Annotated in this window: 54 protein-coding genes, 4 tRNA genes and 1 other RNA gene (2 of these 59 cut by a window edge); 44 read left to right on the plus strand and 15 right to left on the minus strand. The window is 71.5% G+C overall.

The genetic code is table 11. The features are described from left to right. From clpP to D0Y53_RS09335, 7 genes are all read left to right on the plus strand, one after another. On the plus strand, positions 1-249 hold the 3' end of the coding sequence (clpP, locus tag D0Y53_RS09305; protein WP_117203006.1) for an ATP-dependent Clp endopeptidase proteolytic subunit ClpP. 378 nt of this gene lie to the left of the window's left edge; the window shows 249 of its 627 coding nt (coding positions 379-627); its start codon lies beyond the left edge, outside the window; its stop codon occupies positions 247-249. A 139-nt stretch (positions 250-388) separates the two neighbouring features. After that, positions 389-1,675 carry an ATP-dependent Clp protease ATP-binding subunit ClpX gene (gene clpX / locus D0Y53_RS09310; protein ID WP_117202951.1) on the plus strand — a complete coding sequence of 429 codons (1,287 nt, stop codon included), beginning with the start codon at positions 389-391 and terminating at the stop codon, positions 1,673-1,675. Positions 1,676-1,898: 223 nt separating this feature from the next. Further along, entirely contained in the window at positions 1,899-4,313 is a 2,415-nt protein-coding gene (lon, locus tag D0Y53_RS09315; protein WP_117202952.1) for an endopeptidase La, read from the plus strand. Positions 4,314-4,544: 231 nt separating this feature from the next. After that, positions 4,545-4,817 (plus strand): HU family DNA-binding protein, encoded by a 273-nt coding sequence (locus tag D0Y53_RS09320; RefSeq protein WP_117202953.1) that lies wholly within the window; start codon positions 4,545-4,547, stop codon positions 4,815-4,817. A gap of 266 nt (positions 4,818-5,083) precedes the next feature. Next, positions 5,084-5,158: transfer RNA gene (locus D0Y53_RS09325), tRNA-Val, on the plus strand. Positions 5,159-5,298: 140 nt separating this feature from the next. Next, positions 5,299-5,375 (plus strand) — tRNA-Asp (locus D0Y53_RS09330). A gap of 736 nt (positions 5,376-6,111) precedes the next feature. Beyond that, the gene (locus D0Y53_RS09335; RefSeq protein ID WP_117202954.1) at positions 6,112-8,091 is read left to right on the plus strand and encodes a peptidyl-prolyl cis-trans isomerase; all 1,980 of its coding nucleotides are present in this window, start codon (positions 6,112-6,114) and stop codon (positions 8,089-8,091) included. A 103-nt stretch (positions 8,092-8,194) separates the two neighbouring features. Here D0Y53_RS09335 and D0Y53_RS09340 read toward each other — a convergent pair whose 3' ends face one another. From D0Y53_RS09340 to gloB, 3 genes are read right to left on the minus strand one after another with little or no spacing between them, the layout of a single operon-like run. Then, positions 8,195-8,983, minus strand: coding sequence for an enoyl-ACP reductase FabI (locus tag D0Y53_RS09340; RefSeq protein ID WP_117203007.1), 789 nt, complete (start codon positions 8,981-8,983; stop codon positions 8,195-8,197). Positions 8,984-9,011: 28 nt separating this feature from the next. Beyond that, complete coding sequence (locus tag D0Y53_RS09345) at positions 9,012-10,226, minus strand: lytic transglycosylase domain-containing protein (RefSeq protein ID WP_233511731.1); 1,215 nt, start codon at positions 10,224-10,226, stop codon at positions 9,012-9,014. Continuing rightward, positions 10,223-10,987 carry a hydroxyacylglutathione hydrolase gene (gene gloB / locus D0Y53_RS09350; protein ID WP_117202955.1) on the minus strand — a complete coding sequence of 255 codons (765 nt, stop codon included), beginning with the start codon at positions 10,985-10,987 and terminating at the stop codon, positions 10,223-10,225. Before gloB ends, D0Y53_RS09345 begins: the two co-directional genes overlap by 4 nt. A 32-nt stretch (positions 10,988-11,019) precedes the next feature. Between gloB and D0Y53_RS09355 the strand changes: the two genes are divergently transcribed. The 3 genes from D0Y53_RS09355 to dnaQ are packed head-to-tail and all read left to right on the plus strand — an operon-like array spanning position 11,020 to position 12,930. Next, a complete protein-coding gene (locus D0Y53_RS09355) occupies positions 11,020-11,682 on the plus strand; it encodes a methyltransferase domain-containing protein (protein WP_117203009.1) in 663 nt (220 codons plus the stop codon). Next, the gene (rnhA, locus tag D0Y53_RS09360; RefSeq protein WP_117202956.1) at positions 11,679-12,191 is read left to right on the plus strand and encodes a ribonuclease HI; all 513 of its coding nucleotides are present in this window, start codon (positions 11,679-11,681) and stop codon (positions 12,189-12,191) included. The genes D0Y53_RS09355 and rnhA overlap by 4 nt, the downstream gene beginning before the upstream one ends. Before the next feature lie 10 nt (positions 12,192-12,201). Next, entirely contained in the window at positions 12,202-12,930 is a 729-nt protein-coding gene (dnaQ, locus tag D0Y53_RS09365) for a DNA polymerase III subunit epsilon (RefSeq protein WP_117202957.1), read from the plus strand. A 35-nt stretch (positions 12,931-12,965) separates the two neighbouring features. On the opposite strand, the gene D0Y53_RS09370 is transcribed toward dnaQ, so the two are convergent. Next, entirely contained in the window at positions 12,966-13,670 is a 705-nt protein-coding gene (locus tag D0Y53_RS09370) for a PP2C family protein-serine/threonine phosphatase (RefSeq protein WP_117202958.1), read from the minus strand. Positions 13,671-13,839: 169 nt separating this feature from the next. Between D0Y53_RS09370 and D0Y53_RS09375 the strand changes: the two genes are divergently transcribed. Continuing rightward, positions 13,840-13,929, plus strand: a tRNA-Ser gene (locus D0Y53_RS09375). A 238-nt stretch (positions 13,930-14,167) separates the two neighbouring features. Continuing rightward, complete coding sequence (locus D0Y53_RS09380) at positions 14,168-14,575, plus strand: DUF6165 family protein (RefSeq protein WP_117202959.1); 408 nt, start codon at positions 14,168-14,170, stop codon at positions 14,573-14,575. Between the two features lie 84 nt (positions 14,576-14,659). Here the strand turns inward: D0Y53_RS09380 and D0Y53_RS09385 are convergent, their stop codons facing one another. Further along, positions 14,660-15,730, minus strand: a complete 1,071-nt coding sequence (locus tag D0Y53_RS09385; RefSeq protein ID WP_233511732.1) for a glycosyltransferase family 9 protein — start codon at positions 15,728-15,730, stop codon at positions 14,660-14,662. 19 nt (positions 15,731-15,749) lie between these two features. On the opposite strand from D0Y53_RS09385, the gene D0Y53_RS09390 reads away from it, so the two are divergent. The 6 genes from D0Y53_RS09390 to D0Y53_RS09415 are packed head-to-tail and all read left to right on the plus strand — an operon-like array spanning position 15,750 to position 19,517. Next, entirely contained in the window at positions 15,750-16,511 is a 762-nt protein-coding gene (locus D0Y53_RS09390) for a 3-deoxy-D-manno-octulosonic acid kinase (protein ID WP_117202960.1), read from the plus strand. Beyond that, positions 16,511-17,281 (plus strand): MBL fold metallo-hydrolase, encoded by a 771-nt coding sequence (locus D0Y53_RS09395; RefSeq protein ID WP_117202961.1) that lies wholly within the window; start codon positions 16,511-16,513, stop codon positions 17,279-17,281. Before D0Y53_RS09390 ends, D0Y53_RS09395 begins: the two co-directional genes overlap by 1 nt. Continuing rightward, positions 17,278-18,315 (plus strand): GTP 3',8-cyclase MoaA, encoded by a 1,038-nt coding sequence (gene moaA, locus D0Y53_RS09400; RefSeq protein ID WP_117202962.1) that lies wholly within the window; start codon positions 17,278-17,280, stop codon positions 18,313-18,315. The genes D0Y53_RS09395 and moaA overlap by 4 nt, the downstream gene beginning before the upstream one ends. After that, the gene (gene moaC / locus D0Y53_RS09405) at positions 18,315-18,836 is read left to right on the plus strand and encodes a cyclic pyranopterin monophosphate synthase MoaC (protein WP_117202963.1); all 522 of its coding nucleotides are present in this window, start codon (positions 18,315-18,317) and stop codon (positions 18,834-18,836) included. The genes moaA and moaC overlap by 1 nt, the downstream gene beginning before the upstream one ends. After that, positions 18,836-19,075: a molybdopterin converting factor subunit 1 gene (gene moaD, locus D0Y53_RS09410; RefSeq protein ID WP_117202964.1), complete on the plus strand. Its 240-nt coding sequence runs from the start codon at positions 18,836-18,838 to the stop codon at positions 19,073-19,075. The genes moaC and moaD overlap by 1 nt, the downstream gene beginning before the upstream one ends. A 1-nt stretch (position 19,076) precedes the next feature. Continuing rightward, positions 19,077-19,517, plus strand: coding sequence for a molybdenum cofactor biosynthesis protein MoaE (locus D0Y53_RS09415; RefSeq protein ID WP_117202965.1), 441 nt, complete (start codon positions 19,077-19,079; stop codon positions 19,515-19,517). Positions 19,518-19,758: 241 nt separating this feature from the next. On the opposite strand, the gene ffs is transcribed toward D0Y53_RS09415, so the two are convergent. Together ffs and D0Y53_RS09425 are read right to left on the minus strand one after the other, a co-directional pair. Beyond that, positions 19,759-19,855, minus strand: an RNA gene (gene ffs / locus D0Y53_RS09420) — signal recognition particle sRNA small type. A gap of 95 nt (positions 19,856-19,950) precedes the next feature. After that, positions 19,951-20,043, minus strand: a tRNA-Ser gene (locus D0Y53_RS09425). Positions 20,044-20,168: 125 nt separating this feature from the next. Between D0Y53_RS09425 and dnaX the strand changes: the two genes are divergently transcribed. From dnaX to D0Y53_RS09445, 4 genes are all read left to right on the plus strand, one after another. Continuing rightward, a complete protein-coding gene (gene dnaX, locus D0Y53_RS09430; protein ID WP_117202966.1) occupies positions 20,169-21,977 on the plus strand; it encodes a DNA polymerase III subunit gamma/tau in 1,809 nt (602 codons plus the stop codon). Between the two features lie 6 nt (positions 21,978-21,983). Further along, positions 21,984-22,310, plus strand: a complete 327-nt coding sequence (locus D0Y53_RS09435) for a YbaB/EbfC family nucleoid-associated protein (RefSeq protein WP_117202967.1) — start codon at positions 21,984-21,986, stop codon at positions 22,308-22,310. Positions 22,311-22,461: 151 nt separating this feature from the next. Next, a complete protein-coding gene (recR, locus tag D0Y53_RS09440) occupies positions 22,462-23,082 on the plus strand; it encodes a recombination mediator RecR (RefSeq protein WP_117203011.1) in 621 nt (206 codons plus the stop codon). 74 nt (positions 23,083-23,156) lie between these two features. Next, positions 23,157-23,504: a histidine triad nucleotide-binding protein gene (locus D0Y53_RS09445; protein ID WP_117202968.1), complete on the plus strand. Its 348-nt coding sequence runs from the start codon at positions 23,157-23,159 to the stop codon at positions 23,502-23,504. 444 nt (positions 23,505-23,948) lie between these two features. On the opposite strand, the gene D0Y53_RS09450 is transcribed toward D0Y53_RS09445, so the two are convergent. Genes D0Y53_RS09450 through D0Y53_RS09465 form a run of 4 tightly spaced genes read right to left on the minus strand, consistent with a single transcriptional unit; the run spans position 23,949 to position 28,389 of the window. Next, positions 23,949-24,446, minus strand: a complete 498-nt coding sequence (locus D0Y53_RS09450; RefSeq protein WP_117202969.1) for a Slp family lipoprotein — start codon at positions 24,444-24,446, stop codon at positions 23,949-23,951. Continuing rightward, on the minus strand, positions 24,443-26,446 hold the full coding sequence (locus D0Y53_RS09455) for a transglutaminase TgpA family protein (protein ID WP_117202970.1): 2,004 nt from the start codon (positions 26,444-26,446) through the stop codon (positions 24,443-24,445). The genes D0Y53_RS09450 and D0Y53_RS09455 overlap by 4 nt, the downstream gene beginning before the upstream one ends. A 2-nt stretch (positions 26,447-26,448) precedes the next feature. Continuing rightward, the gene (locus tag D0Y53_RS09460; RefSeq protein ID WP_117202971.1) at positions 26,449-27,435 is read right to left on the minus strand and encodes a DUF58 domain-containing protein; all 987 of its coding nucleotides are present in this window, start codon (positions 27,433-27,435) and stop codon (positions 26,449-26,451) included. Beyond that, a complete protein-coding gene (locus D0Y53_RS09465; RefSeq protein WP_233511733.1) occupies positions 27,436-28,389 on the minus strand; it encodes an AAA family ATPase in 954 nt (317 codons plus the stop codon). Between the two features lie 162 nt (positions 28,390-28,551). Between D0Y53_RS09465 and D0Y53_RS09470 the strand changes: the two genes are divergently transcribed. Then, a complete protein-coding gene (locus D0Y53_RS09470) occupies positions 28,552-30,402 on the plus strand; it encodes a glycosyltransferase family 39 protein (protein ID WP_117202973.1) in 1,851 nt (616 codons plus the stop codon). A 23-nt stretch (positions 30,403-30,425) separates the two neighbouring features. On the opposite strand, the gene D0Y53_RS09475 is transcribed toward D0Y53_RS09470, so the two are convergent. From D0Y53_RS09475 to D0Y53_RS09485, 3 genes are read right to left on the minus strand one after another with little or no spacing between them, the layout of a single operon-like run. Then, positions 30,426-31,145 carry a class I SAM-dependent methyltransferase gene (locus D0Y53_RS09475; RefSeq protein WP_117202974.1) on the minus strand — a complete coding sequence of 240 codons (720 nt, stop codon included), beginning with the start codon at positions 31,143-31,145 and terminating at the stop codon, positions 30,426-30,428. After that, positions 31,142-31,714 (minus strand): Maf family protein, encoded by a 573-nt coding sequence (locus D0Y53_RS09480; protein WP_117202975.1) that lies wholly within the window; start codon positions 31,712-31,714, stop codon positions 31,142-31,144. Before D0Y53_RS09480 ends, D0Y53_RS09475 begins: the two co-directional genes overlap by 4 nt. A gap of 4 nt (positions 31,715-31,718) precedes the next feature. Beyond that, positions 31,719-32,084 carry a hypothetical protein gene (locus tag D0Y53_RS09485; protein WP_117202976.1) on the minus strand — a complete coding sequence of 122 codons (366 nt, stop codon included), beginning with the start codon at positions 32,082-32,084 and terminating at the stop codon, positions 31,719-31,721. A gap of 122 nt (positions 32,085-32,206) precedes the next feature. Between D0Y53_RS09485 and D0Y53_RS09490 the strand changes: the two genes are divergently transcribed. The 13 genes from D0Y53_RS09490 (at position 32,207) to D0Y53_RS09550 (ending at position 43,407) form a co-directional block, all read left to right on the plus strand. After that, positions 32,207-32,749 carry a YceD family protein gene (locus D0Y53_RS09490; RefSeq protein ID WP_117202977.1) on the plus strand — a complete coding sequence of 181 codons (543 nt, stop codon included), beginning with the start codon at positions 32,207-32,209 and terminating at the stop codon, positions 32,747-32,749. A 121-nt stretch (positions 32,750-32,870) separates the two neighbouring features. After that, the gene (gene rpmF, locus D0Y53_RS09495) at positions 32,871-33,065 is read left to right on the plus strand and encodes a 50S ribosomal protein L32 (RefSeq protein WP_117202978.1); all 195 of its coding nucleotides are present in this window, start codon (positions 32,871-32,873) and stop codon (positions 33,063-33,065) included. 111 nt (positions 33,066-33,176) lie between these two features. Continuing rightward, positions 33,177-34,157, plus strand: coding sequence for a beta-ketoacyl-ACP synthase III (locus D0Y53_RS09500; RefSeq protein ID WP_117202979.1), 981 nt, complete (start codon positions 33,177-33,179; stop codon positions 34,155-34,157). Positions 34,158-34,328: 171 nt separating this feature from the next. Then, the gene (gene fabD / locus D0Y53_RS09505) at positions 34,329-35,279 is read left to right on the plus strand and encodes an ACP S-malonyltransferase (protein WP_117203012.1); all 951 of its coding nucleotides are present in this window, start codon (positions 34,329-34,331) and stop codon (positions 35,277-35,279) included. Continuing rightward, complete coding sequence (fabG, locus tag D0Y53_RS09510) at positions 35,276-36,025, plus strand: 3-oxoacyl-ACP reductase FabG (protein ID WP_117202980.1); 750 nt, start codon at positions 35,276-35,278, stop codon at positions 36,023-36,025. Before fabD ends, fabG begins: the two co-directional genes overlap by 4 nt. Before the next feature lie 126 nt (positions 36,026-36,151). Continuing rightward, the gene (gene acpP / locus D0Y53_RS09515; RefSeq protein ID WP_093297108.1) at positions 36,152-36,391 is read left to right on the plus strand and encodes an acyl carrier protein; all 240 of its coding nucleotides are present in this window, start codon (positions 36,152-36,154) and stop codon (positions 36,389-36,391) included. A 164-nt stretch (positions 36,392-36,555) separates the two neighbouring features. After that, positions 36,556-37,809, plus strand: coding sequence for a beta-ketoacyl-ACP synthase II (gene fabF / locus D0Y53_RS09520; RefSeq protein ID WP_117202981.1), 1,254 nt, complete (start codon positions 36,556-36,558; stop codon positions 37,807-37,809). 155 nt (positions 37,810-37,964) lie between these two features. After that, positions 37,965-39,323 carry an aminodeoxychorismate synthase component I gene (locus D0Y53_RS09525; RefSeq protein ID WP_117202982.1) on the plus strand — a complete coding sequence of 453 codons (1,359 nt, stop codon included), beginning with the start codon at positions 37,965-37,967 and terminating at the stop codon, positions 39,321-39,323. A 113-nt stretch (positions 39,324-39,436) separates the two neighbouring features. Then, complete coding sequence (gene pabC / locus D0Y53_RS09530) at positions 39,437-40,276, plus strand: aminodeoxychorismate lyase (protein ID WP_117202983.1); 840 nt, start codon at positions 39,437-39,439, stop codon at positions 40,274-40,276. After that, positions 40,273-41,340, plus strand: coding sequence for an endolytic transglycosylase MltG (gene mltG / locus D0Y53_RS09535; RefSeq protein WP_233511734.1), 1,068 nt, complete (start codon positions 40,273-40,275; stop codon positions 41,338-41,340). Before pabC ends, mltG begins: the two co-directional genes overlap by 4 nt. After that, positions 41,337-41,996, plus strand: coding sequence for a dTMP kinase (tmk, locus tag D0Y53_RS09540; protein ID WP_117202984.1), 660 nt, complete (start codon positions 41,337-41,339; stop codon positions 41,994-41,996). The genes mltG and tmk overlap by 4 nt, the downstream gene beginning before the upstream one ends. Beyond that, positions 41,993-43,048, plus strand: coding sequence for a DNA polymerase III subunit delta' (locus tag D0Y53_RS09545; protein WP_117202985.1), 1,056 nt, complete (start codon positions 41,993-41,995; stop codon positions 43,046-43,048). The genes tmk and D0Y53_RS09545 overlap by 4 nt, the downstream gene beginning before the upstream one ends. Next, complete coding sequence (locus tag D0Y53_RS09550; protein ID WP_117202986.1) at positions 43,048-43,407, plus strand: PilZ domain-containing protein; 360 nt, start codon at positions 43,048-43,050, stop codon at positions 43,405-43,407. The genes D0Y53_RS09545 and D0Y53_RS09550 overlap by 1 nt, the downstream gene beginning before the upstream one ends. Positions 43,408-43,551: 144 nt before the next feature. Here D0Y53_RS09550 and D0Y53_RS09555 read toward each other — a convergent pair whose 3' ends face one another. Then, entirely contained in the window at positions 43,552-45,606 is a 2,055-nt protein-coding gene (locus D0Y53_RS09555; protein WP_117202987.1) for a 3-hydroxyacyl-CoA dehydrogenase NAD-binding domain-containing protein, read from the minus strand. Between the two features lie 197 nt (positions 45,607-45,803). On the opposite strand from D0Y53_RS09555, the gene rpoE reads away from it, so the two are divergent. From rpoE to era, 8 genes are all read left to right on the plus strand, one after another. Then, entirely contained in the window at positions 45,804-46,421 is a 618-nt protein-coding gene (rpoE, locus tag D0Y53_RS09560; RefSeq protein WP_117202988.1) for an RNA polymerase sigma factor RpoE, read from the plus strand. Next, on the plus strand, positions 46,418-47,254 hold the full coding sequence (locus D0Y53_RS09565; protein WP_117202989.1) for a sigma-E factor negative regulatory protein: 837 nt from the start codon (positions 46,418-46,420) through the stop codon (positions 47,252-47,254). Before rpoE ends, D0Y53_RS09565 begins: the two co-directional genes overlap by 4 nt. Before the next feature lie 67 nt (positions 47,255-47,321). Then, positions 47,322-48,830: a Do family serine endopeptidase gene (locus D0Y53_RS09570; RefSeq protein ID WP_117202990.1), complete on the plus strand. Its 1,509-nt coding sequence runs from the start codon at positions 47,322-47,324 to the stop codon at positions 48,828-48,830. Positions 48,831-49,087: 257 nt separating this feature from the next. Then, on the plus strand, positions 49,088-50,878 hold the full coding sequence (lepA, locus tag D0Y53_RS09575) for a translation elongation factor 4 (RefSeq protein WP_117202991.1): 1,791 nt from the start codon (positions 49,088-49,090) through the stop codon (positions 50,876-50,878). Between the two features lie 98 nt (positions 50,879-50,976). Next, complete coding sequence (gene lepB, locus D0Y53_RS09580) at positions 50,977-51,768, plus strand: signal peptidase I (protein WP_117202992.1); 792 nt, start codon at positions 50,977-50,979, stop codon at positions 51,766-51,768. A gap of 77 nt (positions 51,769-51,845) precedes the next feature. After that, positions 51,846-52,223 (plus strand): DUF4845 domain-containing protein, encoded by a 378-nt coding sequence (locus D0Y53_RS09585; protein WP_117202993.1) that lies wholly within the window; start codon positions 51,846-51,848, stop codon positions 52,221-52,223. After that, entirely contained in the window at positions 52,220-52,924 is a 705-nt protein-coding gene (rnc, locus tag D0Y53_RS09590) for a ribonuclease III (protein WP_117202994.1), read from the plus strand. The genes D0Y53_RS09585 and rnc overlap by 4 nt, the downstream gene beginning before the upstream one ends. A gap of 385 nt (positions 52,925-53,309) precedes the next feature. Beyond that, positions 53,310-54,147, plus strand: the 5' portion of a protein-coding gene (gene era, locus D0Y53_RS09595; protein ID WP_117202995.1) for a GTPase Era. Its footprint extends 83 nt past the window's final position; only the first 838 of its 921 coding nucleotides appear in the window; it begins with the start codon at positions 53,310-53,312; its stop codon lies beyond the right edge, outside the window.

Here is a 54,147-nt window from a genome sequence, read left to right on the forward strand (position 1 = left end):
GTGATGATCCACCAGCCGCTGGGCGGCTTCCAGGGCCAGGCCACGGACATCGAGATCCACGCCCGCGAAATCCTGTCGATGAAGCAGCGCCTCAACGAGATCCTGTCCAAGCACACCGGGCAGGCGCTGGACACCATCGCCCGCGACACCGAGCGCGACAACTTCAAGAGCGCCGAGGCCTCGCGCGACTACGGCCTGATCGACCAGGTGCTCGAACGCCGTCCGGAAGACTCGATCCAGCCGGCTTGAGTACGGCCGCGCAGACCTTCAGAATCACGCAAGATCCTGATCGTAAACGACTTTCATTGTGTGCAGCGGGCCTGGCGGGGATGCCGGGCCCCTGTGCTATTCTCGGGCCGCAACCGCGGCTGCAGCAGGTGACTGGGGAATGAGCGAAGACCGTCAGGGCCGATCCGGCGACAGCAGCAAGATCCTGTACTGCTCGTTCTGCGGCAAGAGCCAGCACGAGGTCCGCAAGCTGATCGCGGGCCCGAGCGTGTTCATCTGCGACGAATGCGTCGAGCTGTGCAACGACATCATCCGCGAGGAGCTCGAGGAAAAGGCGCAGTCGGCGCGCAGTTCGCTGCCCAAGCCGCGCGAAATCCTCGAGGTGCTGGACCAGTACGTGATCGGCCAGGCCCGCGCCAAGAAGACGCTCGCGGTGGCGGTCTACAACCACTACAAGCGGATCGAGAGCCGGCAGAAGAACGACGACGTCGAGCTGGCCAAGTCCAACATCCTGCTGGTCGGCCCGACCGGTTCGGGCAAGACGCTGCTGGCCGAGACCCTGGCGCGGCTGCTCAACGTGCCGTTCACCATGGCCGACGCCACGACGCTGACCGAAGCCGGCTATGTCGGCGAGGACGTCGAGAACATCATCCAGAAGCTGCTGCAGAAGTGCGACTACGACGTCGAGAAGGCGCAGCAGGGCATCGTCTACATCGACGAGATCGACAAGATCTCGCGCAAGAGCGAGAACCCGTCGATCACCCGCGACGTGTCGGGCGAGGGCGTGCAGCAGGCGCTGCTGAAGCTGATCGAGGGCACCGTGGCCAGCGTGCCGCCGCAGGGCGGGCGCAAGCACCCGCAGCAGGAGTTCCTGCAGGTCGATACCCGCAACATCCTGTTCATCGTCGGCGGCGCCTTCGCCGGGCTGGACAAGATCATCCAGCAGCGCAGCACCGACGCCAGCGGCATCGGCTTCGGCGCCAAGCTCAAGAGTTCCGAGCGCAAGGTCGAGGTCGGCAAGGTGCTGGCCGAGGTCGAGCCCGAAGACCTGATCAAGTTCGGCCTGATCCCCGAGTTCGTCGGCCGCCTGCCGGTGGTCGCCACGCTCGAGGAACTGGACGAGGCCGCCCTGGTCAGGATCCTGACCGAGCCGCGCAACGCGATCAGCAAGCAGTTCAGGAAGCTGTTCGACATGGAAGGCGTGGAACTGGAGTTCCGCCCCGACGCCCTGGCCGCGATCGCACGCAAGGCGCTCAAGCGCAAGACCGGCGCCCGTGGCCTGCGTACCATCGTCGAGTCGGTGCTGCTGGACACGATGTACGACCTGCCGTCGCTGGAGAACGTCAGCAAGGTGGTCGTGGACGAGTCGGTGATCGAGCACAAGTCCGACCCCTACCTGATCTACCAGACCCCGGCGCCGGCGCCCAAGGCCGCCAGCGGCGAATAGCGCCGGATCCCGGCCGGGCTCCGGTTCAGGTGGCAAGCCCCTGATTGCAAAGCGTTCGTCGGCCCGTGCAAGTCGAGGGCGACGACGGGCGCTTGCAACCGTTTCACGCCAGCCCCATAACCATGAACGTCGGCGCGTTGCGCCGCCTTGACCGTCCGGCCGGTATCGTTTTCCGGCTGCCCGATCACGCTGTCCGAGACTGCCCCTGCCCCCCGGAGCCGCCATGACCGACCACCCTGAAACCTCCGTCCCGGTGCTGCCGCTGCGCGACGTGGTGGTGTTCCCGCACATGGTGATCCCGCTGTTCGTCGGCCGCGACAAGTCGATCCGTGCGCTGGAACTGGCGATGGAAGCCGACAAGCGCATCGCGCTGGTGGCGCAGAAGTCCGCCGAGACCGACGACCCCGGCGCCGAGGATCTCTACCGCATCGGCACGCTGGCCACCGTGCTGCAGCTGCTCAAACTGCCCGACGGCACCATCAAGGTGCTGGTCGAGGGCGTGGACCGCGTGCGCATGGAGCGCATCGGCGAGCGCGACGGCACCCTGGTCGGACATGCGGAGGTGGTCGAGTCGGTCGATTCGCGCGAACCGCGCGAGATCGAGGCGGTCGCACGCTCGCTGATGACCCTGTTCGAGCAGTACGTCAAGAGCAATCGCAAGCTGCCGCCGGAACTGCTGCAGACGCTGTCCGGGATCGAGGAGCCCAGCCGCCTGGCCGACACCATCGCCGCGCACCTGGGCGTGCGCCTGGCCGACAAGCAGCGGCTGCTGGAGACCGTCGACACCTTCGGCCGGCTGGAACTGCTGGTCGGCTACGTCGACGGCGAGATCGACGTGCAGCAGATGGAAAAGCGCATCCGCGGCCGGGTCAAGTCGCAGATGGAGAAGTCGCAGCGCGAGTACTACCTCAACGAGCAGATGAAGGCGATCCAGAAGGAGCTCGGGGAGATCGACGAGGCGCCGAACGATCTGGACGAGCTCGCGCGCAAGATCGCCGCAGCCGGCATGCCCAAGCCGGTGGAAACCAAGGCCAAGGCCGAGTTCAACAAGCTCAAGCAGATGTCGCCGATGTCGGCCGAGGCCGCGGTGGTGCGCAACTACCTGGACTGGTTACTGGGCGTGCCGTGGAAGAAGCGCAGCAAGATCCGCAAGGACCTCAAGGCCGCGCAGGACGTGCTCGACGCCGACCACTACGGCCTGGAGAAGGTCAAGGAGCGCATCCTCGAATACCTCGCGGTGCAGACCCGGGTGAAGCAGATGAAGGGCGCGATCCTGTGCCTGGTCGGCCCGCCGGGCGTGGGCAAGACCTCGCTCGGGCAGTCGATCGCCAAGGCCACCAACCGCAAGTTCGTGCGCATGTCGCTGGGCGGCGTGCGCGACGAGGCCGAGATCCGCGGCCATCGCCGCACCTACGTCGGCTCGATGCCGGGCCGGATCGTGCAGAACCTCAACAAGGCCGGCACCAGGAATCCGCTGTTCATGCTCGACGAGATCGACAAGATGTCGATGGACTTCCGCGGCGATCCGTCCTCGGCACTGCTGGAGGTGCTGGATCCGGAGCAGAACCACGCCTTCAACGACCATTACCTGGAGGTCGACCTGGACCTGTCCGAGGTGATGTTCGTCGCCACCTCCAACTCGCTGAACATTCCCGGCCCGCTGCTGGACCGCATGGAGGTCATCCGTCTGCCCGGGTACACCGAGGACGAGAAGATCAACATCGCCATGCGCTACCTGGTGCCCAAGCAGATCAAGGCCAACGGACTGAAGTCCAGCGAGCTGAAGATCGCCGAGAGCGCGATCCAGGACATCGTGCGTTACTACACGCGCGAGTCCGGCGTGCGCAATCTGGAGCGCGAGATCGCCAAGATCTGCCGCAAGGTGGTGAAGGAACTCGCGCTGGCCGGCCCCAGGGCCAGGCCGCGGGCGGTCAACGTCACCTCCAAGAACCTCGACAAGTACCTGGGCGTGCAGCGCTTCGATTTCGGCCGCGCCGAAGCCGAGAACGAGATCGGCCTGGTCACCGGCCTGGCCTGGACCGAGGTCGGCGGCGACCTGCTGCAGATCGAATCCACGCTGGTGCCGGGCAAGGGCCAGCTGATCCTCACCGGGCAACTGGGCGACGTGATGAAGGAATCGGCCTCCGCGGCGCTTTCGGTGGTGCGTGCACGCACCGACCGTCTCGGCATCGACCTGGACTTCCTCGCCAAGCAGGACGTGCACCTGCACGTGCCCGAAGGCGCCACGCCCAAGGACGGCCCCAGCGCCGGCATCGCCATGGCGACCGCGCTGGTGTCCACCCTGACCAAGATCCCGGTTCGGGCCGAGGTGGCGATGACCGGCGAGATCACCCTGCGCGGCCGCGTGCTGCCGATCGGCGGACTGAAGGAGAAACTGCTGGCGGCGATGCGCGGCGGCATCCGCACCGTGATCATCCCGGAAGAGAACCGCAAGGATCTCGTCGACATCCCCAAGTCGGTCAGCCAGCAGATGAAGATCGTGCCGGTGCGCTGGATCGACGAGGTGCTCGACCTTGCGCTGGAACGTCCGTTGACGCCGCGGCAACCTGCGGGCGCGTTGCCGGACGCGACGCACGAGTCCGGCAAACCGGCGGTGCAGGCCGACATCAAGCATTGAAGCGGCGCGATGCGGTGTTCGCGGCGATCCGACCGCGATCGCTGAAACCCGCGCCAGTGCTTGTTTTCCGTGTTGCGCGGCGAAAATCCGACTGGTATAACGCATGCAACCGCGTCGCCGGCGCCAAGCGCCGCGTCGCGGCATGCTCGACCGGGCAGCCTGCGCAACGCCGCAGCGGGGACCCCGGTTACCTTATCCAGCGGTCGAACGATCCGCACAGGGAGTCAATCAATGAACAAAGCCGAATTCATCGAAGCCGTGGCCGATGCCGCCGAACTGTCCAAGGCCGACGCCGGTCGCGCGGTCGATGCGATGATCGCCTCCATCACCAGGGCGCTGAAGAAGGGCGACACCGTCACCCTGGTCGGCTTCGGTACGTTCGACGTGCGCAAGCGCGGTGCCCGCACCGGCCGCAATCCGCGGACCGGCGAGGAAATCAAGATCGCGGCTTCGAAGAATCCCGCCTTCAAGCCCGGCAAGGCGCTGAAGGATGCGGTGAACTGAGCCGCGCGTGACATGTGGTGCAGAAGCCCGGCGACAAGCCGGGCTTTTTGTTGCGGGGTGTCGTGATGCGCAGTGAAGCCCGCATCTCCTTCTCTCCGCTCTGCGGGGGGAAGGTGCCCGAAGGGCGGATGAGGGGCGGCTCTTCGCACGTGCCCTCATCGCATGGTTCCTCGCCCCGTGCCCCTCACCCCGTACCCTCTCCCCGCCGCGCGGGGCGAGGGGGAGTGATTCTCGCGCTGCGCGCGAGTGCGTTATTGTTTAGCAGCGGGTGCTTAGCTCAGCGGTAGAGCGTCTCCTTTACACGGAGAGGGTCGGGGGTTCGAACCCCTCAGCACCCACCAGCGACGGCGGTCGCGCCTTGTGCGGCGCAAGGGCAGCGGCGGTGCCCGGCGGTTGCGGGTCGGGATCCCCGGCAACGGCGCCCGCGCGGCGCGGTCTGTTGCGAAGAGGATGGGGCCTCTGTATCATCCCGCGGCTCAGCGGAGTGGTAGTTCAGTTGGTTAGAATGCTGGCCTGTCACGCCGGAGGTCGCGGGTTCGAGTCCCGTCCACTCCGCCATTTTTCCCAGGCACCGGCAACGGTGCCTTCTTTTTTGGCCATCTCCCCTCTCCGGGATTCGCGATCGGACTCGGGAAGGAGTCGCCGCACGGCGGCCCGAGGGTGGCACGCCCTCCTGACGGCATCCTGCATTCAAGTCGGGGCGCGGGTTATGCCTGGCCTGACGTCGCGTCATGGTCTGTACTCGGGAGATCGGCTTCGGCAGGAGTCGCCGCCCGGCGGGCTGGGGGTGCTGCGCCCTCCTGACGACCTCCTGTCTTTAAGTCGGGCCGTGGACCCTCCATGGTCCACTCTCCGCACCCCCAGCCCGCCGGGCGGCGACTTCGCGAGCCTGGAGGTTCGTCGCTTCGGATGGTTTTTTCTGCAAGCGCCAACTTACTTGCCCGGAAGCCGGTGGCCCGGCCCGTGCGGGACCGTCGGCGGCATGGATGCCGCCGAGGAGCCTACAGGGACGTATTCACGGCGTGTCCCGCACGGGCCGGGCCACCGGCTTCCCCCGCAGAAGTTCCCGCACTTGGACCATGTATTTACGGCTTGCGCTGCATCGGCCAAGCCACAGGCTACGGGAGAGTGTTTACGGCGTGTCCCCGCACAGGCCGGGCCGCCGGCTTTCCCTCGCGGGGGTTTCCGCACTCGGGAGAAGAGACTCTTCTTGCCCCGTCGGGGCCGCGCGGATTGGGGCTGTGCGGGCGTAACGGGGTAGACTTAGCCGCTTACGCCCTGCAAGCGCATCCACATGCTCGAGAAAATCCGCAAGCTGTCCTCCAGCAAACTGGCCATCGCGCTGATGACCTTGTTCATCATCCCGTTCGCGCTGTTCTTCGGGATGGAGTCGTACATGCAGCAGAACGTGGAAACCTACGCTGCGCGCATCTCCCAGCCCCCGGCCTGGTGGCCGTCGGCGCCTTCGTACTGGCCGGTATCGATGCTGTGGCAGCACGAGGAGATCGACGCGGAGGAATTCCGCAACGCCTTCGAGCGCGAGCGCCAGTCGCAAAGGCAGGCGCAGGGCGACGCGTTCGACACGGACGAATTCGGGAAGCCGGAAAACAAGCGCCGCGTGCTCGAGCAGATGATCGACCAGCGCCTGCTGCGGATGCTGGCCGAGGACGCCGGCATCGTGGTCGGCGACGCCCAGGTGCGCGCCACCATCCAGAGCATCCCGGCGTTCCAGGTCGACGGCAAGTTCAATCCGCAGCAGTACCAGCTCACGCTCGCCTCGCAGGTGCCGGCGCGCAGCCCGCGCCAGTTCGAGCAACTGGTGCGCGAGGACCTGCAGCAGTCGCTGATCCCGAGCCAGATCATCGAAACCGCGTTCGCGACCCCGTCCGAGGTCGACCGCCTGCTGCGCCTGCTCGGCGAGCGCCGCGACGTCGCCTTCGCGGTGATGCCGGCGCCGGCGCCCGATACCGGTGCGGTCGGGGCCGCGGAAGTCCAGCGCTGGTACGACAGCCACGCGGCGGTCTATCGCGCCCCGGAAACGGTGACGCTGGAATACGTGGATATCGATGGCAGCCGCCTGCCGCCGCCGCCGGCCGCCGACGAGGCGGCGCTGCGCCAGCGCTACGAGCAGGAACAGGCGCGTTACACCCAGGCCGAGGAACGGCTGGCCTCGCACATCCTGGTCGAGGTGCCCGCCGGCGCCGACGCCGCCGCGCAGCAAGCGGCGCAGGCCCGGGCCGGGAAGATCGCCGCGCAGGCAAAGCAGCCGGGCGCGGATTTCGCCGCGCTGGCGCGGGCCGAATCCGACGACGCCGGCTCCAAGGCCGCCGGCGGCGATCTGGGCTGGGTCGGCAAGGACATGATGGCCAAGCCGTTCGAGGAGGCGTTGTTCGCGATGCGGCCGGGCGAGGTCGTCGGCCCGGTCAAGACTGAGTTCGGCTGGCACGTGATCCAGCTGCGCGAGGTCAAGGCGGGCAGCCGGGTGCCGTTCGAGCAGGTGCGCGAGCAACTGGCCGCCGAGCAACTGGATGCCGACCGCGAACGCCAGTTCAACGCGTTGACCGGCAAGCTCGTCGATCAGGTCTACAAGAATCCGATGACGCTGGCGCCGGCGGCGCGGGCGGCCAACCTGCCGGTGCAGAAACTCGGGCCGCTGGCGCGCGGGCGGGGCGCGGGTATCGCGGCCAATCCTGCGGTGCAGCGCGCAGCCTTTTCCGAGGCGCTGATCCAGGACGGCACTGTCAGCGACCCGATCGAGCTCGGGCCGATGCACAGCGTGCTGATCCGGGTGGTGGCGCACACGACCGAGCGCGCCTTGCCGCTGGCGCAGGTCCGCGAGCAGGTGGTCGCCGCGATCCGCGCCGATCGCGCCGCCCGGGCCGCGGCCCGGCAGGCCGATGCCATGCTGGCGGCGGTGCGCGACGGCAAGCCGCTGGCCGAGGTCGCGGCGGCCCGGCAACTGGCGACCAGCGACGTGCCCGGCCTGCCGCGCGGCACGCCGGTGCCCGATGCCGCCGCGGCCGAGGCCATGTTTGCGGTGCCGGCGCCGGCGCCGGGCAAGGTCAGTCCCGGCAAGGCGGTGCTCGAGGACGGCCGGATCGTGGTGTTTGCCGTGAGCAAGGTGGTCCCGGGCGATCCAGCAGAAGCCACCGCGGCGCAGCGCGCGGCGTTGCAGCAGCAACTGGCGCAGGTGGCCGGCAACGACGATGTCCGCGCGCTGGTGAAGGCGCTGCGCAGCCGGGTGCGGATCCGGGTCGAGGAAAGCCGGCTGTAGCCGCGCGGTCCGGCGGCGATCGCGTGCAGCAAAAAAGCCCGGCTTCGCGCCGGGCTTTTTCGTCTGTCGCCGCCGCCGGGCGGGTGCACGGCGCGCGTGACGTTTATTCGATCCCGGTCATGCCGACGATGCTGAAACCGGCATCCACGTAGGTGACCTCGCCGGTGATGCCGGCGGCCAGGTCCGAGCACAGGAACGCGGCGGTGTTGCCGACGTCCTCGATGGTGATGTTGCGGCGCAGCGGCGCGGCGGCTTCGAACTGCCCGAGCATCTTGCGGAAATTGCCCACGCCGGAGGCGGCCAGGGTCTTGATCGGCCCGGCCGAGATCGCGTTGACGCGGGTGCCCTCGGGCCCCAGGTTGAGCGCGAGGTAGCGCATGGTCGATTCCAGGCTGGCCTTGGCCACGCCCATCACGTTGTAGTTCTGCAGCGCGCGGATCGCGCCGAGATAGGTCAGGGTGAGGATGGCGCCGTTGCGGCCGCGCATCTGCGGCCGCGCCGCCTTGGCCAGCGCCGCCAGCGAGTAGGCGGAGATGTCCTGGGCGATGGCGAAGTTCTCGCGCGTCAGCCCGTCCAGGAAGTCGCCGCCGATCGCCTCGCGCGGGGCGTAGGCGATGCAGTGCACGAGGATGTCGAAGCCCTCGGTCCAGTGCTGGCCCAGTTCGGCGAAGCAGGCGTCGATCTGCGCGTCGGAAGACACGTCCAGCGGCAGCACGATCTTGGCGCCGTACTCGGTGGCGGCGTCCTCGACCCGCGAGCGCAGCTTGTCGTTCTGGTAGGTGAGTGCCAGTTCGGCGCCCTGGCGGTGCATCGCCTCGGCGATGCCGTTGGCGATCGAGCGCTGGCTGGCGATGCCGGTGATCAGCGCGCGCTTGCCCTGCAGGAATCCCATGGTGTCGTCCATTCTGCGAAACAGGCGGCTAGTGTGCCTGCGTCGCGGCTTCCGGGCTAGGCACGGGCGTCGGCGCGTCGAGCAACAGCACCATGCCCGGGCGCAGCACGCTGCGCGCCGACAGGCCGTTGCGCGCGAGCAGGGCCGCGGTGCCCAAGCCATGGCGGTGGGCGATGCTCCAGGCCGATTCGCCGCGGGCGACGGTGTGGGTGCGCGGCGCGGCGGCGGGGTCGGTGCCGACGGGAGAGGTCGCGGCGGCCGCTTCGGGCCGGCTCCCGGCGCGGTCGGCTGCCGGAATCGGGTCGGTAGCAGCGTGGGCGGTCGCGGGACCCGCGTGCGGCGCCGGTGCCAGCACGCGCTGGGCGCGGCTGCCGCGGGCGATGCGGCCGCCGGCGAACGCGGGATTGAGGCGGCGCACGGCCGCACTGTCGCGGCCATGCGTGCGCGCCCAGGCTTCGAGGCTGGTGGCCTGCGGCGGCAATGCCACGGCCTCGAGCACCGGCACCGGGCGATCGAGCGCCTGCAGCCATTGTTCGCGGTCGTCGGCGCGGTCGAGCAGGCACGACAGGGCATGCAGCTTGCGTACGTAGGCGCGGGTGATGCCGGACAGGCCGGTCAGTTTTTCGACATCGGCGTCGCGCGCGACCTGACCGCTGCGGCGCAGGGCGCCGAACACGCGGTACTCGCCGGCGTTGTAGGCCATCACCGCCAGGCGCCAGTCGCCGGCGAACATGCCGTGCAGGGTCTTGAGATAGCGCACCGCGGCCCGGGTCGACTCCACCGGCGACAGGCGGCCGTCGTAGCCGGGGAGGATCGGCACATGGTGGTTGCGCGCGGTGACCGCGATCATCTGCCACATCCCGGCCGGGCCGCCGCGGCTGCGCGCACCGGGCCGGTAGCCGCTTTCCACGAACGGGATCAATGCGTACTCGGTCGGCAGGCTGGCCTCGCGCAGCGCGTCCACCACGTAGCCGAACAGCGCCAGCACGTCGTCGTCGTGCGCGGTCATGCGCTGCGGCGCGGCGGCGAAATGCCGGCGCCAGCGCGGGCTGCTGCTGTCCTTGTCGCAGCTCGGGTCGGCCAGGCCTTCGCGAAAGCGTGCGTAGATGTCCAGGCCGCTGCGGGTGGCCGGGAGCTGCGCGGCCGATTCCGCAACCGGTTGTGCGGCCGGTTCGGTGGCGGTTGCCGGCAAGCTCGCCGCCAGCGCCGCCAGCAATGCGAGCGCCGTCGCCGCGCCCTTCACGCGCGGAATCCGTCTTTCCAGCGCCGCAATTCGGCGAAGACCTCGACCCGGTCGCGCGGCTCGCGCCCGAGCCTGCCCGCCACCGCCGCGCGCAAGGCCGGGGCGTCCACGCGCAGGAACGGGTTGGCCGCGCATTCCCCGGCGAGGGTGCTCGGCAGGGTGGGGTGTCCGTGCTGGCGCATGGCAGTGGCGTCCTCGGTGCGTCGGCGCAGGGCCGGGTTGTCGGGGTCGACCACGCGCGCGAAGGCGGCGTTGGCCAGGGTGTATTCGTGCCCGCAGCACACGCGGGTGTCGGCGGGGAGGGCGGCCAGCCGGTCGAGCGAGGCCAGCATCTGCGCCGGGGTGCCCTCGAACAGCCGGCCGCAGCCGAGACTGAAGAGGGTATCGCCGCAAAACAAGAGGCCGTGGCCGAAAAATGCGATGTGGCTCACGGTATGGCCGGGAACGGCGAGCACCTGGAACTCCCAGTCGCCCACGGCGACCCGGTCGCCGTCGCCGACCCGGGTGCAGGCGGCCAGCGCGATGCGTCCGTCGTCGGGGGCGAAGACGCGCAGCTGCGGCCAGCGCTGCAACAGCGCGGCCATGCCGCCGATGTGGTCGGGATGGTGGTGGGTCAGCAGCACCGCGACCGGCCGCAGCCCGGCGTCGGCCGCGGCCAGCACCGGCGTGGCGTCGCCCGGATCCACCACCAGCGCGCCGCTGTCGTCGGTCAGTGTCCAGATGTAGTTGTCGGCGAAGGCGGGCAGCGGCAGCAGGCGCATCGGCGGGGTCCGGGCCGTCTAGAATGGCGACCATGCCCCTGCCTTCCCCGACCGGTCAACCCGACAGTTCCCGTGACTGGTTCGTCACGGCGCCGGGCCGGGCGCTGCTGGACAGCGAGCTCGCCAGCGTCCACACGGCCCTGCTCGAGCGCCCCGGGCAGTACTGGCTGTGGCTGGCGCCGGATGCCGGAACCCTGGCGACCGCCCTGCCAAGCCACGGGCTGCGGCTGCAGGCCCGCGCCGACGACGGCTGGCACGGAGCCGTCCGCTGCGCCCTGCCGCTGCCGCTGGCCAACGAGTCGGTGGCCACGGTCGTGGTCCAGCACGTCGTCGCCGGCGGCCGCGACGGCGCGACGCTGCTGCGCGAGTGCGCCCGCATCCTGGTCCCCGGCGGCCGGCTGTGGCTGTTCGCCCTGAATCCGCTGTCGCCTTACCGCTGGCGCTGGAGCGGCAACGGCGTGGGCGCCTCCGAACCCATGCCTTGGCGCCGCCGCCTGCGCGCCGCGGGCCTGCAGCCGGAGCCGGTCTCGCGCGGACTCGGGCCGCGCTGGCGGATCCGGGCCGAGGCGGACCTGCAGCCCGGCCCCGGCCTGCGCGCCGCCTGGCTGCTGCGCGCAGAGAAGCGCGAGATTCCGCTGACGCCGCTGCGCACGCGCGCGCCGCTGCGGATCGGCGGCGGAATCCCCGCGGCATGACCGCGGCCGCCACCGGCAGGGCGGCTGCCGCCCCGGCCGCCGCCGATGCCCCGGCGCCTGCGAAACAGGTGGACGTGCACACCGATGGCGCCTGCCTGGGCAACCCCGGTCCCGGCGGCTGGGCCGCATTGCTGCGTTACCGTGGCCGCGAGCGCGAGCTCGCCGGCGGCGAGCCGCTGACCACCAACAACCGCATGGAACTGATGGCCGCGATCGTCGCCCTGGAAACCCTCAGCGAAGCCTGCGACGTCACCCTGCACACCGATTCGCAGTACGTGCGCCAGGGCATCACCGAATGGCTGCCGAACTGGCTGCGGCGCAACTGGAAGACCGCCGGCGGCGCCCCGGTCAAGAACCGCGACCTGTGGGAGCGCCTGCACGCGGCCAGCGCGCGCCACCGGATCCGCTGGCGCTGGGTCAAGGGCCATAGCGGCGATCCCGACAACGAGCGCGTCGACCAGCTGGCGCGCACGCAGGCGATCAAGTTCAAGGAGACGACCCGCGCATGAGGCCGGCCGCGTGAGACAGATCGTGCTCGATACCGAAACCACCGGCCTGTCCTGGGACAAGGGCAACCGCATCGTCGAGATCGGCTGCGTGGAACTGCTGGAGCGGCGCCCGACCGGGCGTACGTTCCAGCAGTACCTCGATCCGGAGCGCGAGTTCGAGCCCGGCGCGCAGGAGGTCACCGGGCTGACCCGGGAATTCCTCGCCGGCAAGCCGAAGTTCGCCGACGTGGTCGACGAGTTCCTCGCCTTCATCGACGGCGCCGTGCTGGTGATCCACAACGCCGCTTTCGACCTCGGCTTCCTGGATGCCGAGCTGGCGCGACTGGGCCCGGATTACGGCAGTATCCGCGCGCGTTGCACGGTGGAGGATTCGCTGGAGCTGGCGCGCCAGCGTTACCCCGGCCAGCGCAATTCGCTGGACGCGCTGTGCCGGCGCCTGGGCGTGGACAATTCGCACCGGCAGCTGCACGGCGCGCTGCTGGACGCGCAGTTGCTGGCCGAGGCCTACCTGGCGCTGACCGCGGGCCAGGGCGAAATCGGCTTCGACAGCCCGGCGCCGGCCGCCGCGGTCGCGGCCGCGCAGCTGATGGTGCCCGGCGGCGCCGGCCCGCGGCCGCGCGTGCAGGTACTGGCGGACGAGCTGCGGGCGCACGAGGCCCGGCTGGCGCAATTGCGACGCAAGGCCGGGCGCACGGTCTGGGACGCGGAGCCGGCTGCGGCCGAACCGGTCCCGGCCTAGCCACGGGCACCGCGCAACCGCGGCGCCCGCCGGCGTCAGTGCCGGCGCACCAGCACCACGGTGACGTTGTCCGAGCCGCCGCCGTCCAGCGCCGCGGCCACCAGCCCGTCGACGCACTCCTGCGCGCTGCATTCGGTATGCGCCAGCACCTGCGAGATGCTGCCGTCGTCCACTTCCTCGGTGAGGCCGTCGCTGCACAGCAGCAGCTGCATCCCCGGGCGCAGGTCGCCGGCCATGGTCTCGACGTTGAGGTTCTGCGGGTCGGTCACGCCCAGCGCCTGGGTGACCACGTTGCGGTGCGGGTGGCTGCGCGCCTGCTCGACGCTGATCGCGCCCTGGCTGATCAGCTCCTGCACGTAGCTGTGGTCCTGCGACAGTTGCGCCAGCTGGCCGTCGCGCCACAGGTAGACGCGGCTGTCGCCGACCCAGGCGACCTCGAACCGGCTGCCGTCGACCCGCGCCGCGACCACGGTGGTGCCCATCGGCAGGGCATCGTTGCGCTGCCTGGAGGCGCGGATGATCTCTTCGTCGGCGACCCGGATCGCCTGCGCCAGCGACGCGCCGCCGCGCACCTCGCGCACGATCGTCTCGCGGGCGAGGGCGCTGGCGACTTCGCCGTACTCGTGTCCGCCCATGCCGTCGGCCACCAGCCACAGGCCGAGGTCGCTGTCGCCGTAATAGGTGTCCTCGTTCAGCTCGCGCCGCAGGCCGACATGGGTCAGGTGTCCGAATTCGATCATGCCGGCCGCATCGTCAGCTAAGGTCTCCTGCGAGTAACGGAATCATCGTGGCAGGGCGGCCGCGCGGCAACCGCCACGTGCGCCGCGGGCACGATATGGCTTGTGCCGCCGCCGGCCGGCCCCGTATCATCTGCGGCCCTCCCGTCCTGCGGGAGGCGCCGCGACCACCGGAGAGGTGGCAGAGTGGTCGAATGTACCTGACTCGAAATCAGGCGTGCGTGCAAGCGCACCGTGGGTTCGAATCCCACCCTCTCCGCCAGACATGAGAAACGGGCCCGCGCGGCCCGTTTTTCATGTCCGACAAGGGCGACCTGCGCCGGGACCTGCGCTTCCAGGGCGGTTCGGCGCACGATCCCGGTCGGCGCCGGCCCCCGGCCCGACGCATGAAACCGGCCCCGCGCGCCGCCGACACCCGTCGGGCGCACCGCAGCCGCCACGGCTGCTGCCCGCCGGCGTCGCCGCTAAACTGCCCGCCTGCCCGTCACCCGGAATCCCCCATGTCCGAACTCCTCGTCCCCGTCTCCTACGGCGAACTGCTCGACAAGATCGCGATCCTGCAGATCAAGTCCGAGCGCATGACCGACCCGGACAAGCTCGCCAACGTCCGCAACGAGCTGTCGGCGCTGGAAAGGACCTGGCTGGCGCACCCGGCCGCCAGCGGCGACATCGCCGACCTGCGCGCGCGGCTGAAGGCGGTCAACGAGCGCCTGTGGGGGATCGAGGACGAGATCCGGATCAAGGAAAAGGCGCAGGCCTTCGATGCCGAATTCATCCGCCTGGCGCGCAGCGTCTACGTCGAAAACGACGAGCGGGCGCGGATCAAGAAAGCCATCAACCTCGCGCTGGGCTCGACCTATGTCGAGGAAAAGTCGTATCAGGACTACCGCACCGGTCCCGCGCCCTAGGGCGGCCGTCCGTGTCCGGGCATCCCGGGGCGCCGCCGGGCCCGGGTCCGGACTTCAGCCGGCCGGCGCGCAGTCCGCCGGCACTCAGGCCAGGTCGGCGACGCGGCGCTCGAAGGCGGCGATGGCGTCGGCGACGGTGACCAGGTCCATCACCCCGTCGAATTCGATCTTCGTGCCCCATTTCAGCGCCTGGGCCGGCTTGTGGAGGTATCTGCGCGCGGCATCGTCGTAGCGGTCCACGCAGTAGCGCCGGTCCGAATACGGCCCGCTGCGCGCCGGGTTGCTGGCCGCGTGCAGGCCCAGCACCTTGGCGCCCATGGCGTTGGCGATGTGCATCGGGCCCGAGTCGGGCGTCAGCACCAGGTCCGCGCGCGCCAGCAGCGCCGGCAGCTGCTCGAGCGTGTCCTTGCCGACCAGGTCCAGTGCCGGTGCGCGCATCGCGGCGAGGATCGCGTCGGCGGTGTCGCGCTCGGGCGCGCTGCGGCCGCCGCACAGCACCACCCGCCAGCCGCGGGCGGCGGCGTGGTCGGCGACCGCGGCGTAGCGCTCGGCGCGCCAGTTGCGGCGGGCATGGCTGGAGCAGGGCGAGAGCAGCAGCGTGCGCACGCCGTCGCGCGGCCATTGCGCCCGCGCCCAGGCGTGCGCCGCGGCCGGCACCGGCAGGTCCCAGACCACCTTTTCCTGGCGCAGGCCCAGCGGTTCGCAGAAGCTGCCGATGGCGTCGAGCACGTGGCTGCCCGGGCGCGCGGGGATGCGCTCGTTGACGAATAGGCCGTGCAGGTCTTTCGAGCGCGCGCGGTCGTAGCCGATCCGCCGCCGCGCCGGGATGCAGGCCGACAGCAGGTTGGCGCGCGCGGCGACCTGCAACTGCAGCAACGCATCGAAACGCCGGCCGGCCCAGTGCCGCCGCAGCGCCAGCATGCCCGCCAGCCCGGAGCGCTTGTCGTACTCGACGAACTCGACCCCGGGCAGGCCCGCGAGCAGGCGGTGTTCGCCGCGGCCGATCACCCAGCTCAGCGCCACCTCGGGCCAGGCCGCGCGCAGCGTGCGCAGCAACGGCACGACATGGGTGACGTCGCCCAGCGCCGACAGCCGCAACAGGCAGATCGAGGCCGGCGGGGCGGGGGCGGTACGCGGGGCGGTTGCGGAAGGCAAGGGTTGCTAGACTCGCTGGATGGTCGCATTCGACGCCAGCGAGAGCCTGACGCCTTTCGAGCTTGGCGAGGAGCGCGCCGGCGGCTATGGCGCGATTCTGTTCGACACCCGGCGCCTGCAGCAAGTCGAGCCGCAGTGGTTCGTGCCCGCCTACTGGGGCGAACGCGCGCGACCGGTGACCAGCGGCGGTCGCGGCGGCGCCTGGTTCGTCGACGGGCCGTTCGGCCCGGCGGTGCTGCGGCACTACCTGCGCGGCGGCTGGGCGGCCAGGGTCAGCCGCGACGGCTACCTGTGGCACGGCGCCGACCGCGTGCGCAGCTTCGTCGAGTTCCGCCTCGGGCGCAGCCTGCACGACCGCGGCTTGCCGGTCCCCCGGCCGATCGCCGCCTGCTACCGCCGCCACGGCGCCAGCTATCGCGCCGCGATCCTGGTCGAGCGCCTGCTCGGCGTGCATTCGCTGGCCGAGCGCGCCGCGGTTGCGGCGCAGGACGCGCCGTGGGAGGAAACCGGGCGCCTCGTCGCCCGCTTCCACCGCGCCGGACTCGACCATGCCGACCTCAACGCGCACAACATCCTGTTCGACCCCACCGGGCAGGGCTGGCTGATCGACTTCGACAAGGGCCGCTTGCGGATTCCCGACACCGCCTGGCGCATGCGCAACCTGGCCCGCCTGCAGCGCTCGCTGCTGAAGCTGCGCGGCGCGCGCGATCCGGCCGCGGTCAGGCGCGATTTCGCCCGTCTGCGTGCGGCCTACGACGCGACCTGGGAGCGCGGCATCTGATGGCCTGGGCACTGCGCTTCCACGGCGTCGGCAATTCCGGCGCGGTCGAGCTGGGTTCGGCGATGGCCACGATCGAGCGCGACGGCCGGCCGTGGCTGACGATCGACTGCGGCGGCGAGGGCCTGACCGCGTACCTGGCGCATTACGGCGCGGTGCCGCGGGCGCTGTTCGTCACCCATACGCATCTGGACCATGTCGCCGGGTTCGAGCGGCTGTTCGGCGCCAACTTCTTCGAGGCCCGCGGCGGCGACGTCACCCGCCTGTACGTGCCGGCGCCATTGGTGCCGTTGCTGCACCGGCGGGTGGCCGATTACCCCAATGTCGTGGCCGAGGGCGGCGTCAACTTCTGGGATGCGTTCCGGCTGGTCCCGGTCGGGGACCACTTCTGGCACGACGGGCTGCGGCTGGACGTGTTCCCGGTGCGCCACCACTGGCCGCAGACCGCTTTCGGCCTGCGCCTGCGCGGCGCCCTGGTGTGGACCGGCGACACCCGGCCGATCCCGGAGATGCTGGCCTGCCACGCCGCCGCCGGCGAACTGGTCGCCCACGATTGCGCGCTGCACGGCAACCCCTCGCACAGCGGTATCGACGACCTGCAGCGCGAATACCCGCCGGAACTGCTGGCGCGCTGCCTGCTCTACCACTACGGCAGCGTCGCCGAAGGCGCGACCCTTGCCGCTGCCGGCCATCGCGTCGCCCAGCCCGGGGAGGTGGTACCGCTGCGACCGCCGTTGCCGGGCGAGTCCGCCGACGCGGAGCGGCCGGCATGAGCCCGCAGCCGCATGCGGCCCCGCCGGTGCCGCAAACGCCGCCGCGCGACCTGCGCGGACGGCCGCTGCGCGACCTGCGGCTGTCGCTGATCGAAGCCTGCAATTTCCGTTGCCCGTACTGCATGCCGGCCGATCGCATCGCCGAGGACCATGGCCTGGACGCGAGCGCGCGGCTGTCCTTCGACGAGATCGAAACCCTGGTGCGCGGCTTCGTGCGCCTGGGCGTGAGCAAGCTGCGCCTGACCGGCGGCGAGCCGCTGCTGCGCAAGCGCCTGCCGGAACTGGTAGCGCGGCTGGCGGCGATTCCCGGCCTGGACGACCTGGCCCTGACCACCAACGGCGCGCTGCTGGCGCCGCAGGCGCAAGCCTTGCGCGCCGCCGGCCTCGGGCGCCTGACGGTGAGCCTGGATGCGCTGGAACCGGAGCTGTTCCGGGCGTTGTCGGGCGGCCGCGGCCGCCTCCAGGACGTGCTGGCCGGCATCGCCGCCGCGCAGGCCGCAGGGTTCGCGCCGCTCAAGCTCAACTGCGTGGTGCAGCGCGGCGTCAACGACGGGCAAGTGCTGCCGCTGGTCGCGTTCGCGCGCGCGCACGGCCATGTCGTGCGCTTCATCGAATACATGGACGTGGGCACCTGCAACGGCTGGGAGCGCGCGCGGGTGGTGCCGTCGGCGGAATTGCGCGACCGCATCCACGCACGCTGGCCGCTGCGGCCGCTGGATCCCCATTACCGCGGCGAGGTCGCCGCACGCTACGCCTGCGTCGACGGCGGCGGCGAGATCGGCTTCGTGAGCTCGGTCAGCGCGCCGTTCTGCGGCGACTGCCACCGCGCCCGGGTCTCGGCCGACGGCAAGCTCTACACCTGCCTGTTCGCGGGCAGCGGCAGCGATTTGCGCCCGGCCCTGCGCCAGGGCGAGGCCGCCCTGGTGCAGCGCGTCGCCGCATTGTGGCGCGGGCGCGAGGACCGCTACAGCGAGATCCGCAACCAGGCCTCGACGCCGCGGCAACATGTCGAAATGTATCTGGTAGGCGGCTGATGAAAACGACGACGAAGGCGACGACGAAGGCGAAGGTCCCGCCCCGGAGCTTGACCCACATCGACCCCGACGGCCGGCCGGCGATGGTCGATGTTTCGGCCAAGGCGGTGACGGCGCGCACGGCCGTGGCCGAGTGTCGCGTGCGCTTTCCGGCGGCGGTCGCCGCGCAGCTGCACGCCAGCGGCCTGAAGAGCGCCAAGGGCGGGATCGTCGAGACCGCGATCGTCGCCGGCACCCTGGCGGTGAAGCGCACCCACGAGCTGATTCCGTTCTGCCACCCGCTGCCGATCGACGGCTGCCGGATCGCGATCGCCTGGCACGGCGAGCGCGAACTGCGGATCGAATGTGCGGTGCGCACCACCCACCGCACCGGCGTGGAGATGGAGGCGCTGACCGGCGCCACGGTGGCGGCGCTGACGGTGTACGACATGTGCAAGGCGCTGTCGCACGCGATCGTGCTCGGCCCGGCGCGGCTGCTGGGCAAGCGCGGCGGCAGGCACGATTTCGGAGCGACGGACTGATGCGGGTCAAACTGCTGTATTTCGCCAGCCTGCGCGACGCCGCGGGCCGGGCCGAGGAAACCCTGGACACGCAGGCGGCGGATCTGCGCGCGCTGTACGCGGCGCTGCAGGCGCGTCACGGATTCGCGTTGCCGGCCGCGCGCTTGCGAGTGGCGGTGGACGGCGCGTTCGCGGACTGGGACGCGGCGCTGCGCGAGGGCAGCGAGATCGCCTTCATCCCGCCGGTGTCGGGCGGCTGACATGGCACGCTTCCGTCTGGCCGACACGCCGTTCGATACCGCCAGCCTGCGCGCGGACCTGCTGGATGCGCGCGTGGGCGGCTACGCCAGCTTCGAGGGCTGGGTGCGCAACGACAACGAGGGCCGCGCCGTGGACGGCCTGCGCTACGAGGCTTACGCGGCGCTGGCGCAGGCCGAGGGCGAGGCAATCCTGGCCGAAGCGCTGGCGAAGTTCGACATCCTCGACGCGCATTGCGTGCACCGCGTCGGCGACCTGGCCATCGGCGAGCTGGCGGTCTGGGTCGGGGTCAGCGCCGCGCATCGCGACGCCGCCTTCGCCGCCTGCCGCTACATCATCGACGAGGTGAAGTCGCGCGTCCCGATCTGGAAGCACGAGCGCTACGCCGACGGCGACGCCGGCTGGCTGCACCCGCCCGGCGACGGGAATCCACCTGCCGGGTAATCGCCGCGCACCGCAAGCCTGTGGTGCATCCGTCCGGAGGTAGGGACGATCCGGCTGGATGATCGCCGCGCCGCCGCACGCCACCAAACCGGATCGCCGCGAACCTTCTGGTGGGAAGCCCCCTTTTAGTAAAAGGGGGCGCGCCGACAGCCGCGGGGAAATTGGAGGTACGAAGCCGGGACCCATGATTTGCGGCTGCAAATCATGGGATTGCCAATGCGCAGCATTGGAAATGGCGATGGCCCCGCCGGCTGACCTCGGCGCCCGCATCGCTCGATACCGTTGCTGCCTTCCGGCCCTGGCGGGGTTTTCGAACTAGCGTCGCGAGGGGCCGACGGGGCCACCATGGAAACGTTGAAACACCACCCGTGCAACCGGCGGCTTTTGCGAAGGGCCGCACCGGGAGGTGCGGGCGCATGCAAGGGACAGTAACTGGCGGAGAGAGGGGGATTCGAACCCCCGAGGCGGTGTTTAGCCGCCTACACACTTTCCAGGCGTGCTCCTTCAACCACTCGGACACCTCTCCGGGACCGCGCATTGTAGCGGCGGCTCCATACCCCCACAACAACCCGCCATCGCCCCGGAAGGCGCGCTGGCGGGCGTCGCGGGAGCGGGCGGGCAAATTTTCCCGCGGCGCGGCAGAATGCCCGCATGTCCTATCTCGTCCTCGCCCGCAAGTGGCGCCCGAAGCGGTTTTCCGAGCTGGTCGGGCAGGAGCATGTGGTGCGGGCGCTGACCAATGCGCTGGATTCGGGCCGCGTCCACCATGCGTTCCTGTTCACCGGCACCCGCGGCGTCGGCAAGACCACCATCGCCCGGATCTTCGCCAAATCGCTGAACTGCGAGCGCGGCACTTCGGCCGAGCCCTGCGGCGAGTGCGAGACCTGCCAGGCGATCGACGCCGGCCGCTACATCGACCTGCTGGAGATCGACGCGGCCTCCAACACCGGCGTGGACGACGTCCGCGACCTGATCGAGAACGCGCAGTACATGCCCTCGCGCGGGCGCTACAAGGTGTACCTGATCGACGAGGTGCACATGCTGTCCAAGCCGGCGTTCAACGCGCTGCTGAAGACGCTCGAGGAGCCGCCGGAGCACGTCAAGTTCCTGTTCGCGACCACCGACCCGGAAAAGCTGCTGGTCACGGTGCTGTCGCGTTGCCTGCAGTTCAACCTCAAGCGCCTGGACGAGGACCAGATCGCCGGGCAGATCGCGAAGATCCTCGCGGCCGAGGGCATCGATGCCGAGCCCGGTGCGATCCGGCAACTCGCCCGGGGTGCCGACGGCAGCCTGCGCGACGGGTTGTCGCTGCTCGACCAGGCGATCGCCTATACCGGTGCCGGCAGCGGCGGCGGCAAACTCGAGGACGCCGCGGTCGCCGCCATGCTGGGCACCGTCGACCGCAGCCGGGTCGGCGCGCTGCTGGCGGCGCTGGCCGACGGCGACGGCGCCGCGCTGCTGGACGAGGTCGCCGCCCTGGCCGAATTCTCGCCGGACTGGAGCGGGGTGCTGGACGCGCTGGCCGACGCCCTGCACCGGCTGCAGGTGCGGCAGCTGGTGCCGCAGGCGGCGGTCGAGGACGGCGGCATCGATCTCGATACGCTGGCATCGCGGCTGCGCCCGGAGTTGGTGCAGCTGTGGTACCAGATGGCGCTGAACGCGCGCCGCGACCTGTCGCTGGCGCCCAGCCCGCGCGCCGGCTTCGAGATGGGCGTGCTGCGGATGCTGGCGTTCCGTCCGGCCGCGGCGGGCGCGCCGTCGGCATCGGTGGCGGGCGGTGACGCCGCGCCGCGGATCAGCGGCGCCGCGGCGGCGAAAGCCGCGCTCGCCGAGGCGGCGCCGGCGCGTCCGGCCCGCGCCGCGCCCGCACGTCCGGCCCCCATGCGCATTGCCGAGCCGGCGCCGGCAGAGCACGCCTCGGCGGAGCACGTCTCGACGGCGCGTGCGTCGTCCGCGCACGCGTCGTCGGCGCCGATGGCATCGGAGCCTGCAGCGCCGGAGCCGTCGCGACAGGTGCCGCCGAAACCTGCTTCGTCGGGGCCGGCGTCGTCGGGGCCGGCGTCGCCGGGAACGCTCGACGCCGACGGCTGGCTGCGGTTGGTGGCCGGCAGCGACCTCAGGGGGCCGGCCCGGGAACTCGCCGCGCACGCCGCGTTCGTCGCCTACGCCGATGGCGTGCTGCGGCTGGCGCTGCTGCCGGGCGACGAACTGCTGCAGTCGCCGGCATCGACGAAGACGCTGGCGCAGGCGCTGGCGCCGGCGCTGGGCGGCGTGCCGCAGATCCGGTTCGAGGTCGCTGCGGCAAGCGTCGAGACGCTGCACCAGCGCAGTGCGCGTGAGCGCGACGCCCGCCAGGAAGCGGCCGAGGCCGCGTTCCTGGCCGACCCCGGCGTGCAGCAGCTGATCCGGCAGCACGGCGCGCAGCTCGTGCCCGATTCCATCCGCCCTTTCGACGAGTAGGCAGCCATGCGCGGAAACATCGCCCAGCTCATGCAGCAGGCGCAGAAGATGCAGGAGAACATGCAGCGCGCGCAGGAGGAACTGGCGCGCCTGGAGGTCACCGGCAACGCCGGCGGCGGCATGGTCGAGGTCGTCCTGAGCGGACGCATGGAGTGCCGCAAGGTGCGCATCGATCCGGCGGTGCTGGCCGATCCGGAAATGGCCGAGGACCTGATCGCCGCGGCGTTCAACGACGCGGTCAACAAGGCCAATGCCGCCTCGCAGGAGAAGCTCGGCGCGGCGACCGCGGGCTTGCCGCTGCCGCCGGGAATGAAGCTGCCGGGGCTGTTCTGATGCCGATGCCGCGACGCCTCCGGCCCGGCTCCGGGGCAGGCGTTGCCGCCAAGCCGCAGGCGGCAGCGAACAGCGCCAGCGGCGCCCGGGGGCGCGGCGCAACGCCGGCATGCCCCGCCAGCGCGCCCGCGCGCGCGGCCCCGGCGCCGCGATGAGCTCCCTGCTCGAGCAGTTGATCGAAGCCTTCCGGGTGCTGCCCGGCGTCGGCCAGAAGACCGCGCAACGCATGGCCTACCACGTGCTCGAACGCGAGCGCGAAGGCGGGCGCCGCCTGGCCGAAACGCTGGCCGCCGCGGTCGAGCGCATCGGCCACTGCGCGCGCTGCCGCGATTTCAGCGAGAGCACGCTGTGCGCGACCTGCGCCAGCAGCGCGCGCGACGCGCAGACACTGTGCGCGGTGGAATCCCCGGCCGACCGGCTGGCGATCGAGCAGGCCACCGGGTATCGCGGCCTGTACTTCGTGCTGCAGGGCCGCCTGAGCCCGCTCGACGGCATCGGCCCGCGCGAACTCGGCCTGGATACGCTGGCCGAGCGGCTCGCCGAGGGCGAGGTGCGCGAGCTGATCATCGCCACCAACCCGACGGTCGAGGGCGAAGCCACCGCGCATTACCTGGCGCAGCTGGCGCGGCGCCACGGCGTGCGCCCGAGCCGGCTCGCCCACGGCGTGCCGCTGGGCGGCGAGCTGGAATACGTCGACCGCGGCACGCTGTCGCACGCCTTCGGCAGCCGCAGCGAGATGCCGCCGGAGCCGGGTGCGGGCAGGCGCGACTAGCGGTTCCGGCTGCGGCGGAATCCAGCGTTACCATCCGTTTCCCGATATCGCTCCCGCAACCGGATTCCGAGGCCATGGACACCATCTTCCACAAGATCATCCGCCGCGAGCTTCCGGCCGACATCGTGTTCGAGGACGAGCATGTGATCGGATTCCGCGACATCGCCCCGCAGGCGCCGGTGCACATACTGTTCGTGCCCAAGACCGTCGACATCGCCACGCTCGACGACCTGCAGCCGTCGCAGGCCGGGATCGTCGGCCGGCTGGCGCTGGCGGCGGCCGCTTACGCCCGGCGCGAGGGCTACGCCGCGGACGGCTACCGGATCGTGATGAACTGCAACGACCATGGCGGGCAGACGGTGTTCCAGATCCACCTGCACCTGCTGGCGGGCGCGCCGCTGGGACGCTTCGGCACGCCGTAGCCGGGATTGGGGGATGGCAGGAGCAACAGCCGCACCGGTTTTTGGATTCTTCTCCCGAGTGCGGGAACCCTGCGAGGGGAAGCCGATGGCCCGGCCTGTGCGGGACACGCCGTGAATACGTCCCTGTAGGCTCCTCGGCGGCATCCATGCCGCCGACGGTCCTGCACAGGCCGGGCCACCGGCTTCTGGCAAGTGAGTTGGCGCTTGTAAAAAAGAGCCACCCGAAGCGACAGACTCCACGCTCGCCAAGTCGCCGGCCGGCGGGCTGGGGGACCATGGATGGTCCACGACCCGGCTTAAAGACAGGAGGTCGTCAGGAGGACGCAGCCCCCCAGCCCGCCGGGGCAATGACTCCCTCCGAAGCCGATCTTCCGAAACCGATCTCGCGAGATCAGGCCATGGGCCCCGGGAATGCGCAGTCGCGAATCACCGTCTCCCGGCTTCTCACCACCAGCCCCACCACGGCCACGGCGCCGGCCGCGTGATCACGTCCACGCGCTCGCGCAGCGGCCACAGGTAGACGACGTCGGCGGCCAGGCGCGGGAAGCGGTACTCGTAGCCGCCGACCTTGCGCGTGTCGTAACCGTCGATGCGGCCGGTGAAGGTCACCTCGCGGTTTTTCTCGAACAGCGCCGGATCGTAGAAGCCGGTACGACAGGCGATGAACCGCCCGCCGATGTCGTCGCTGGCCCAGTACGGGCGGCCGTCGCTGCCCAGGCGGGTGGAGATCATTTCGAAACAGGTGCGATTGGTCTGCGGCTCGACCTGCACGATGCGGCCGCCCCAGCGCACCAGCGCGCCGGTGCTGTCGCGCTCGGCCGCCTCGCGCGGTGTGATCGGGGTGAACTGGCCCTGCAGCGGCAGCGGCTGAGTCGCGCAGGCGGCCAGCAGGACGGCCAGGGCGAGGAGGACGTAACGGGTATTCCGGAGCGGGGCGATCATGTGGATTCTCCGTGTTGCCGGGGTGCCGCGGCGGCGGGCGCGGATGCCGCCCGGGGGCGGTGCCTGCGCAGGGCGCGAACCAGATCCCGTGCGGATGCCGGTCCGACGCCAGCGTACCGCCAATCGTCGAAACCGCGCGTGAGCCGCTGCAGCGCCTCGGCCAGGTCCGGCCGCGCGCGGCCGACGCGCGCGGCCCAGACCCCGGCCGGCTCGTGCGGCGCGCGGCCGAGCCCGAGCCGGGCGTAGCGCGCGCCCAGCCGGTGCCAGGCGCGCAGCACCGGGTCGGACTCGCGCTCGGCGCGCGCGGTCAGCCAGGCCATCCACAGCAGCGCCAGCGCCGCGGTGCCGGCGAACAACGCCAGCAGCCGCCCGCCGTCGATGTCGCGCAGCCCCAGCGGCCGCAGCAGCTGCCGTTGCCGGGTGGCGTCGAAGCCGAGCACGAAATCGTTCCAGCCGCGGCGCAGCCAGTCGCCGGCGTCGAACACCGGCGTCAGCCCGGTGAAATCGCCGATCGCGCCCGGCGCGCGCTCGGCGAGGGTGTCGTAGATGCGCTCCGGGGCGACCGCGGCGGTCGGATCCACCCGCACCCAGCCGCGGCCCTCCAGCCAGACCTCGGCCCAGGCGTGGGCGTCGGAATTGCGCACCAGCCAGTAGCCACCGATCGGATTGCGGTAGCCGCCGACGTAGCCGGTGACCACCCGCGCCGGGATCCCCGCCGCCCGCATCAGCACCACGAAGGCGGAGCTGAAGTGCTCGCAGAACCCGGCCCGGGTGTCGAACAGGAATTCGTCGACCGCATGCCGCCCCGGCAGCGGCGTGGCCAGGGTGTAGGCGAACTCGCTGCGGATCATGCGCATGGCGCGCTGCACGATCGCCGCGTCGTTGGCGGCGTTGCTGGGGCCGGCGTCGCGGCGCCACTGCTGCGCCAGCGCCACGGTGCGCGGGTTGTAGCCCTCCGGCAACGCCAGCGCGAACCGGCGCAGGGTGCGCAGCAACTGCGGCTCGAACGCCAGCGGCGGCGCCGAGCGCAGGCGCCAGCGGCTCGGCGCGACCAGCGGCCGCGCGCTGTACAGGCTGTAGTCCAGCGACAGCCGCGCGCCGGCGGGCTCGGCGGTCGGCAGGTCCAGCGCGACCAGCTGGCGGCGGTCGGTGGGTTCGAGTTCCAGCTCGTAGTCCCAGTGCGTGGCGGCGCTGCGCACCGGGGCGGCGGCGACGCCGCGCAGCCAGGTCGCCTGGGTCCAGCGGCGACCGTCGAAATTCCACAGCACCGGTCCGCGCCAGTACATCTGCGAGGGCTCCGGTGCCGGGCCGAAGAACTGCACCCGCAGCGCGGTCGAGTCGTCGTTCATCAGCTCGACCCACTCGCCGGGCGCCATGTGGTCGGACAGGCCGGGCCGGGCCAGCGCGCGCTGCGGCACGCCCCACAACGGCGTGGCCAGGCGCGGGAACAGCCAGAATGCCGCCAGCGCCAGCGGCAGGCCGATCGCGACCAGTCGCCATACCGCGGTCAGGCGCCGCCACGGCGGCCGCCGCTGGCGGCTGTCGCCGGACTCCAGTTCGGCCAGGCGCAGCAGCGCCGCCAGGGCCAGGGTCGCGCCGAGCAGACCCAGCGCCAGCGCCAGCGGACCCTGGTCTAGCAGGAAGGTGGCGAACGGCGCGAACAGCGCGAATCCGAGCAGGCTGCGGCCATCGCGCAGGGTGATCGTTTCCGCCGGCTTGATCGCCAGCATCGCCGCCAGCAGCGCGCAGCCGGTGTCGCGGCCGAAGGCGAAGCGCGACATCGTCAGCACCGTGCCGACCAGGGTCAGCGCCAGCAGCAGCCGCAGCCAGCCCGGCAGCGGCCGGCGCCAGGAGCCGGCCGCGACCAGCAGCGCGGCGGTGGCGATGCCGAGCGCGAGTGTCGGCGGCAACTGCAGCAGCAGCGGCAGCAGGCAGGCGCCGGCGGCGAGCAGCACCCAGACGCGGCTGTGCGGGTCGAGCGCGAGGGCGGGCGCGGCCATCGTCAGCGCTCCCCGGCCGCCGGCAGCAGCGCCAACGCCCGCAGGCAGGCGTGGCGGTGTTGCGCGCCGGAGGCGGGTCCGAGTGCGGGCTGCCCCGGCAGTTGCAGGCGATAGCGCCGGCCTTCGCGCTCGGCCTCGTCGACCCAGCGCGCCAGCCGCCGGATCCGCGCCTCCCACGCCAGCGCCGACAGCTGCCGCCAGTCCAGCACCACGTCGGCACCCCGCGGTTGCTCGTATTCGCGCACCAGTAGTGCACCGCGGCGCGCGGACGGCTTCCAGGCGATCGCGCGGCGCGGGTCGCCGCGGCGGTAGGCGCGCAGGTGATGGACGTCGTCGCCGGCCGGATGCAGGCGCACCGGCGCCTGGCTGCCGCCACCCGGGGGCAGCGGCGGGCCGTGCGCTTCCGGTGCCGGGTACACCAGCAACAGCGTCTGAGGCCACACATACGCCCAGGCACGGGCGAGCCCGAGCGGGCGGATGCTGGAAATGCACAGGCGTCCGGGATCGAGCCAGCCGCGCTGCGTGGTCGGCAGCAGCAGGCTGGCCTGGCCGCTGCCCTCGCTCAGCGACAGCGTGGTCGTGGCGGCGCCGCAGTCCACGCGCAAGCCGCGGCGCTCGCGGCCGGGCGCGGCGCGGGCGTGCAGCCGCAGTTCCAGCGGGGTGCCGGCCGCAACCGGCTCGGCGCCGATCGCGACGACCTGCAGCCCGCTCAATTGCAGGTGCGCGAGCAGCAGGCTGGCGTTGGCCGCGGCGGCCAGCAGCAGCGCCAGCAGCAGCGCCGGATTGTTGTTGTAGTTGAGCGCGCCCAGGCCCATCACCCCCAGCAGCAGCGCGAAGAACAGGCCGAAGCGCGTCGGCAGCACGTAGATGCGGTGGCGGTCCAGCGCCACCGGCAGCGCTTCCGGCCGGCGCGGCCGCGCCCAGGCCTGGAAGCGCCGGCGCAGCTGTTGCCGCGGGCCCGCCGGCGCGCGCTGCGGCAGCGCGACCATTCAGTCCACCGGCACCGCGTGCAGGATTGCCTTGGCCAGCGCCGACGGGTTGCCGGCGTCGGCGTCCGGCACCAGGCGGTGCGCGGCGACCGCGGCGAACAGCGCCTGCACGTCCTCCGGCAGCACATGCGCGCGGCCCAGCAGCAGGGCGTAGGCGCGCGCCGCACGCAGCAGCGCGATGCCGGCGCGCGGCGACAGGCCCACGCGCACGCCCGGGTGCCGGCGGCTGCGGATCAGCAGCGCCTGCACGTAGTCCAGCAGCGCGTCGCTGGCGTGGATGCCACCGACCGCGCGCCGCAACGCCAGCACCTCCTCGGCGCCGAGCAGCGGCAGGGTCTGCGCGATCAGGTCGCGGCGATCGGCGCCGGCCAGCAGCGCCCGCTCGGCGTCCTCGTCGGGGTAGCCCAGGGTGAGCCGCAGCAGGAATCGGTCCAGCTGCGAATCGGGCAGCGGATAGGTGCCGGCGAGATCGATCGGGTTCTGGGTCGCGATCACGAAGAACGGATCGGGCAGGGCGTGGGTGTGGCCATCCACCGTGACCTGATGCTCGGCCATCGCCTCCAGCAGCGCGCTCTGGGTGCGCGGCGGCGCGCGGTTGATCTCGTCGGCCAGCAGCACGTGCGCGAACACCGGCCCGGGATGGAATTCGAAGCGCCGCGTCTGCGCATCGAACACCGACACGCCGACGATGTCCGAAGGCAGCAGGTCGGAGGTGAACTGCACGCGCTGGAACCCCAATCCAAGGGTCGCCGCCAGCGCATGCGCCAGCGTGGTCTTGCCCAGCCCGGGGAGGTCCTCGATCAGCAGGTGGCCGTCGGAGAGCAGCGCGACGAACGCCAGCCGCACCTCCTGCGGCTTGCCCAGCACCAGGGTGTTGACCTGCGCCAGGGCCCGGGTCAGCGCGGCGCGCAGGCCGTCGGTTAGCATGGTGGCTGCCACGGGTGTTGCGGACATGCGCGCCTCGCGGTGAAGTCGGGACAACGGTGCCGGTCGATCCGGCCGCTGCAGCAGGGGCAACTGCGGCGGGTACCGCATTGCATGGCCGGGATCTCCCGGCCGGTCGGCCTTCGCGCCCTTCGAAGGCCAGTGGTCGCGAGTGTAGCGAGGCACGGACGCATGCGGAGCGAAATCCGGGCGCGGCGATGGTTCCTGCTGCTGTGGGCGCTGCTGCTGGCGTTCAAGCTGGTGCTGGCCGCACGGCTGCCGCTGTTCGTCGACGAGGCCTTCTACTGGCAGGAAGGCCGGCACCTGGCGTGGGCGTATTCGGACCTGCCGGGACTGACGGCGTGGCTGACCCGGATCGGGGTCGCGCTCGGCGGCAACGACGTGCTGGCCTTGCGCGCGCCATTCCTGCTGCTGGCCGCCTGCCTGCCGTGGCTGGTGGTGCGGATCACCGCGCGCGAATTCGACCCGGTGCAGGGCTGGCAGGCGGGGATCTTCGCGTTGCTGCTGCCGCTGGCCGGCACCCTGGGCCTGCTGGCGGTGCCGGACGTGGCGATGGCGCTGGCGACGCTGCTGTGCATGGACGCCGGCACCCGCCTGCTGCGCACGGTCGATGCGACCGCGGCGCTGGAGCTGGCGCTGGGATTGGCGATCGGCGCGCTCAGCCATTACCGCTTCATCGCCGTGATCGCGGTCGGCGGCCTCGCCCTGCTGCTGATCCCGGAAGGCCGGCGTGCGCTGCGCGATCCGCGGGTGTGGGTGGCGCTCGCCTTCGGCATCGCCGCGTGGACGCCGTTGCTGGCCTGGAACCTGGACAACGCCGAGGCCGGGCTGCGTTTCCAGCTGGTCGACCGCCATCCCTGGGCGTTCCATGCCGACGGCATCTGGTTCGTGCTGGTGCAGGCGCTGCTGGTGACGCCGCTGCTGTTCGCGGCGCTGCTGCTGGCGGCGTGGCGACATGCCGGCGACGACAACCGCGTCGCGCGCTATTTCGCCTGGCTCGGCGCGCTGGTGGTGCTCGGCTTCTTCGTGCTCGGCTTTTTCGCCGACACCGAGCGGGTGAGTTTCCACTGGCCGCTGCCGGGTTATGTCGCGTTGCTGCCGCTGTTGCCGGGGGTGCTGCGGCGCTGGCCGGCGTGGCTGCGACGGGCGACCACGGCATTGGCGGCGCTCGGGCTGCTGACCCTGCTGGGGTATTACGCGGCGGTCTCGGTGCCGGCGTTGCGCGCGCACAGCGCCGGCGCCAAGTGGTACCCGGGCAACTTTGCCGGCTGGGAGCCGCTGGCGCGCGCGGTGCGCGAACTGCGCGCGACGCTGCCGGCCGATACCCGGATCGTCGCCGACAACTTCAAGGTCGGCGCCGAACTCGGCTTCGCGCTCGACGATCCCGACATTGCGGTGCTGCCGCATCCGCTCAACCGCAAGCACGGGCGCGCGCCGCAACTGGCGCTGTGGGGGCTGCGCGCCGACGACCGCGCCGCGCTCGGCCCGCAGCCGCTGCTGCTGGTGGTCGGCGCCTCGGAAATTGCGTACAAGCACCTGCTCGCGCACTACCACGACCTGTGCGCCCGGTTGGGGCCGCTGCCGGCGCCGCTGGTGGTGAACGTCGACCACGGCCGCCAGCGTTTCCTGCTGTTCGCGTTTGGAGAAGCGGCGCAAACGGGCGCCTGCACCACGCCGGCGATGGCGTGGTTCGATGCGCCGGCTGCCGGTGCGCGGGTCGGCCGCCGCTTCCTGGTGGCGGGCTGGGCGTTCAAGGACGGGGTCGGCATCGCCCGGGTCGAGATCACCCTCGACGGGCACCCGCTCGCCACCGCGCGTTACGGCCTGCCGCGGCCGTACGTGGCGCCGTTCTGGCGGATTTCCACCGACCCGGCGCATCCGGATGTCGGCTTCGATGCCGAAGTGGTGTTGCCCGAAGGCAGCGCCGGCGTGCACTGGCTGGGGCTGGTGCTGCATGGCAAGGACGGCAGCCGCGAGACCTGGCCGGAACAGCGGATCGTGGTGGACGACACGCGCGATTGAGCCGTATGGCGGCGGACGTGGCCTCAGCCGCGGCGGGCGACCACCACCGCGCGACGGTGGCCGTGGAAATCGCGGCGCGGGGTCCACAGCGCGGCCTGGTCGAAGCCCGCGGCGCGCACGCGCTCGACGATGTCGCGGCCGTAGTCGCGGTACACCAGCACGCTGCCGGGACCGTTCAGGCGGTCGCCGTGGTAGGCCGGCGGCAGCAGGTGTTCGATCCGTGGACCGTGGCGACGCGCCCGCTCGCGGGTGGCGGGCAGATCCGACAGCGGTACCGTGAACAGCAGCCACCCGCCTGGCCGCAGCACCCGGTGCAGTTCACGCAGGCCGGCGCGATCGTCGGGAACGTGCTCGAAGACCTCGGTCGAGGTGCACAGGTCGAAGCTGGCATCGGCGTAGCTCAGCCGCTGCACGTCCTCGCAGCGGATGCCGTTGCGATGGCCGCCGGGGGTTATGCCTTCCAGGTATTCGCTGGTGGCGACGCTGCGGCAGCGCCGGCGCAGGTGGCGCAACAGCGCGCCGGTGGTGGACAGCTCGCAGGCGTCGAGTGCGGCCAGGCGTCCGACGTGGGCGGCGAGCGCCGCAAGCAGCGACAGGTGCACCGGCGTGCCGCGGCAGCGCAAGCAGCGCACCCGCATCTCGTCCCCGCCCAGGCGCAGCAGCAGCGACGGGCCGCAACCCGGGCAACGGAACGGCCGCGCCCGCAGCCCGCGCAGGGGCGTGGCGGTCGCGGCGTGGTTCACGGCAGCGTGAAACCGGCCGCGCGAAGCAGGCGCGCGGTCGCAATCAGCGGCAGGCCGACCAGCGCGGTCGGATCCTGCGATTCGATCGCCGTGAACAGGGCGATGCCCAATCCTTCGGACTTGAAGCTGCCGGCGCAGTCGAAGGGCTGCTCGGCGTCGACGTAGCGGGCGATTTCGGCCGCGTCCAGCGGCCGGAAGCGCACGATGGTGGTGTCCACGGCCTGGTGGCGGCGACCGTCGTGGTGGAGCAGGCAGACCGCGGTGCGGAAGACGACGCTGCGGCCGGACATCGCCGCCAGCTGCGCCAGTGCCGCCTCGCGACCGCCGGGTTTGCCCAGTGCCGCGCCGTCGAGTTCGGCGACCTGGTCGGAGCCAACCACCCAGGCGTCCCGGGCCGAAGCCACGGCGGCGGCCTTGGCGGCCGCCAGGCGCTGCGCTAGCGCCGCCGGGGCTTCGCCGGGCAGGGGCGTCTCGTCGGTGTCGGGGCGCGCGACGTCGAACGGCAACCGCAGCCGCGCCAGCAGTTCGCGCCGGTACGGCGAAGTCGAGGCGAGGATCAGCCGGGGCATCGGTTCAGTGCACGGAAGGGGCACGGGCGCGCTCGATCCGCAGCAATTGCTGGTCGATGCGCCGGCGCCCGGCGTCGATCGAGTCGCGGACCGAGGCCAGCTGCTCCAGCGAAGCCTGCTGGCCGTGCTGCTGCAGCCACAGGCGCTGGCGCAGCATCTCCTGCAGGGCCTCGCGGACCGGATCGCCGTCGTCGTTGCCGGCGATCGCCTCGATCTCGGTGCGCGCCGCGCGCAACCGCGCCTCGAGCGCGTCGGCCGCGTCGAGCACCTGGGTCAGCGCGCGCTGGCGGCGGCCGCCGCGTTGCCGCAGCAACAGGCCCGCGGCCACGGCGAAGGCGGCGACGGTCAACAGCGCGATGACGGTGGTCAAGGTCGGGTCCGGACCGGGGGAAGGGCCAGTCTGCCGCGCGCCGTGGCGGGGGGCAAATTCCCCGTGCCGGCAAGGGCTTGGGTTTGACAGCGACGGCGCAGGCGCCTAACATTTCGCCGCTTATGTCCGCCGAATCGCATGGGTCCGGGCGTTTGCCCGCAGCGCTGGATGCCTGGCGCATGGTGGCCGCGCGGCGCGGATTCGAGGGCAGCCTGCCGTTGTCGTCGATGCCGCGCCTGCGCGACGCCTTGTGCGACGCTGCGGGCGAGGCGCGGTACGCGATCGAGTTCGGCCGCGACGCGTTGCAGGTACCATATGTGGAGTTGCGGATCGACGCGGCGCTGCCGCTGGTCTGCCAGCGCACGCTGCAGCGTTTCCTGCTGCCGGTGAAGGTGGAGCAACGGCTGGGGCTGTTGCCTGCCGACGCCGACGTGGAGGCGGCCGAGGCCGGGTTGCCGCCGGGTTACGAACCGCTGCTGCTGCCCGAGGACGGCATGCTGCGGCCGGCGGACCTGGTGGAGGACGAGTTGATCCTCGCCGTGCCGGTGGTGCCGATCGCGCCTGGCAGCGAGGCGCTGGCGCGGGACTGGCCGGTGCCGGCGGACGACGCGGCGCAAGCCAGCCCGTTTGCGGCGCTGGCGCGGTTGAAGAAGCACGACAGTTGAACCACGGCGTCGGGCCGGCAAGACCGGACCGGTGCGACAGGACAATCGAGGGCGGCGCGAGCCGCCGTTTTTGGCAGCCACCGGGTGTGGCGCGCAACGAATCGAAGGCTGGAGCAATCCCATGGCTGTACAGAAGTCCCGCGTTTCCCCGTCCCGCCGTGGCCAGCGCCGCGCCCACGACGCCCTCGCCGCCAAGCAGTTGTCGACCGACCCGACCACCGGCGAGACCCACCTGCGCCACCACGTCACCGCCGACGGCTACTACCGCGGCAAGCAGGTGATCGCACCGAAGACCAAGGTCGTCGAGGAAGACTGACCCCACGGGCGCCGGCCGCGTGGCGACCGCGCCCACCGTTGTCGTCGCGCCAGGGAGGGTCGCGATCGGTGCCGGGCAAGCCGGTACCGGACCATTTACCGGGGCCTGCGCATGAGTGACCGGATCTATTCCCGCATCGCGGGCACCGGCAGTTATTTGCCGGAAAAAGTGCTGACCAACGACGATCTCGCCAAGCTCGTCGATACCAGCGACGAGTGGATCGCCTCGCGTACGGGCATCCGCCAGCGGCACGTCGCCGCCGAGGGCGAGACCACCGGCGACCTCGCCTGGCACGCCGCCGTGCGCGCGCTGGAAGCGGCCGGCGTGGCCGCGTCCGAGCTCGACCTGATCGTGCTCGGCACCACCACCCCGGACCTGGTCTTTCCGTCCACCGCCTGCCTGCTGCAGCACCGGCTGGGCGCCAACGGCTGCCCCGCGTTCGACGTCAACGCCGCGTGCTCGGGCTTCGTCTACGCGCTGTCGGTGGCCGATAAGTTCATCCGTTCCGGCAGCGCGAAGACCGCGCTGGTGGTCGGCGCCGAGACCCTGACCCGGATGGTCGACTGGAGCGAACGCACTTCCTGCGTGCTGTTCGGCGACGGCGCCGGTGCGGTGGTGCTCAAGGCCGACGCCGAGACCGGCATCCTCAGCACCCACCTGCACGCCGACGGCGGCAAGAAGGAGCTGCTGTGGAACCCGGTCGGAGTCTCCGTCGGCTTCAAGCCCGGCGAGCCCAACGCCGGCGTGCGCATCAACATGACCGGCAACGAGGTGTTCAAGCACGCGGTCAAGGCGCTGGATGCGATCGTCGAGGAGACGCTCCAGGCCAACGGCATCGAGCGCAGCCGGATCGACTGGCTGATCCCGCATCAGGCCAACCTGCGCATCATCGAGGCCACCGCCAAGCGCCTGGAAATGCCGATGGAGCGCGTGATCGTCACCGTCGACATGCACGGCAACACCTCCTCGGGCTCGGTGCCGCTGGCGCTGGACGCCGCGGTGCGCTCGGGCAAGGTGCAGCGCGGGCAGTTGCTGCTGCTGGAGGCGTTCGGCGGCGGCTTTACCTGGGGCTCGGCCCTGCTGCGCTACTGATCCGCGCCGGCCGGCTGCCGCTGCGCAGCCGGGCTTTGCGCCGCCGCCGCGCGTGACCGGTGCTTGTCCGCGCCGGTTTGCGGCGGGACGTACGCAGCGGTACAGACGGCTGCGGCCGTCAGCCCGTATCATTCCCGCCCCGCGCTTTTCCCGATGCTTCCGGGCTCCACGATGACCTCTTCCTCCTCGCTCGCGTTCGTGTTCCCCGGCCAGGGCTCGCAGTCGCTCGGCATGCTGGCCGAACTGGCGGCGCTGGAGCCGTCGGTGCAGGCGACGTTCCGCGAAGCTTCCGAAGGCGCAGGGATCGACCTGTGGGCGCTCTCGCAGGGCGGCCCGGAGGAAATGCTCAACCGCACCGAATACACGCAGCCGGCGCTGTTGGCCGCGGGGGTGGCGGTGTGGCGGCTGTGGCGGCAGCGCGGGGGGCCGCGGCCGGCGTGGCTGGCCGGGCACAGCCTCGGCGAGTACAGCGCGCTGGTGGCGGCCGGTGCGCTGTCGCTGGCCGATGGCGCGCATCTGGTGCGTCTGCGCGGGCAGCTGATGCAGGACGCCGCGCCCGAGGGCGTCGGCGCGATGGCCGCGGTGCTCGGCGCCGACGATGCGGTCGTGGCCGAGGCCTGCCGCGAAGCTTCCGATACCGCGGTCGTGGTCCCGGCCAACTACAACGCGCCCGGCCAGGTGGTGATCGGCGGCGATGTCGCCGCGCTCGAGCGCGCGCTGGCGCTGCTGGCCGAGCGCGGCGTGCGCAAGGCGGTCCGGCTCGCGGTCAGCGTGCCCTCGCACACGCCGCTGATGCGCGAGGCCGCCAACCGCCTGTCCGGGACGATGGCCGGGATGCGCTGGCACGAGCCGGAAATCCCGATCGTGCAGAACGTCGACGGCGAGGTGCACGAGGGCGTGCAGTCGATCCGCGACGCGCTGGTGCGCCAGCTCTACCTGCCGGTGCGCTGGAGCGACTGCGTGCAGGCGCTGGCCGCGCGCGGCGCGACCCGCCTCGGCGAATGCGGCCCGGGCAAGGTGCTCGTGGGCCTGGCCAGGCGCATCGACAAGTCGCTCGACGCGCGCGCGCTCGGCACCCCGGAGGAATTCGAGAACGCACTGACGCAATGGAGCGACGCATGAGCCGCCAGGACCCGCTGCAGGGCGAAATCGCGCTGGTCACCGGCGCCAGCCGCGGCATCGGCGCGGCGATCGCCGAGGAACTGGCCGCGCAGGGCGCGACGGTGATCGGCACCGCCACCACCGCCGCGGGCGCCGCCGCGATCGGCGAGCGTCTGCACGCCGCCGGCGGTCATGGCCGGGTGCTGGACGTCACCGACGGCGCCGCGGTCGAGGCGCTGGTGGAGGACGTCGCTAAGCAGTTCGGCGCGGTCACGATCCTGGTCAACAACGCCGGCATCACCCGCGACAACCTGCTGCTGCGGATGAAGGACGAGGACTGGAACGCGATCCTCGACACCAACCTCACCAGCGTCTACCGCACCAGCAAGGCGGTGATGCGCGGGATGATGAAGGCGCGCCGCGGCCGCATCGTCAACATCGCCTCGGTGATCGGCGTCACCGGCAACGCCGGCCAGGCCAACTACGCCGCGGCCAAGGCCGGCATCATCGCCTTCAGCAAGTCGCTGGCCAAGGAAATCGGCAGCCGCGGGGTGACGGTCAACGTGGTCGCGCCCGGCTTCATCGACACCGACATGACCCGCGCGTTGCCGGAGGCCGCGCGCGAAGGGCTGCTCGGCCAGATCGCGCTCGGTCGTCTCGGCGCGCCCGGCGACGTCGCCCGCGCGGTGGCGTTCCTGGCCGGCCCGGCGGCGGCCTACATCACCGGCGAGACCCTGCACGTGAACGGCGGCATGTACATGCCGTGATTCCGAAGCGAGCGGAGGCGCCGGCTAAGCGATTGAACCGGAAAGGCTTTTGACAGGGTGCGCCGAGGCCGCCGATTCCTTTAGACTATTCCATCTAAACATCCCGTCCGGGAGGAGTGAGCACACATGAGCAGCATCGAAGAGCGCGTCAAGAAGATCGTCGTCGAGCAGTTGGGCGTCAAGGAAGAGGAAGTCACCAACAGCGCCTCGTTCGTCGACGACCTCGGCGCGGATTCGCTCGATACCGTCGAACTGGTCATGGCGCTCGAGGAAGAGTTCGAGTGCGAGATCCCGGACGAGGAAGCCGAGAAGATCACCTCCGTGCAGCAGGCGATCGACTACGTCAAGGCGCACGTGAAGGCTTGATGTTCTTTCCTGGACACGCGCCCGGCCGTCGCTCGCCGGGCTTTCCACGAAATGCCGCCGTGGCGCCCCGTCGCCCGCCGGCCTGACTGGAACAGCGGGGCCGCATTCGCGGCCCCGTGCATTTGTAGAGAGCAGCGGAAGCCGCGCAGCAACGGAGTTGGGGCATGTCCAAGCGTCCAGCCTTACATCGGCGTGTCGTCGTCACCGGCCTGGGAATCCTGTCGCCGCTGGGCAACGATCTGGCCAGCAGCTGGGACGGCGTCGTCCATGGCCGCTCGGGGATCGGCCCGATCACCCATTTCGATGCGTCCTCGTTCCCGACCCGGATCGCCGGCCAGGTCAAGGATTTCGACCCCGGCAAGTGGATCGCGCCGAAGGACATCAAGAAGATGGATCCCTTCGTGCACTACGGCGTGGCCGCGTCGATGATGGCCATCGCCGATGCCGGCCTGGAGATCGCTGGCGAGGCGGCCGAGCGCATCGGCGTGGCGATCGGCGCCGGCATCGGCGGCCTCAAGGGCATCGAGGAAACCACGCTCAGGTACGCCGAGGGCGGGGCGCGCAAGATCTCGCCGTTCTACGTGCCCAGCACCATCATCAACATGATCGCCGGCCAGGTCTCGATCATGACCGGCGCCAAGGGCCCCAACATCGCAGCGGTCACCGCCTGCACCACCGCCACCCACAACATCGGCCTGGCGATGCGCATGATCCAGTACGGCGAGGCCGACGCGATGATCGCCGGCGGCGCGGAATACGCCGTCACCCCGACCTCGGTCGGCGGCTTCTGCGCGATGAAGGCGCTGTCCACCCGCAACGACGCGCCGGAGCAGGCCTCGCGGCCGTGGGACAGGGACCGCGACGGCTTCGTCATGGGCGACGGCGCCGGGATCCTGGTGCTGGAGGAATACGAGGCCGCGAAGGCGCGCGGCGCGCGCATCTACTGCGAGCTGGTCGGTTTCGGCATGAGCGGCGACGCCTTCCACATGACCGCGCCCAGCGAGAACGGCGACGGCGCCGCGCGCTGCATGCGCAACGCGATCCGCGACGCGGAGATCGACGTCGCCGCGATCGGCTACATCAACGCCCACGGCACCTCGACCCCGGCCGGCGACCTGGCCGAGACCATGGCGGTGAAGGCGGCGCTGGGCGAACACGCCTACAGGACCATGATCAGCTCGACCAAGTCGATGACCGGGCACCTGCTGGGCGCGGCCGGCGGCGTGGAGGCGGTGTTCTCGGCGATGGCGCTGCACACCGGCATCGTCCCGCCCACCATCAATCTCGAGCATCCGTCCGAGGGCTGCGACCTCGACTACGTGCCGCACACCGCGCGGGAAGCGAAGATCGAGGTGGCGATGTCCAATTCGTTCGGCTTCGGCGGCACCAACGGCACGCTGGTCTTCCGCCGGGTGTGAGCACGACGGGGGCGAGGAAGCCCGGCGGGCGCGGCGGACGGCCTGGTCCGGGCGCAACCCCGCGGCCGCTTCGCCCCGCCCGGCCGCTTCGGGCCGTCGTTTCCGCGAACGCGGGAGCCCGGCGCCTTCCGTTGCAGCGCGACTGAGCCGACGGCATGTCCGTCACCCGCGCCCTCCCTTCGGACATCGACCTGCTCGCGCTGCAGCGCCTCGCGCCGCGGCGCTATCCGCTGTTGCTGGAATCCGCGGCCGCCGGCACCGCGCAGGGTCGCTGGGATCTGCTGCTGGCGGCCAGCGGCCAATCGCTGACGCTGGCGCGCGATGGCGTCGTCCGCCGTGAGGACGGCACGCAGGTCGAAGGCGATTTCCTGGCCGCGCTGGATCGCGACTGGCGCGCGCAACGCATCCCGCGCATGCCCTCGCGCTGGCCGTTCCGCGGCGGCTGGGCGCTGCTGCTGGGCTACGAACTCGCCGCGCAAGTCGAACCGGTGCTGTGCCTGCCGCCGGCACCCGGTGATCTGCCGCCGGCGCTGGCGCTGCGCTGCCCGGCCGCAATCCTGCGCGATCGCACCAGCGGCGATTGCATCGCGGTCGCCGAAACCGCGCATGCGGCAACGCTGGACGCGATCGCCGCCGATCTCGCCTGCGCGCAGGCGTTGCCGCCGCTGCCGGCGTGGACCGCGCCGGCACGGCTGGACGAGGAGCCGCCGCGACGCTTCATCGACGGTGTCGCCCGCATCCTCGACTACCTCGCCGCCGGCGACGTGTTCCAGGCCAACCTGTCGCGCGGCTGGCAGGCGCATTTCGACCGCGCTCCCGATCCCGCCGCGTTGTTCGCGCGCCTGCGCCGTCACAACCCGGCGCCGTTCGCCGGGGTGTTCGCCGGCGACGGCTGGGCGGTGGTGAGCGCCTCGCCGGAGCGGCTGGTGTCGGTGCACGGCGACCTGGTGCAGACCCGGCCGATCGCCGGCACCCGACCGCGCTTTGCCGGCGACGACGACGCGGCGCGCATCCGCGACCTGGTCGGCAATCCCAAGGAACGCGCCGAGCACGTGATGCTGATCGACCTGGAGCGCAACGACCTGGGCCGCGTGTGCGTAGCGGGCAGCGTCGAAGTGGACGAACTGATGACGGTGGAAAGCTACGCCCACGTGCACCACATCGTCAGCAACGTGCGCGGCCGGCTGCGATCGGACGTCACGCCGGGCGCGACGATCGCCACGGTGTTCCCCGGCGGCACCATCACCGGCTGCCCCAAGGTGCGCTGCATGCAGGTCATCGCCGAACTCGAGGGGCAGGGGCGCGGCGCCTACACCGGCGCCTTCGGCTGGCTCGGGCGCGACGGCGACCTGGACCTCAACATCCTGATCCGCAGCGCCGAGCTGGAAGGCCGCACGCTGCGCTTCCGCACCGGCGCCGGCATCGTCGCCGACTCCGATCCGCAGCGCGAACTCGACGAGACCCGCGCCAAGGCGCGCGGCATGCTGCGCGCGCTGGGCGAACCGGCGTGTTGAGCCGGCGCCCCGTCGGCACCGGCTGCGGGCAAATGCCCACGATACCCTGCCGGGTACGCGAAATCCGGCGCCAGCGCGGCATTCGCCCTGGCTGCGCGCGGGACCCCTGACGAATGACGACGCCCGGTACCAATACGCTGATTTTCCGGGGCGGCGCGCGCAGCGACGCGGTGTCCGCCGACGATCGCGGCCTGGCCTACGGCGATGGCCTGTTCGAAACCCTGCGCGCGCATCGCGGCACGCTGCCGTGGTGGGACGCGCACTGGGCGCGGCTGGCGCGCGGCGCCGCGCGCCTGCGCCTGCGCCTGCCGGAGCAGCGGCAGGTGCGCGCCGAGGCCGCGGCGCTGCTGGCGCAGGACCCCGACGCCGGCGTGGTCAAGCTGATCGTGACCCGCGGCCGCGGCGCCCGCGGTTACGCGCCTGCCGCCGACGCTGCGCCGACTTGGCTGTTGTCGCGCCATCCCGCACCGCCGGCCGCGGCGCACGGCCTGCAGGTGCGCTGGTGCCGGACGCGGCTGGCCGTGCAACCGCTGCTGGCCGGGATCAAGCACTGCAACCGGCTGGAACAGGTGCTGGCGCGGGCCGAATGCGTCGAGGCCGGGGTCGACGAAGGCCTGCTGTGCGACGCCGACGGCAACGTCGTGTCCGCGACCAGCGCCAACCTGTTCGTGCTGCGCGAAGGCCGCTGGACGACGCCGCCACTGGATCGCTGCGGCGTCGCCGGCGTCTGCCGCGCGCAGTTGCTGGCGCCGTTGCAGGCGCACGAGGCGCGGCTGGATGCGGCCGCGGTCGCGGCGGCGGATGCGGTTTTCCTGTGCAATGCGGTGCGCGGTATCCTGCCGCTCGCCCGGCTCGATGCACGCACCTGGCCGCCGCATCCTGCGGTCGCCGCGGCACGGCGCACGCTGGCGCAGTTGCATCCCGCCTTCGCCCTGGACCTGGAGCACCCGTGAGTTCCCCACGCATCCGCAAACCCGGCAAGCGCGGTCTCGGCGTGCTGCTGGCGGTCGCCGTGCTGCTGGCTGGGGCGCTGGGCTACGCGGCGCTGCACCGTTATTTGGGATTCGCCGATGCGCCGCTCGCCGGGCTGCCGGCCGGTGCCAGCGTGCAGGTCGCGCGCGGCGACTCCTTCGCCCGCGTGCTCGACAAGCTGCACGCGGCCGGCGTGCCCGCGGGGCGCGCGGCCGAATGGCAGCTGCTGGCGCGGCAGACCGGCGCCGCCGGCCGCCTGCAGGTGGGCGAGTACGCGCTCGATCCCGGCATCACGCCGCGGCAGCTGCTGCTGCGCATGCGCGAGGGCAAGGTCATCAGCCACCGTTTCACCATCGTCGAGGGCTGGACCCTGCGCGAACTGCGTGCCGCGCTGGCGAAGGCGCAGCCGCTGCGACACGAGATCGACACCCTCGACGATGCGGCCCTGATGCGGGCGCTGGGCCACCCCGGGCAGTACCCGGAAGGGCGGTTCCTGCCCGAGACCTACGCCTACACCCGCGGCGACAGCGATCTGGACCTGCTCGGCCGCGCCCATGCGGCGATGGCCAGGGCGCTGGATGCGGCCTGGGAGGCGCGCGTCGCGGACCTGCCGCTGCGCACGAAGGAGGAAGCGCTGGTGCTGGCATCGATCGTGGAGAAGGAGACCGGCGTCGCCGAGGAGCGGGCGCAGATCGCCGGCGTGTTCGTGCGCCGCCTGCGGCTGGGGATGCGGCTGCAGACCGATCCCACCGTGATCTACGGCATGGGCGAGCGTTACGCCGGCAACATCCGCCGTGCCGACCTGCTGGCCGACACGCCCTACAACACCTACACCCGCGCCGGCCTGCCGCCGACGCCGATCGCGATGCCGGGCGTCGCGGCGCTGCACGCGGCCACCCATCCGGCGCCGGGCGATGCGCTGTACTTCGTCGCCGTCGGCGACGGCAGCGGCCGCCATGTGTTCACGCGTTCGCTGTCCGAACACCAAGGCGCGGTGCGCGACTACCTGCGGCGCTATCGCCAGCAGCGGCGGCAGGCGCAATGACCACGTTGCCTTCCCATCCGCGGTTCGTTTCGCTGGAAGGCGGCGAGGGCGCCGGCAAGACCACCGTGCTGACCGCGCTGCGGAGCGCATTGGCGGCCGAGGGCGGCGAAGTCGTGTGCACGCGCGAACCCGGCGGCACGCCGCTGGCCGAACGCATCCGCGCGCTGCTGCTCGACGATGGCAGCCACGAACCGCCGGCTGCGGAAACGGAATTGCTGCTGATGTTCGCCGCGCGCGCGCAGCACGTGCGCGCCACGATCCTGCCCGCGCTGGAGCGCGGCGCCTGGGTGATCAGCGATCGTTTCACCGATTCCAGCTACGCCTACCAGGGTGGCGGGCGCGGACTCGATGCCGGTTTCATCGCCGAACTGGAACGCCGCACGGTCGGCCTGCAGCCCGGGCTGACGCTGCTGCTCGACCTGGGCGTCGGCGAGGGCCGGGCGCGCGCGCGCGACCGCGACCTGGCGCGCGCCGGCGACGGCCCCGACCGGATCGAGCGCGAGCAGGACGACTTCTTCCAGCGCGTGCGCGCCGCGTTCCTGGCGCGCGCGGCGGGCGACCCGCAGCGCATCCGCGTGCTCGATGCGACGCGCCCTGCCGCGGCAGTCGCGGCCGAGGCGGTGGCGCAGTTGCGCGCCTGGCGGGCGGCGCGATGACCGGTGCCGCGTTCGCGCCCTGGCAGCAGCGCATCTACGACCAGGCCGCCGCCGCGTTCGACGGCGGCCGCCTGGGCCACGCCCTGCTGTTCTGCGGCCCGGCGCAACTGGGCAAGCGCGCGGTCGCCGAGCGTCTGGCGCAACGCGTGCTGTGCCAGGCGCGCGCCGCCGGCGACGAGCCGTGCGGCACGTGCCGCAGCTGCACCCTGTACCTGTCGCGCTCGCAGGGCGATCCGATGGAGCTGCGCCCCGACGGCACGCCGGCGCATCCGTCCGGCAAGCCCGGGCACCCCGATGTCTGGTTCGTCGGTTACGCGCTCAACGAGAAGTCCGGCAAGCCGCGCACCGAGATCGTGATCGAACAGATCCGCGAACTCTCGCAGAAGCTCTCGCTGACCCCGCAATTGGGCACGGCGCAGGTGGCGATCGTCGAGCCCGCCGACGCGATCAACCATGCCGCCTGCAATGCGCTGCTGAAGACGCTGGAGGAACCGCGGCCCGGCCGTCACCTGTGGCTGGTCAGCGCCGATCCGGCGCGGCTGCCGGCGACCATCCGCAGCCGCTGCCAGAAGCTCGAGTTCCGGCTGCCGCCGCATGCGGAGGCGCTGGCCTGGCTGCACGCCCAGGGCCACGACGCGGCGGCCGCGGCCGAGGCGCTGGCGGCCGCCCGCGGCCATCCCGGGCTGGCGGACGCCTGGCTGCGCGACGGCAGCCTGGCGCTGCGGCGCGAGGTCGCCGACGATCTGGCGCGGCTGGCGCGCGGCCAGGCGTCTGCGGCCGCGACCGCGCAGCGCTGGGTGGCCGATGAACAGGCCGCACTGCGTTTGCGTTTCGCGACCGACCTGGCGTTGCACGAGGCCACCGGCCTGGCCACCGCGCTGCGCTTGACCGATGTCGGGCGAACCCGCAGGCTGGCGGCGTGGTTCGACGCGGCCAACCGCACCCGGGCGTTGCTGCGGACCACGGTACGCGCCGAGTTGGCGGTCGCGGAGTTGCTGCTTGCCTGGCAGGCCGCAGGAGAACGTGGACGCATGAGCGGGGAACAGAACTGATGGCGGCAAACGTGGGCGGCGCGCGCCAGGGCATCCTGTCGCTGGCGGTCAAGGACAAGGCGCAGCTCTACAGCGCCTACATGCCGTACCTGAAATCCGGCGGCATCTTCGTGCCGACCACCCGCCGCTACTTCCTCGGCGACGAAGTGTTCCTGCTGCTGACCCTGCCCGAATCCAGCGAACGCCTGCCGGTGGCCGGCAAGGTGATCTGGGTGACCCCGACCGGGGCCCAGGGCAACCGTACCGCCGGCATCGGCGTGCAGTTCGCCGACAGCAGCGAGGGCGAGACGGTCAAGGGCAAGATCGAGACGCTGCTGGCCGGCACCCTCACCGCGGACAAGCCCACGCACACGATGTGAGTCCGCCGCGCGCGCGGACCGCCACCGCACTGCGCCCGGCATTGCCGCACCGCGCGTCGACGCAGCGGCAGACGCTGGTTCCGGCGCAACCCGCAACCCGCAACGCCGGTGGCACGGCCGCGCGCTGCACCCCGGCGCCGGCGCTCAGGCCCGCAGCGCCGGGGCGTCCCAGCCCGGCCGCGGCGCGAAACGGTCGCCGTAACGCGCCTGCAGCGCCTGCAGCTTCGCCAGCAGCGCTTCGGCACCGGTGTCGCGCACGTACTGGATCGGACCGCCGCGGAACGGTGCGAAGCCGGTGCCGAAGATCACCCCGGCATCCAGCAGGTCGGCATCGGCGACCACGCCGTCGTGGAGTGCGGCGACGGCCTCGTTGAGCAGCGGCAGCAACAGGCGGTCTTCGAGGTCGCCGGGAGCCTGGTAGCCTTTCGGCAGGTCCGGCTTGACCGGCTTGCCGTCGACCCACTTGTACAGGCCCTGACCGTCCTTCTTGCCGCGCTTGCCGGCGGCCGGTGGCGCCGCCAGCGCGGCCGGCACCTGCAGGCCGAGGAACGGCGCCAGTTCCTGCGCCACGCCCGCGGCGACGTCCAGCCCGACCGTGTCGATCAGCTCGATCGGCCCCATCGGCATGCCGAAGCGCTTGGCCGCCTTGTCGATCGCCGCGCCGGGAATGCCTTCGGCGAACGCGGTCGCGGCCTCGAGCATGTACGGGAACAGCACCCGGTTGACCAGGAACCCCGGCGTGCCCGCGACCGGTACCGGCAGCTTGCCGAGCGCCCTGCAGAACGCCGCCAGCCGCTGCTGCGTGTCCGCGGCCATCGCGTCGTGGCGGACGATTTCCACCAGCGGCATCAGCGCCACCGGGTTGAAGTAGTGCAGGCCGGCGAACTGCGCCGGTCGCTGCAGCTGGCCGCGCAGGTCGGTGAGCGGGATCGAGGAGGTGTTGCTGGTGAGCAGCGCGCCAGGCTGCATCCGCGGCTCCACCGCGGCGTACAGCTCGCGCTTGGCCTCGGCCCGTTCGATGATCGCCTCGATCACCAGATCCGCGTCCGCGGCGCCGTCGCCGGCCAGGTCGCCCTTGAGCCGCGCCGCGACCGCCGGACGCTTGGTCTCGTCCTTGACCTTCTTCGCGAACAGCGCCTGCGCGCGCGTCAGCGCGCCGTCGATGAAGCGCTGCTCGCGGTCCGACAGCGTGACCTCGAAACCCTTGTACGCCGCCCAGGCGGCGATGTCGCCGCCCATCACCCCGGCGCCGACCACGTGCACGCGGGCGATGCCGCTGTCGCCGGCGCCTTGGGCCTTGAGCCGCTCCTGCAGGAAGAACACCCGGATCAGGTTGCGTGCGGTGGCGGTGCCGGCGAGCCTGGCCACCGCCTTGCGCTCGGCACCCAGCAGCGACTGGATCCCGCCGCCGGCGCGGCGCCAGGTCTCGATCAAGGCGTACGGCGCCGGGTAATGCGCCTTGGGTGCCTTGCGCGCGACCTGCTTGACCAGCATCGGCGCCAGTACCTGCCGCACCGGCCACCAGTTCGTCGCCCAGGCGAGAAAACGCTGCTTGAACGCACGCGTGGCGCCTTTCGCCACCAGCGTTGCCGCAGCCTCGACCAGGTCCGCTGTGTCGACCACACGGTCGACCAGGCCGATCGCGCGCGCAGCCTTGGCCGGCAACGCGCGGCCGCTCAGCATCAGGTCCATCGCCGCGGGCGCGCCGACCAGCCGCGGCAGGCGCACGCTGCCGCCCCAGCCGGGATAGATGCCGAGCTTCACTTCCGGCAGGCCGATGCGCGTGGACGCGTCGGCGGAGGCGACGCGGTAGCGGCAGGCCAGCGCCAGCTCGGTGCCGCCGCCCATGCAGTAGCCGTGGATCGCCGCGACCGTGGGGCAGGGCAGCTCGGCCAGCTTCTGCAAGGTCTGCTGGCCGCGGAACAGCGCGTCCTTGACCGTGCCGCGGGCATCGAAGTCCTGGAATTCCCTGACGTCGGCCCCGGCCACGAAGCCCGACGGCTTGGCGGAGCGGAACACCACGCCCTTGGGTGGATCGATGGCCAGCCGCTCGAGCAGGGTGTCGAGCTCGATCAGCATGTCCTGCGACAGCGCGTTGACCGATTGCCCGCCGCGGTCGATGGTCACCACGACGATGCCGTCGCCGCGCGCCGCCGCCTGCCAATGGCGGAAGCGGAGCCCGTCGAAGCCTGCAATCATGGGGGCTGCCGTCGCGGGGCTTGTTGTCATGGTGGTGGCCATTCGCTGCGGTACGGGACGCCAAAGTATCATCCCGGCCGTCTTTGATTGCAGTCAATGCGCCCCCATTGGCTCGGCAGGGGTGGAACTTTCCGCCACGGACGTTGTCCCACTGCCCGGCTGAATGCCGGGCCGACATGCAGGAGTGCCGGCAAGGCATGGCCGAGGTTGAGTTGTCCCAGCAGTTGGACCACGAGCTGGTAACGCGTGTCCAGCGCGGCGACAAGGCGGCATTCGATCTGCTGGTGCGCAAGTACCAGCATCGGATCGTCGCCTTGATCGGACGCTATGTCGCCGACTGGAGCGAGTGCCAGGACGTGGCCCAGGAAACCTTCCTGCGCGCCTATCGCGCGCTGGGCAGTTTCCGCGGGGACGCGCAGTTCTACACCTGGTTGCACCGGATCGCCGTGAACACCGCCAAGAATCACCTGGTCGCGCACAACCGTCGCCCGCCCACCGACGACATCGACGTGGGCGACGCCGAGCAGTTCGAGTCCGGGTTGCGCCTGCGCGACAACGACACGCCGGAACGCGAACTGATGCGCCAGCAGATGGAACAAACCGTGATGCGCGCGGTCGAAGCCCTGCCGGACGAGCTGCGCACGGCGATCACGTTGCGCGAGGTCGACGGCCTGAGCTACGAGGAGATCGCGCAGAAGATGGATTGCCCGATCGGCACGGTGCGTTCGCGCATCTTCCGCGCCCGCGAGGCGATCGACCAGGAACTGCGGCCCCTGATGGATACCGAACACGCACCGGAGCGAGCGACACGATGACTTCCGGAAACGATTTCCACGACAAGATCCTGGACCACAACCGCCTGCAGCTGTCGGCGCTGCTCGACGGCGAACTGGCGCCGGACGAGGCGCGCTTCCTGCTGCGCCGGCTGCAACACGACACCGACCTCGCCGGCTGCTGGTCGCGCTGGCAACTGGCCGGCGACATCCTGCGCGGGCGCGACGCGCTGGCAGCACCGGCCGGCTTCGCCGGTGGCGTGAGTGCGGCGATCGCCGCGCAGGCAGCGCCGGCGCCGGTGGCCGCACACCCGCCGCGCAAGCTGCGCTGGGGTTCCGGTGCGGCGCTCGCGGCCGCGTCGGTCGCCGTCTTCGCGCTGTTCGTCAGCCGCCAGGCCCCCGATGCCTCGGTTCCCGAGGGCGCGGCGGGAATGGAAATCGCCAGCGTCGCCCCGGCGTCCGTGCCGGCGCCCGCGCCGGTGCCCGCGCCCCGGCCCGCGCCGGCTGCGCCGCAGGCACCGGATTCCAGTGCCCGGCTCGCGGCGGCCGTCGCGGTGGCCGAGGTGCCGCGCCGCGCCGTCGCACGGCGTTCGCGCGCACAAAGCCAGCACGCCGCCAGCACCCGCGCCGCGCGTGCCGCCGAGCCGCAGCGGGCGATCGCCGCGGCGCCGCCGCCGGCCGTCAATCCCTTCGCGCCGCAAGCCAGCGACATCGCCATCCGGCCGTGGCCGCGCGCGCTGCTGCCGGGCGCGTCCGGCGGCGCCTTCAATGTCGATTACGGCAGCATGCAGGCGACTAGCGCGGCGTTCTATCCGTTCCAGCCGCGCCCGATGACGCCGCCGCAGCCGGCCGACGATGCCGGATCGGCGCATTGAGTGCGACGCATCGGCGTCGCGCCACGCCGGAACCGTTTCGTATCCCTTGCTTCGAGGTCGTCCTTCGATGAATGCATCCGTTCGTGCGCGCGTCGGCGCGCTGGCGCTGGTCGCCGTCGTTTCCGCCGCCACCACGGCCGTGGTGTTGCCTGTCGCCACCGCGCAGTCGCCGGCGCCGGCGCCGCAGATGGTGGTCGGGCTGCCGGATTTCACCCATCTGGTCGAGCAGGTCGGCCCGGGCGTGGTCAACATCGAGGCGACCCTCGGCAGCCGCGGCGCGCGGCTGCGCGGGCAACTGCCCGACGACGCCCAGATCCCGGAGATCTTCCGCCGCTTCTTCGGCCCCGGAATGCCGTTCCCGGGGATGCCGCAGGACCCGGCAGACGGGCCGCGCGGGGTGTCGCAGGGCACCGGCTTCCTCATTTCCGCCGACGGCTACGTGCTGACCAACCATCACGTGGTGGACGGCGCGGATGCGGTGAAGGTCAAGCTCTCCGACCGTCGCGAGTTCACCGCCCAGGTCGTCGGCAGCGACGAGCAGTCCGACGTCGCCCTGCTCAAGATCGACGCCGGCGGCCTGCCGGCGCTGCGCCTGGGCGATTCCAGCCAGCTCAAGCCGGGGCAGTGGGTGGTGGCGATCGGCTCGCCGTTCGGCCTCGACCACTCGGTCACCGCCGGCATCGTCAGCGCGGTCGGGCGTTCGGCCGGCGCCAGCCAGCAGTACGTGCCGTTCATCCAGACCGACGTGGCGATCAACCGCGGCAATTCCGGCGGGCCGCTGCTCAATACCCGCGGCGAGGTGGTCGGCATCAATTCGCAGATCTTCAGCAACTCCGGCGGCTACATGGGGGTGAGCTTCGCCATCCCGATCGACCTGGCGATGAACTCGGTCAAGCAGCTCAAGGCCACCGGCAAGGTGCAGCGCGGCATGATCGGGGTCGGGCTGCAGCCGATCACCGCCGACCTCGCCCAGGGCCTGGGCCTGCCGGACACCCGCGGCGCGCTGATCCGCGAGGTCTCGCCCGGTAGCGCCGGCGAGAAAGCCGGGCTGCGCGTGGGCGACGTGATCCGCAGCGTCGACGGCCGCGCGATCGGGCAGTCCAGCGAGTTGCCTCCGATCGTCGGCGCCAAGGCCCCGGGCACGCGGATCCGGCTCGGGGTGCTGCGCGACGGCGCGCAGCGCGAGATCGCGGTGGTGCTGGCGCCGCTGGACGAGACCCTGCTGCCGGGCAATGGCGGCCAGGGGCCGCGGGACCGGACGGCGCCGGTGCAGCCTTCGTCCAATCCGCTCGGCCTGATCGGCGAACCGCTGGACGCCGCCGACCGCAGGCAACTGGGGCTGCAACCTGGCGAGGGCGTCGGCATCGCCCGGGTCGAAGGTCTGGCCGCGCGCAGCGCCGGCGTCCGTGCGGGCGACGTGGTGCTCAAGGTCGGCCGCAGTGCGGTCGGCAGCCCGGCCGAGCTCGATCGCGCGCTGCGCGACGTCCGGCCCGGACAGACGGTGATGCTGCTGCTCAGCCGCAACGGCAACAGCCAGTTCGTCGCGGTGACGCCGCGGACCGACGACCGGCAGTAGCCGGCCACGGCTGGCGGCGGCCGGCCACAGGCCACGGGTGCGGCGTGGCGGCATCCCCGGAGTTGTGGCGTGTGCGCCGGCCCGGGTCGGCGCCGCCGCGGCGGCCGCGTCGGCCATGCGATAATGTCGCGTTCGGCCCCAACCCGCGTCGCATCGGTCCAGCCGGCGCCCGCGTCCGGGCCACGCGACCCGGCTGCCGGGCGTTCGACCCCACCCAGTGCGCGCCTTTGCGGCGTGCGCGTCTCCAGCCCGGACCGATGCGGAACATTCGCAATTTCTCCATCATCGCCCACGTCGACCACGGCAAGTCGACCCTGGCCGACCGCATCATCCAGCTGTGCGGCGGCCTGACCGCGCGCGAGATGGAATCGCAGGTGCTCGACAACAACCCGATCGAGCGCGAACGCGGCATCACCATCAAGGCGCAGTCGGTGTCGCTGCCGTACACCGCGAAGGACGGGCAGGTCTACCACCTCAACTTCATCGACACCCCCGGCCACGTCGACTTCAGCTACGAGGTCAGCCGCTCGCTGGCCGCCTGCGAGGGCGCGCTGCTGGTGGTGGACGCCGCCCAGGGCGTGGAGGCGCAGTCGGTCGCCAACTGCTACACCGCGGTCGAGCAGGGCCTGGAAGTGGTGCCGGTGCTGAACAAGATCGACCTGCCCACCGCCGACGTCGACAAGGTCAAGGCGGAAATCGAGGCGGTGATCGGCATCGACGCCACCGACGCGGTCGCGATCAGCGCCAAGACCGGCTTCAACGTCGAGGCCGTGCTCGAGGCCATCGTCGAGCGCATCCCGCCGCCGCAGCCGCGCGACACCGACAAGCTGCAGGCGCTGATCATCGACTCCTGGTTCGACAACTACCTGGGCGTGGTCTCGCTGGTGCGGGTGATGCAGGGCGAGATCCGCAAGGGCGACAAGCTGCTGGTGATGTCGACCGGCCGCGCGCACGAGGTCGACAACGTCGGCGTGTTCACCCCCAAGCGCAAGGTGCTCGACAAGCTCGGCGCCGGCGAGGTGGGCTGGGTCACCGCCAGCATCAAGGACGTGCACGGCGCGCCGGTGGGCGACACCCTGACCCAGGCGAACAACCCCGCGCCGCACCCGCTGCCCGGCTTCCAGGAAATGCAGCCGCGGGTGTTCGCAGGCCTGTTCCCGGTCGACGCCGAGGACTACCCGGACCTGCGCGAGGCGCTGGAGAAGCTGCGCCTCAACGACGCCGCGCTGCGCTTCGAGCCGGAAAGCTCGGAGGCGATGGGCTTCGGCTTCCGCTGCGGCTTCCTCGGCATGCTGCACATGGAAATCGTGCAGGAGCGGCTGGAGCGCGAGTACGACCTCAACCTGATCACCACCGCGCCGACCGTCATCTACGAGGTGCTGAAGACCGACGGCAGCATCCTGCCGCTGGACAACCCGGCCAAGCTGCCGCAGGCCAATCTGGTGGCCGAGATCCGCGAGCCGATCATCCGCGCCAACATCCTCACCCCGCCCGACTATGTCGGCAACGTCATCACCCTGTGCGAGGAGAAGCGCGGCCGCCAGATCGGCATCCAGTACCTGGGCAGCCAGGTGCAGGTCAGCTACGAGCTGCCGATGGCCGAAGTGGTGCTCGACTTCTTCGACCGCCTGAAGTCGGTGTCGCGCGGCTATGCGTCGCTGGACTACCACTTCGTGCGTTTCGAGGCCGGCCCGTTCGTGCGCGTGGACACGCTGATCAACGGCGACCGCGTCGACGCGCTGTCGCTGATCACCCACCGCAGCCACGCCGACCGCCGCGGCCGCGAGCTGACCGAGCGCATGCGCGAGCTGATCCCGCGACAGATGTTCGACGTCGCCATCCAGGCCGCGATCGGCTCGCAGATCATCGCCCGCACCACGGTCAAGGCGCTGCGCAAGAACGTGCTGGCCAAGTGCTACGGTGGCGACGCCACCCGCAAGAAGAAGCTGCTGGAGAAACAGAAGGAAGGCAAGAAGCGGATGAAGCAGGTCGGTCGGGTGGAGATCCCGCAGGAGGCCTTCCTCGCCGTGCTGCAGGTGGACAAGTAGCCGGGATCGGCGGTTCGGGCCGGGGCTGCGCAAACGCGGAGCCCGGACCGTAGCGAACCCTCGATCCCCAACCCGAATCCCGCTCCGAAGGAGCCTCAATGCGCTGGTTCGAAATCGCCCTCGTCGTCCTGACCCTGTCCAGCGGCATCATCTGGCTGCTCGACAGGCTGTTCCTGGCCCGGCGGCGCGCCGAGCGCGCGGGGCTGCTGGAGCCGAAGGAACCGGTCCTCGTCGATTACGCCAAAGCCTTCTTCCCGGTGCTGGCGGTGGTGCTGTGCCTGCGCAGCTTCGTCGCCGAGCCGTTCCGGATCCCGTCCAGCTCGATGATGCCGACGCTGCTGATCGGCGACTTCATCCTGGTCAACAAGTTCGCCTATGGCCTGCGCCTGCCGATCAACAACCGCAAGTTCCTCGACCTCGGCGAGCCGGCGCGCGGCGACGTGGTGGTGTTCCACCCGCCGCAGCACCCGGAGCAGGACTGGATCAAGCGCGTGGTCGGGCTGCCGGGCGACACCGTCGCCTATCGCGACGACACGGTGTACCTGAACGGGCAGCCGCTGCGTTACGACCCCCGCGGCCGCTACGTGGGCCGGGGCCGCGGCGCCGACGCCAGCGGCGCCAAGCTGCTGACCGAGCAACTCCCCGGGCGCCCGCATCCGGTGCTGGAACGCGACGACCTGCCGTACTTCATCCAGGGCGAGGGCGAATGGACGGTCCCGGCCGGGCACTATTTCGTCATGGGCGACAATCGCGATAATAGCGAGGACAGCCGCTTCTGGGGCTTCCTGCCCGAGGCGGACCTGCGCGGCAAGGCGTTCTTGATCTGGATGCACTGGGACGGCAGCGCGGGCGGGGTGGACTTCGACCGGATCGGCAGCAGGATTCCGTAGGCCGCGATTGCGTAGACTCGCCCGGGCCGGTCCAGCAGCGATGGCCGGCATGGACTCTTGACCAGAAGGGGAAGGCAATGAAGCGTACGCAAAGCGGCATGACCCTGATCGGGTTCGTGGTCGTCCTGGGCGTGGTGGGCCTGTTCGCCTACATCGGCATGAAGCTGGTGCCGATGTACTCGGAGTACTACGCGGTCCAGCAGGCGCTCAAGGGCCTGCAGGCCGAGCCGGGGATCGCCAACCGCGATCCGGCCAAGATCCAGGACCTGTTCTTCCGCCGGCTCTACATCAGCTACGCCGAGAACGTGAAGCCGGAGAACGTCAAGCTCCAGCGCGTCGACCGCGGCTGGTCGATGAGCGTCGACTACGAAGTGCGCAAGCCGATCATCGCCAACCTCGATGTGGTCGGCAAGTTCTCCGCGGCCGAGAACCTGACCAACCAGGGCCCGGATTGACCGCGCATCCCGCACATACCGGCACGGATCCGGCCGCCGCTCGCTTCGGTGGCCACGTGTTCGCCGACCCGGGCCTGCTGGCGCAGGCCCTGACCCACCGCAGCGCCGGCAGCCCGCACAACGAGCGGCTGGAGTTCCTCGGCGATGCGCTGCTCAACCTGATCGTCGCCGAGCAGCTCTACGCGCGCTGGCCGCGGGCCGACGAAGGCGCGATGACCCGCGCCCGCGCCGAACTGGTGCGCGAGTCGGCGCTGGCCGGCATCGCCCGCGAGCTCGATCTGGGGGCGCGCCTCACGCTCGGGCCCGGCGAGATGAAGTCCGGCGGCCATCGCCGCGATTCGATCCTCGCCGATGCGGTGGAGGCGGTGATCGCGGCGCTGTACCTGGACGGCGGTTTCGAGACCTGCCGGCAGGCGGTGCTGGCCTGGTTCGAGCCGCTGCTGGCGGCCCTGCCGCCGCTGCACCGGGTCGGCAAGGACGCCAAGACCCGACTGCAGGAATGGCTGCAGGCACGGCAATTGCCGCTGCCGGTGTACGCGCTGCTGGGCGAAAGCGGCGACGAGCACGACAAGACCTTCCGGGTCGGCTGCGCGCTGTCGGAGCCGGCGCTAGCCACCGAAGGCAGCGGCAGCTCGCGCCGTGCCGCCGAGCAGCGCGCCGCGGAAGCGGCGCTGGCCCGGATCGAACAGCCCGCCGGCTGAGTGCGGCGCCTACGAGCGCAGTCTGAAACGCGCGGATCGCACGCTGCGACGCCGGACGCCGGACGCCGGACGCCGGATGCCGCGTGGACGCAGGGCAGGGTTCATTGTCCCGGGTCGAGACAGCGCGCCTTGACGTGGGCGCAGTCGGTGCGCGGGCCGGGGATTGCGGACAGCACGCAGGACAGCGCGCGGCGGCGAGTCGGGCCCGGGATGGCCCGACCGAGCCGGGGAGCAATCCCCGGCCCGCGCCCCGACTCCGGCCGAAGCCGCGGCTTTTCTCGGCTGATCGCCCGGCGCACGACGGACCCCATTCGCGCCGCATCACCCGAGAGGGTGCTGCAACCCCCGCCGGGGCGACGGCACTGCGCCCCCGTACAATTGCCCGATGAGCAAACCGCCCTTCCGCGCCGGCCAGGTCGCCGTCCTCGGTCGTCCCAACGTCGGCAAGTCCACCCTGGTCAATGCGCTGGTGGGGGCCAAGGTCAGCATCGTCTCCAGCCGCCCGCAGACCACCCGCCACCGCCTGCTCGGCATCGCCAGCTTCCCGCACGGCCAGCTGCTGCTGGTCGACACCCCCGGCATCCACCGCGAGCAGGGCAAGGCTTCGTCTTCGGCCATGCACCGCTGGATGAACCGCGCCGCGCGCGGCGCGCTGGAGGGCGTCGACGCGGCGCTGCTGGTGATCGAGGCCGGGCGCTGGGACGACGAGGATGCGCTGGCCCACGATGCCTTGCGCGAAGCCGGCGTGCCGGTGGTGCTCGCGGTCAACCAGGTCGACCGGATCAAGGACAAGGCGGCGCTGCTGCCGTTCCTGGCGCAGGTGAGCGCTGGCCGCGATTTCGCCGCGGTGCACCCGGTCTCCGCGCTCAAGCGCAAGGGCCTGGAGGCGCTGGTCGACGACCTGCTGCGGCTGATGCCCGAACAGCCCGCGCTGTACGCCGAGGACGAGATCACCGACAGGAGCCAGCGCTTCCTCGCCGGCGAACTGGTGCGCGAGCAGCTGATGCGCCAGCTCGGCGCCGAGCTGCCGTATGCCACCACGGTCGAGATCGAGCAGTTCGTCGAGGAGCCCGGCAAGCACGGCCCGCTGCTGCGCATCGGCGCGGTGGTGTGGGTCGAGCGCGACGGGCAGAAGGCGATCGTGATCGGCAAGGGCGGCGCGCGCCTGCGCGAGATCGGCAGCCGCGCGCGCGAGCAGATGGAGCGCCTGTTCGGCTGCAAGG

The sequence above is a fragment of the Cognatiluteimonas weifangensis genome, assembly GCF_003416885.1.
In the GTDB taxonomy this organism is placed as follows: Bacteria; Pseudomonadota; Gammaproteobacteria; order Xanthomonadales; family Xanthomonadaceae; genus Cognatiluteimonas; species Cognatiluteimonas weifangensis.

What these genes read in the sequence shown, in the direction of transcription:
- D0Y53_RS09355 (WP_117203009.1), top strand. Translation starts at nt 11,020, where the DNA reads ATGCCCCTGCCTTCCCCGACCGGTCAACCCGACAGTTCCCGTGACTGG.
- recR (WP_117203011.1), top strand. Translation starts at nt 22,462, where the DNA reads ATGAGCTCCCTGCTCGAGCAGTTGATCGAAGCCTTCCGGGTGCTGCCC.
- D0Y53_RS09490 (WP_117202977.1), top strand. Translation starts at nt 32,207, where the DNA reads ATGTCCGCCGAATCGCATGGGTCCGGGCGTTTGCCCGCAGCGCTGGAT.
- gloB (WP_117202955.1), bottom strand. Translation starts at nt 10,987, where the DNA reads ATGCGCCTGCTGCCGCTGCCCGCCTTCGCCGACAACTACATCTGGACA.
- lepB (WP_117202992.1), top strand. Translation starts at nt 50,977, where the DNA reads ATGCGCTGGTTCGAAATCGCCCTCGTCGTCCTGACCCTGTCCAGCGGC.
- pabC (WP_117202983.1), top strand. Translation starts at nt 39,437, where the DNA reads ATGACGACGCCCGGTACCAATACGCTGATTTTCCGGGGCGGCGCGCGC.
- fabD (WP_117203012.1), top strand. Translation starts at nt 34,329, where the DNA reads ATGACCTCTTCCTCCTCGCTCGCGTTCGTGTTCCCCGGCCAGGGCTCG.
- D0Y53_RS09480 (WP_117202975.1), bottom strand. Translation starts at nt 31,714, where the DNA reads ATGCCCCGGCTGATCCTCGCCTCGACTTCGCCGTACCGGCGCGAACTG.
- D0Y53_RS09465 (WP_233511733.1), bottom strand. Translation starts at nt 28,389, where the DNA reads ATGTCCGCAACACCCGTGGCAGCCACCATGCTAACCGACGGCCTGCGC.
- D0Y53_RS09525 (WP_117202982.1), top strand. Translation starts at nt 37,965, where the DNA reads ATGTCCGTCACCCGCGCCCTCCCTTCGGACATCGACCTGCTCGCGCTG.
- D0Y53_RS09395 (WP_117202961.1), top strand. Translation starts at nt 16,511, where the DNA reads ATGGCCTGGGCACTGCGCTTCCACGGCGTCGGCAATTCCGGCGCGGTC.
- D0Y53_RS09370 (WP_117202958.1), bottom strand. Translation starts at nt 13,670, where the DNA reads ATGATCGAATTCGGACACCTGACCCATGTCGGCCTGCGGCGCGAGCTG.
- fabG (WP_117202980.1), top strand. Translation starts at nt 35,276, where the DNA reads ATGAGCCGCCAGGACCCGCTGCAGGGCGAAATCGCGCTGGTCACCGGC.
- D0Y53_RS09570 (WP_117202990.1), top strand. Translation starts at nt 47,322, where the DNA reads ATGAATGCATCCGTTCGTGCGCGCGTCGGCGCGCTGGCGCTGGTCGCC.
- moaA (WP_117202962.1), top strand. Translation starts at nt 17,278, where the DNA reads ATGAGCCCGCAGCCGCATGCGGCCCCGCCGGTGCCGCAAACGCCGCCG.
- D0Y53_RS09470 (WP_117202973.1), top strand. Translation starts at nt 28,552, where the DNA reads ATGCGGAGCGAAATCCGGGCGCGGCGATGGTTCCTGCTGCTGTGGGCG.
- lepA (WP_117202991.1), top strand. Translation starts at nt 49,088, where the DNA reads ATGCGGAACATTCGCAATTTCTCCATCATCGCCCACGTCGACCACGGC.
- D0Y53_RS09335 (WP_117202954.1), top strand. Translation starts at nt 6,112, where the DNA reads ATGCTCGAGAAAATCCGCAAGCTGTCCTCCAGCAAACTGGCCATCGCG.
- rpoE (WP_117202988.1), top strand. Translation starts at nt 45,804, where the DNA reads ATGGCCGAGGTTGAGTTGTCCCAGCAGTTGGACCACGAGCTGGTAACG.
- moaC (WP_117202963.1), top strand. Translation starts at nt 18,315, where the DNA reads ATGAAAACGACGACGAAGGCGACGACGAAGGCGAAGGTCCCGCCCCGG.
- D0Y53_RS09320 (WP_117202953.1), top strand. Translation starts at nt 4,545, where the DNA reads ATGAACAAAGCCGAATTCATCGAAGCCGTGGCCGATGCCGCCGAACTG.
- rpmF (WP_117202978.1), top strand. Translation starts at nt 32,871, where the DNA reads ATGGCTGTACAGAAGTCCCGCGTTTCCCCGTCCCGCCGTGGCCAGCGC.
- D0Y53_RS09555 (WP_117202987.1), bottom strand. Translation starts at nt 45,606, where the DNA reads ATGATTGCAGGCTTCGACGGGCTCCGCTTCCGCCATTGGCAGGCGGCG.
- D0Y53_RS09460 (WP_117202971.1), bottom strand. Translation starts at nt 27,435, where the DNA reads ATGGTCGCGCTGCCGCAGCGCGCGCCGGCGGGCCCGCGGCAACAGCTG.
- D0Y53_RS09380 (WP_117202959.1), top strand. Translation starts at nt 14,168, where the DNA reads ATGTCCGAACTCCTCGTCCCCGTCTCCTACGGCGAACTGCTCGACAAG.
- D0Y53_RS09565 (WP_117202989.1), top strand. Translation starts at nt 46,418, where the DNA reads ATGACTTCCGGAAACGATTTCCACGACAAGATCCTGGACCACAACCGC.
- moaD (WP_117202964.1), top strand. Translation starts at nt 18,836, where the DNA reads ATGCGGGTCAAACTGCTGTATTTCGCCAGCCTGCGCGACGCCGCGGGC.
- D0Y53_RS09545 (WP_117202985.1), top strand. Translation starts at nt 41,993, where the DNA reads ATGACCGGTGCCGCGTTCGCGCCCTGGCAGCAGCGCATCTACGACCAG.
- D0Y53_RS09585 (WP_117202993.1), top strand. Translation starts at nt 51,846, where the DNA reads ATGAAGCGTACGCAAAGCGGCATGACCCTGATCGGGTTCGTGGTCGTC.
- D0Y53_RS09340 (WP_117203007.1), bottom strand. Translation starts at nt 8,983, where the DNA reads ATGGGATTCCTGCAGGGCAAGCGCGCGCTGATCACCGGCATCGCCAGC.
- D0Y53_RS09390 (WP_117202960.1), top strand. Translation starts at nt 15,750, where the DNA reads ATGGTCGCATTCGACGCCAGCGAGAGCCTGACGCCTTTCGAGCTTGGC.
- clpX (WP_117202951.1), top strand. Translation starts at nt 389, where the DNA reads ATGAGCGAAGACCGTCAGGGCCGATCCGGCGACAGCAGCAAGATCCTG.
- dnaX (WP_117202966.1), top strand. Translation starts at nt 20,169, where the DNA reads ATGTCCTATCTCGTCCTCGCCCGCAAGTGGCGCCCGAAGCGGTTTTCC.
- fabF (WP_117202981.1), top strand. Translation starts at nt 36,556, where the DNA reads ATGTCCAAGCGTCCAGCCTTACATCGGCGTGTCGTCGTCACCGGCCTG.
- D0Y53_RS09455 (WP_117202970.1), bottom strand. Translation starts at nt 26,446, where the DNA reads ATGGCCGCGCCCGCCCTCGCGCTCGACCCGCACAGCCGCGTCTGGGTG.
- D0Y53_RS09450 (WP_117202969.1), bottom strand. Translation starts at nt 24,446, where the DNA reads ATGATCGCCCCGCTCCGGAATACCCGTTACGTCCTCCTCGCCCTGGCC.
- D0Y53_RS09415 (WP_117202965.1), top strand. Translation starts at nt 19,077, where the DNA reads ATGGCACGCTTCCGTCTGGCCGACACGCCGTTCGATACCGCCAGCCTG.
- tmk (WP_117202984.1), top strand. Translation starts at nt 41,337, where the DNA reads ATGACCACGTTGCCTTCCCATCCGCGGTTCGTTTCGCTGGAAGGCGGC.
- D0Y53_RS09550 (WP_117202986.1), top strand. Translation starts at nt 43,048, where the DNA reads ATGGCGGCAAACGTGGGCGGCGCGCGCCAGGGCATCCTGTCGCTGGCG.
- D0Y53_RS09445 (WP_117202968.1), top strand. Translation starts at nt 23,157, where the DNA reads ATGGACACCATCTTCCACAAGATCATCCGCCGCGAGCTTCCGGCCGAC.
- lon (WP_117202952.1), top strand. Translation starts at nt 1,899, where the DNA reads ATGACCGACCACCCTGAAACCTCCGTCCCGGTGCTGCCGCTGCGCGAC.
- rnhA (WP_117202956.1), top strand. Translation starts at nt 11,679, where the DNA reads ATGACCGCGGCCGCCACCGGCAGGGCGGCTGCCGCCCCGGCCGCCGCC.
- D0Y53_RS09435 (WP_117202967.1), top strand. Translation starts at nt 21,984, where the DNA reads ATGCGCGGAAACATCGCCCAGCTCATGCAGCAGGCGCAGAAGATGCAG.
- D0Y53_RS09500 (WP_117202979.1), top strand. Translation starts at nt 33,177, where the DNA reads ATGAGTGACCGGATCTATTCCCGCATCGCGGGCACCGGCAGTTATTTG.
- acpP (WP_093297108.1), top strand. Translation starts at nt 36,152, where the DNA reads ATGAGCAGCATCGAAGAGCGCGTCAAGAAGATCGTCGTCGAGCAGTTG.